34 protein-coding genes (1 of these 34 running past the window's edge) are annotated in these 57,671 nt (G+C 67.9%); 18 read left to right on the top strand and 16 right to left on the bottom strand.

The annotated features are described in order from the left end of the window. Both TL10_RS18870 and TL10_RS18865 read left to right on the top strand, forming a co-directional pair. Positions 1–21,206 carry the 3' portion of a non-ribosomal peptide synthase/polyketide synthase gene (locus tag TL10_RS18870; RefSeq protein ID WP_043986828.1) on the top strand. Its footprint begins 9,787 nt before the window's first position, so 21,206 of the gene's 30,993 nt are visible here — the last part of the coding sequence; the start codon falls outside the window, past its left edge; its stop codon occupies positions 21,204–21,206. Continuing rightward, on the top strand, positions 21,203–24,148 hold the full coding sequence (locus tag TL10_RS18865) for an MMPL/RND family transporter (RefSeq protein ID WP_234711479.1): 2,946 nt from the start codon (positions 21,203–21,205) through the stop codon (positions 24,146–24,148). The genes TL10_RS18870 and TL10_RS18865 overlap by 4 nt, the downstream gene beginning before the upstream one ends. Here TL10_RS18865 and TL10_RS18860 read toward each other — a convergent pair. Genes TL10_RS18860 through TL10_RS18850 form a run of 3 tightly spaced genes read right to left on the bottom strand, consistent with a single transcriptional unit; the run spans position 24,138 to position 26,756 of the window. Next, positions 24,138–24,923, bottom strand: coding sequence for a GntR family transcriptional regulator (locus TL10_RS18860; RefSeq protein ID WP_043986826.1), 786 nt, complete (start codon positions 24,921–24,923; stop codon positions 24,138–24,140). The two genes, TL10_RS18865 and TL10_RS18860, sit on opposite strands and share 11 nt — an antisense overlap. A 24-nt stretch (positions 24,924–24,947) precedes the next feature. Next, positions 24,948–25,724 carry a 3-oxoacyl-ACP reductase FabG gene (fabG, locus tag TL10_RS18855; protein ID WP_043986825.1) on the bottom strand — a complete coding sequence of 259 codons (777 nt, stop codon included), beginning with the start codon at positions 25,722–25,724 and terminating at the stop codon, positions 24,948–24,950. A 15-nt stretch (positions 25,725–25,739) separates the two neighbouring features. Beyond that, positions 25,740–26,756: a phosphotransferase enzyme family protein gene (locus tag TL10_RS18850; RefSeq protein ID WP_043986824.1), complete on the bottom strand. Its 1,017-nt coding sequence runs from the start codon at positions 26,754–26,756 to the stop codon at positions 25,740–25,742. A 279-nt stretch (positions 26,757–27,035) separates the two neighbouring features. Here TL10_RS18850 and TL10_RS18845 point away from each other — a divergent pair, with 279 nt between their 5' ends. Genes TL10_RS18845 through TL10_RS18830 form a run of 4 tightly spaced genes read left to right on the top strand, consistent with a single transcriptional unit; the run spans position 27,036 to position 32,640 of the window. Then, positions 27,036–28,613, top strand: a complete 1,578-nt coding sequence (locus TL10_RS18845; protein WP_043986823.1) for an APC family permease — start codon at positions 27,036–27,038, stop codon at positions 28,611–28,613. 50 nt (positions 28,614–28,663) lie between these two features. After that, the gene (locus tag TL10_RS18840) at positions 28,664–29,989 is read left to right on the top strand and encodes an aspartate aminotransferase family protein (RefSeq protein ID WP_043986822.1); all 1,326 of its coding nucleotides are present in this window, start codon (positions 28,664–28,666) and stop codon (positions 29,987–29,989) included. Continuing rightward, entirely contained in the window at positions 29,986–31,872 is a 1,887-nt protein-coding gene (locus tag TL10_RS18835; protein ID WP_043986821.1) for a propionyl-CoA synthetase, read from the top strand. The genes TL10_RS18840 and TL10_RS18835 overlap by 4 nt, the downstream gene beginning before the upstream one ends. 27 nt (positions 31,873–31,899) lie before the next feature. Beyond that, complete coding sequence (locus TL10_RS18830; protein ID WP_043986820.1) at positions 31,900–32,640, top strand: GAP family protein; 741 nt, start codon at positions 31,900–31,902, stop codon at positions 32,638–32,640. Here the strand turns inward: TL10_RS18830 and TL10_RS18825 are convergent. The 4 genes from TL10_RS18825 to TL10_RS18810 all read right to left on the bottom strand — a co-directional run bounded on the left by TL10_RS18825 (position 32,637) and on the right by TL10_RS18810 (position 36,726). Further along, a complete protein-coding gene (locus TL10_RS18825; RefSeq protein ID WP_043986819.1) occupies positions 32,637–33,344 on the bottom strand; it encodes a type 1 glutamine amidotransferase in 708 nt (235 codons plus the stop codon). The genes TL10_RS18830 and TL10_RS18825 overlap by 4 nt on opposite strands. After that, the gene (locus TL10_RS18820; protein WP_043986817.1) at positions 33,341–34,567 is read right to left on the bottom strand and encodes a Mur ligase family protein; all 1,227 of its coding nucleotides are present in this window, start codon (positions 34,565–34,567) and stop codon (positions 33,341–33,343) included. Before TL10_RS18820 ends, TL10_RS18825 begins: the two co-directional genes overlap by 4 nt. Positions 34,568–34,623: 56 nt before the next feature. Further along, on the bottom strand, positions 34,624–35,697 hold the full coding sequence (locus tag TL10_RS18815; protein WP_202813119.1) for an SDR family oxidoreductase: 1,074 nt from the start codon (positions 35,695–35,697) through the stop codon (positions 34,624–34,626). A gap of 126 nt (positions 35,698–35,823) precedes the next feature. Next, positions 35,824–36,726, bottom strand: a complete 903-nt coding sequence (locus TL10_RS18810; RefSeq protein WP_082068000.1) for an alpha/beta hydrolase — start codon at positions 36,724–36,726, stop codon at positions 35,824–35,826. A gap of 103 nt (positions 36,727–36,829) precedes the next feature. Here TL10_RS18810 and TL10_RS18805 point away from each other — a divergent pair, with 103 nt between their 5' ends. The 3 genes from TL10_RS18805 (at position 36,830) to TL10_RS18795 (ending at position 40,013) form a co-directional block, all read left to right on the top strand. Next, positions 36,830–37,435, top strand: a complete 606-nt coding sequence (locus TL10_RS18805; RefSeq protein ID WP_043399613.1) for a TetR/AcrR family transcriptional regulator — start codon at positions 36,830–36,832, stop codon at positions 37,433–37,435. Between the two features lie 63 nt (positions 37,436–37,498). Beyond that, positions 37,499–38,497 (top strand): DEDDh family exonuclease, encoded by a 999-nt coding sequence (locus TL10_RS18800; RefSeq protein ID WP_043986816.1) that lies wholly within the window; start codon positions 37,499–37,501, stop codon positions 38,495–38,497. Positions 38,498–38,606: 109 nt separating this feature from the next. Beyond that, complete coding sequence (locus tag TL10_RS18795) at positions 38,607–40,013, top strand: HNH endonuclease signature motif containing protein (protein WP_043986815.1); 1,407 nt, start codon at positions 38,607–38,609, stop codon at positions 40,011–40,013. Between the two features lie 66 nt (positions 40,014–40,079). Here the strand turns inward: TL10_RS18795 and TL10_RS18790 are convergent, their stop codons facing one another. The 5 genes from TL10_RS18790 to TL10_RS18770 form a co-directional block, all read right to left on the bottom strand. After that, positions 40,080–41,525, bottom strand: coding sequence for a carotenoid oxygenase family protein (locus TL10_RS18790; protein ID WP_043986814.1), 1,446 nt, complete (start codon positions 41,523–41,525; stop codon positions 40,080–40,082). A gap of 142 nt (positions 41,526–41,667) precedes the next feature. After that, complete coding sequence (locus TL10_RS18785) at positions 41,668–42,948, bottom strand: hypothetical protein (protein WP_043986812.1); 1,281 nt, start codon at positions 42,946–42,948, stop codon at positions 41,668–41,670. Continuing rightward, entirely contained in the window at positions 42,945–43,355 is a 411-nt protein-coding gene (locus TL10_RS18780; RefSeq protein ID WP_043986811.1) for a hypothetical protein, read from the bottom strand. The genes TL10_RS18785 and TL10_RS18780 overlap by 4 nt, the downstream gene beginning before the upstream one ends. Next, positions 43,352–43,537 (bottom strand): hypothetical protein, encoded by a 186-nt coding sequence (locus TL10_RS18775; protein WP_043399578.1) that lies wholly within the window; start codon positions 43,535–43,537, stop codon positions 43,352–43,354. Before TL10_RS18775 ends, TL10_RS18780 begins: the two co-directional genes overlap by 4 nt. Further along, complete coding sequence (locus tag TL10_RS18770) at positions 43,534–45,369, bottom strand: hypothetical protein (protein ID WP_043399581.1); 1,836 nt, start codon at positions 45,367–45,369, stop codon at positions 43,534–43,536. The genes TL10_RS18775 and TL10_RS18770 overlap by 4 nt, the downstream gene beginning before the upstream one ends. A gap of 138 nt (positions 45,370–45,507) precedes the next feature. Between TL10_RS18770 and TL10_RS29715 the strand changes: the two genes are divergently transcribed. Continuing rightward, the gene (locus TL10_RS29715; protein ID WP_051955074.1) at positions 45,508–46,161 is read left to right on the top strand and encodes a TetR/AcrR family transcriptional regulator; all 654 of its coding nucleotides are present in this window, start codon (positions 45,508–45,510) and stop codon (positions 46,159–46,161) included. Positions 46,162–46,165: 4 nt separating this feature from the next. On the opposite strand, the gene leuA is transcribed toward TL10_RS29715, so the two are convergent. Beyond that, positions 46,166–47,980, bottom strand: a complete 1,815-nt coding sequence (gene leuA, locus TL10_RS18760; RefSeq protein WP_043399584.1) for a 2-isopropylmalate synthase — start codon at positions 47,978–47,980, stop codon at positions 46,166–46,168. Positions 47,981–48,229: 249 nt separating this feature from the next. Between leuA and TL10_RS18755 the strand changes: the two genes are divergently transcribed. The 4 genes from TL10_RS18755 to TL10_RS18740 all read left to right on the top strand — a co-directional run bounded on the left by TL10_RS18755 (position 48,230) and on the right by TL10_RS18740 (position 52,298). After that, the gene (locus TL10_RS18755; protein ID WP_231575652.1) at positions 48,230–48,730 is read left to right on the top strand and encodes a hypothetical protein; all 501 of its coding nucleotides are present in this window, start codon (positions 48,230–48,232) and stop codon (positions 48,728–48,730) included. Between the two features lie 141 nt (positions 48,731–48,871). Continuing rightward, positions 48,872–50,137 carry an aspartate kinase gene (locus TL10_RS18750; RefSeq protein WP_043399620.1) on the top strand — a complete coding sequence of 422 codons (1,266 nt, stop codon included), beginning with the start codon at positions 48,872–48,874 and terminating at the stop codon, positions 50,135–50,137. A gap of 2 nt (positions 50,138–50,139) precedes the next feature. Next, positions 50,140–51,177: an aspartate-semialdehyde dehydrogenase gene (locus TL10_RS18745; protein ID WP_043399589.1), complete on the top strand. Its 1,038-nt coding sequence runs from the start codon at positions 50,140–50,142 to the stop codon at positions 51,175–51,177. A 41-nt stretch (positions 51,178–51,218) separates the two neighbouring features. After that, on the top strand, positions 51,219–52,298 hold the full coding sequence (locus tag TL10_RS18740) for a DUF4185 domain-containing protein (protein ID WP_082067999.1): 1,080 nt from the start codon (positions 51,219–51,221) through the stop codon (positions 52,296–52,298). 7 nt (positions 52,299–52,305) lie between these two features. Here TL10_RS18740 and TL10_RS18735 read toward each other — a convergent pair whose 3' ends face one another. Beyond that, positions 52,306–52,581 (bottom strand): barstar family protein, encoded by a 276-nt coding sequence (locus tag TL10_RS18735; protein ID WP_043399592.1) that lies wholly within the window; start codon positions 52,579–52,581, stop codon positions 52,306–52,308. Next, complete coding sequence (locus tag TL10_RS18730; RefSeq protein ID WP_043986843.1) at positions 52,578–52,964, bottom strand: guanyl-specific ribonuclease; 387 nt, start codon at positions 52,962–52,964, stop codon at positions 52,578–52,580. The genes TL10_RS18735 and TL10_RS18730 overlap by 4 nt, the downstream gene beginning before the upstream one ends. 251 nt (positions 52,965–53,215) lie before the next feature. On the opposite strand from TL10_RS18730, the gene TL10_RS18725 reads away from it, so the two are divergent. Then, positions 53,216–53,659 (top strand): hypothetical protein, encoded by a 444-nt coding sequence (locus tag TL10_RS18725; RefSeq protein WP_043399624.1) that lies wholly within the window; start codon positions 53,216–53,218, stop codon positions 53,657–53,659. Positions 53,660–53,719: 60 nt separating this feature from the next. Here TL10_RS18725 and TL10_RS18720 read toward each other — a convergent pair whose 3' ends face one another. Beyond that, positions 53,720–54,328 (bottom strand): TetR/AcrR family transcriptional regulator, encoded by a 609-nt coding sequence (locus TL10_RS18720; RefSeq protein WP_043399597.1) that lies wholly within the window; start codon positions 54,326–54,328, stop codon positions 53,720–53,722. Between the two features lie 122 nt (positions 54,329–54,450). On the opposite strand from TL10_RS18720, the gene TL10_RS18715 reads away from it, so the two are divergent. The 3 genes from TL10_RS18715 to TL10_RS18705 all read left to right on the top strand — a co-directional run. After that, positions 54,451–55,479 (top strand): MCE family protein, encoded by a 1,029-nt coding sequence (locus TL10_RS18715; protein WP_043399600.1) that lies wholly within the window; start codon positions 54,451–54,453, stop codon positions 55,477–55,479. Further along, positions 55,472–56,647, top strand: a complete 1,176-nt coding sequence (locus tag TL10_RS18710) for an MCE family protein (protein ID WP_043986808.1) — start codon at positions 55,472–55,474, stop codon at positions 56,645–56,647. Before TL10_RS18715 ends, TL10_RS18710 begins: the two co-directional genes overlap by 8 nt. A gap of 69 nt (positions 56,648–56,716) precedes the next feature. After that, a partial coding sequence (locus TL10_RS18705) for an NADH:flavin oxidoreductase (protein WP_043986806.1) occupies positions 56,717–57,671 on the top strand: 955 nt, incomplete at its 3' end.

Genomic DNA, 57,671 nt, shown 5'->3' with positions numbered 1-57,671 from the left:
CGGCGTACGAACACCAGGACGTGCCGTTCGAGATGCTCGTCGAGCGGTTGAACCCGACCCGGAGCCTGACCCACCATCCAGTGGTCCAGGTGCTACTGGGCTGGCAGAACTTCTCCTGGCAGGCTGGGGATGCGGCAGGGCTGGCCCTCGGCGATCTGCAGGTTACCCCGCTCACGGTGGACACCCAGACGGCCCGCATGGATCTGGCGTTCTCGCTCGGCGAGCGCTGGGACGGCGACGGGGAGCCCGACGGACTCGACGTGATGGTGGAGTTCCGCACCGACATCTTCGACGCGGAGAGCATCCAGGCGCTCGTCGGCCGGTTCGAGCGAATGGTGTTGGCGTTCAGCGCCGATCCTGAGCAGCGGTTGTCGTCGGTGGATCTGCTCGACGAGGTCGAGCAGGCCCGGCTGGACCGCTGGGGGAACCGTGCCGTGCTGGGGCAGCCGGCAGCAGCGACCACCGTCCCCGAGGTGTTCGCCGCGCAGGTTGCTCGCACGCCCGACGCGGTCGCGGTGGTCTGCGGCGACCGATCCCTGACGTACCGGGAACTCGACGAGGCGTCGAACCGATTGGCGAACCTGCTGACCGTGCAGGGTGCCGGGCCGGGACAGATTGTCGCGCTGCTGTTTTCACGCTCCGCTGAAGCGATCGTCGCAATCCTGGCGGTGCTCAAGTCCAGCGCGGCATATCTGCCGTTCGATCCGGCACTGCCGGCGGCCCGCATCGAGTTCATGCTCGGCGACGCAGCACCGGTCGCCGTCGTGACCACCGGCGATCTGGCGGACCGGTTCGACGGATTCGGCGTCACGGTCATCGACGTGGCCGACACTGCGGTGGCGGCGCAGCCGAGCACACCGCCGCACGGGCCCGCGCCCGATGACGTGGCTCACCTGATCTACACCTCGGGCACCACCGGTATGCCCAAAGGCGTTGCGGTCACCCAGTACAACGTCGTGCAGTTGTTCCAGGGCCTGGAGATCGGCATCGAGCTGTCGGCGGAACAGGTGTGGACGCAGTTCCACTCCTATGCGTTCGACTTCTCGGTGTGGGAGATCTGGGGCGCGCTGCTGCACGGCGGACGGCTCGTGGTGGTGCCCGACGCCGTGGCCCGCTCCGCTGACGACTTCCACGACCTGCTGGTTCACGAGCGTGTCACGGTACTGACCCAAACGCCCTCTGCCGCAGCGGTGTTGTCCACCGAGGGCCTGGACGCGGCCGCTCTGGTCATCGGCGCCGAGGCCTGCCCGCCCGAGATGGTCGGCCGCTGGGCACCGGGCCGCACGATGGTCAACGTCTACGGGCCGACCGAGACGACCATGTGGCTGTGCAAGAGCCTGCCCCTGACCGCGGGCTCCGGCGCACCACCGATCGGTTCGCCCACTGCGGGTGCGGCGTTCTTCGTGCTCGACGAGTCGCTGCGCCCCGTTCCGCCGGGAGTGGTCGGCGAGCTGTACCTCGCCGGCCGCGGCGTCGGTATCGGCTACTGGCGCCGATCTGGCCTGACCGCAACACGTTTCATGGCCTGCCCGTTCGGTGAACCGGGCACCCGCATGTACCGCACCGGAGATCTGGTGTCGTGGCGCCCCGATGGGCAGCTGGACTACTTCGGCCGCGCCGACGAGCAGGTCAAGGTCCGCGGCTACCGCATCGAATTGGGCGATGTCCGTTCGGCATTGGCCGAGCTGCCCGGCGTCGAGCATGCGGCGGTGATCGCCCGCGAAGACCGTCCCGGCGACAAGCGCCTGGTCGGTTACATCGTCGGCACGGCAGACCCGGCCGAGGCGCGCACCGCGCTGGCGCACCGGCTGCCGGGTTACATGGTCCCGGCCGCCGTCATCGGCGTGCCGGCGCTGCCGGTCACCGTCAACGGCAAGCTGGACACCAGGGCGCTGCCGGCTCCGGACTACCAGGACGCCACGCGGTACCGGGCCCCGTCGGGCGCGATCGAGGAAACCCTGACGGCCATCTACGCCGAACTTCTCGGTGTCGAGCGGGTCGGTGTTGACGACTCGTTCTTCGACCTGGGTGGAGACTCGTTGTCCACCATGCGGTTGATCGCCGGGATCAACGCGGCGCTCGACGCCGAGCTGCCGGTGCGGACAGTCTTCGAGGCACCCACTGTGGCTCAGCTCGCGGCGCGGATCGGCGATGGCGCGACGCGGCGCGAGCCGCTGGTGGCGGTCGAGAGGCCGGCCGTCATCCCACTGTCGTTCGCCCAGAACCGGCTGTGGTTCGTCGACCAATTGCAGGGCGCGTCAGCGCTTTACAACATGCCGGTGATACTTCGGCTGCAGGGTCAGCTCGATCCCGAGGCGCTGCGCGCGGCGCTGGCCGACGTGGTCGACCGGCACGAGAGTCTGCGCACCGTGTTCACCGCGACGGAAGGCACGCCGCAGCAGGTGATCGTGCCCGCTGACGAACTCGAGCTCGGCTGGGACGTCATCGATGCCGGTGCCTGGACCGACGCACAACGAGCGGACGCGGTACGCGCCGCCGCGCAGTACGCGTTCGACCTGGCCACCGAAATCCCCGTGCGCGCCAGCCTGTTCCGCCTCGCCGACGATGAACACCTGTTGGTGGCAGTGGTCCATCACATCGCCGCGGACGGCTGGTCGCTGCAGCCACTGGTGACCGACCTGGGCGCGGCATACGTCAGCCGCTGCGCCGGAGAAGCGCCCGGCTGGGCGCCGCTGGCTGTGCAGTACGTCGACTACACGCTCTGGCAGCGCAGGCAACTCGGCGAACTCGACGCTCCCGACAGTGAGGTCGCGGCCCAGCTCGGTTACTGGGCGGACGCCCTGGCCGGCCTTCCCGACCGGATCGACCTGCCGACCGACCGCCCGTACCCGGCGGTCGCCGACCTGCGCGGTGCCACGATCGAAGTGGACTGGCCCGCCGAGTTGCAGCAGCAGATCGCGCGGGTGGCGCGCGAACACAACGCGACCAGCTTCATGGTGGTGCAGGCCGCGCTGGCGGTCATGCTGGCCAAGCTCGGCGCCAGTTCCGATGTCGCCATTGGCTTTCCGATCGCCGGGCGGCGCGACCCTGCCCTCGACGACCTGGTGGGCTTCTTCGTCAACACCCTGGTGCTGCGTGTCGATCTGACCGGAAACCCGACTGTCGAAGAGCTTTTGGCGCAGGTGCGGGCGCGCAGCCTCGCGGCCTACGAACACCAGGACGTGCCGTTCGAGGTACTGGTGGAGCGCTTGAACCCGGCTCGCTCCCTGTCCCACCATCCACTGGTGCAGGTGATGCTCGGCTGGCAGAACCTGCCGTGGCAGCACGTGGGCAGCACGGGCAACCTCACCCTGGGCGACCTGACGGTCACTCCGCTGCCGGTGGAAACCCAGGCGGCGCGCATGGACCTGGCGTTCTCGCTGTCCGAACGGTGGAGCGCCACAGGCGAACCCGCCGGCATCGGCGGCATCGTCGAATTCCGCACCGACGTTTTCGATGCGGCGAGCGTCGAAGCGCTGGTGCGCCGGATGCAAGCAGTGCTGGCTGCCATGACCGCCGACCCCAGCCGAGCGCTGTCCACGGTCGATCTGCTGACGCCGCACGAGCGCGCCCGGATCGAGGCGATCGGTCATCGGGATGTCTTGACGCGTAGGTCTGATCAGCCGTCCGTTCCGGAGTTGTTCGCCACCCACGTCCGGCGCGCTCCCGACGCGGTGGCGATCACCGACGCGGGCGCATCGATGACATATGCGGATCTGGACGCGGCGTCGAACCGGATGGCCCACCTGCTGACCAGCCACGGTGTCGGACCGGGTTCGGTTGTCGCGCTGCTGCTTTCCCGCTCGACCGACGCCATCGTCGCGATACTGGGCGTGCTCAAGACGGGCGCGGCCTATCTGCCGGTCGACGTGGCGTGGCCGTCGGCGCGGATCGAGTTTGTCCTCGACGACGCCGCCCCGGTCGCGGCGATCACCACCGACCCGGCACTGTTGTCGGGTTTCAGTGGCGCGGTCGTCTCGGTCGCCGACGCTGCGGCACAGCCTGATTCAGCGCTGACGATGCCGAACGCGGACGTGCTGGCTTACGTCATCTACACCTCGGGCACCACCGGTGTGCCCAAGGGCGTCGGGCTCACCCACGCCAATGTGACCCAGCTGCTCGGCACGCTCGACGCGGGCCTGCCGGCCGCCGGGGTGTGGAGCCACGCCCATTCTCTGGCGTTCGACGTGTCGGTATGGGAGCTCTTCGGCCCGCTGCTGCGCGGTGGCCGGGTAGTGGTGATCGGCGACGATGTGGCCCGTTCGTCGGCGGATCTGCACCACACCTTGGTGACCGAAGGCGTTACCGTCCTGACCCAGACCCCAACAGCGGCAGCGGTGTTGTCTCCAGTGGGACTGGAGTCGGCGACGCTCGTCGCGGTCGGCGAGGCGTGCTCACCGGAGGTGGTGCAGCGCTGGGCGACCGGCGGCCGCGTGATGGTCAATGCCTACGGGCCGACCGAGACGACGATGTGCGTCGCGATCAGTGCACCGCTGACGGCCGAGTCGGCGTCGGAATCCACAGTGGTGCCGATCGGTTCGCCGGTGGGCGGCGCCGCGCTGTTCGTGCTCGATGGTTCGTTGCGGCCGGTGCCGCCCGGGGTGATCGGCGAACTGTATGTCGCCGGTGCCGGGTTGGGCGTCGGCTATCTGCGGCGTGCCGGACTGAGTGCCTCGCGGTTCGTGGCCTGCCCGTTCGGGGCCCCCGGACAGCGGATGTACCGCACCGGCGACCTGGTGCGCTGGGGTGCCGACGGACAGCTGACCTATCTCGGCCGCGCTGATGAGCAGGTCAAGATCCGCGGTTACCGCATCGAACTCGGTGATATCCAAACAGCATTGGCGGCGCTGGACGGTGTGCAGCAGGCTGCGGTGATCGCCCGCGAGGACCGACCCGGTGACAAGCGCCTCGTCGGGTACATGACCGGGACCGCTGATCCGGCCGCAGTGCGAGCCGAGCTGGCCGGGCGACTCCCGGGTTACATGGTGCCCGCGGCGATCGTGGCGCTCGACCGTTTGCCGTTGACCGCCAACGGCAAGCTGGATACCCGTGCCCTGCCCGCACCCGACTATGCCGCGGGCGAGTACCGGGCGCCGGCGACGGCGGTCGAGGAAATCCTGGCCGGCATCTTCGCGAATCTGTTGGGACACAGCCGCGTCGGCGTCGACGAATCGTTCTTCGACCTCGGTGGCGACAGCATCGCCGCGATGCGTCTGATCGCGGCGATCAACGCCGCGCTGGATACCGACCTGGCGGTGCGCACGGTGTTCGAGGCGCCGACCATCGCCGAGCTGGCGCCGCGGATCGGGTCGTCCACGCCGCGCCGGGATCCGCTGGTCGCAGGAGAACGGCCCGAGGTCATCCCGTTGTCGTTCGCGCAGAACCGCTTGTGGTTCCTCGAGCAGTTGCAGGGTCCGTCCGCGACGTACAACCTCTCGACGGTGCTGAAGCTCGCCGGGCGATTGGACGCCGAGGCGCTGCGCGCCGCGTTGGTCGACGTGGTGGCCCGGCATGAAGCGCTGCGTACCGTGTTCGTCGCACCGGACGGCGTGCCGCAGCAGGTGGTGCTGCCGGTGTCCCAGGCCGACATCGGTTGGGAGAGCACCGATGCGACCGGTTGGTCGACCGCTCGCCTGGACGACGCCGTGGACAGCGCGGCGCGCTACGCCTTCGACGTGTCCACTGAGATTCCGTTGCGTGCCAGCCTGTTCCGGGTATCCGCGGACGAGCACGTGCTGGTCGCCGCGGTGCACCACATCGCGGCCGACGGCTGGTCGATCACGCCGCTGGCGCGCGACCTCGGCATCGCCTACGCGAGCCGTTGTGCCGGACAGGCACCGCCGTGGTCCGACCTGCCGGTGCAGTACGTCGACTACACGCTGTGGCAGCGTGCGCAATTCGGCGATCTGCACGATGGCGACAGCCCGATCGCGACGCAGCTCGCCTACTGGCAGGATGCGTTGGCCGGGCTGCCCGAGCGGCTGCAATTGCCGACCGATCGCCCCTACCCGCTGGTGGCCGATCAGCACGGCGCGACGGTCGCCATCGACTGGCCGGCCGAATTGCAGCAGCAGATCGCGCGGGTGGCGCGCGAGCACAACGCGACCGGATTCATGGTGGTGCAGGCCGCGCTCGCCCTGCTGCTGTCCACGGTCAGCGCGAGTTCCGATGTCGCAGTGGGCTTCCCGATCGCGGGCCGCACCGACCCGGCGCTCGACGACCTGGTCGGCTTCTTCGTCAACACCCTGGTGCTGCGCGTCGACCTCACCGGCGATCCGACCTTCACCGACCTGCTCGCGCAGGTACAGCAGCGCAGCCTCGCGGCGTACGAGAACCAGGACGTGCCGTTCGAGGTGCTGGTCGAGCGGCTCAACCCCACGCGCAGCCTGACGCACCACCCGCTGGTGCAGGTCTTGCTGGCGTGGCAGAACCTGCCCGGCCAAGGACAGCACGGTGCCGGGCTTACCCTCGGCGACCTGGAGGTGACGCCGCTCCCGGTGGACACCCAGACCGCCCGCATGGACCTGACGTTCTCACTCGGCGAGCGCTGGACCGACGACGGTGCGGCGGCCGGCATCGCGGGAACCGTCGAATATCGCACCGACGTTTTCGACGCCGGCAGTATCGAGACGCTCATCGAACGGTTGCAGCGGGTGCTGGCCGCAGTCAGCGCCGATCCCACAGCGCCGGTGTCCACAGTCGAGATGCTCGACGACGCCGAGCGCACGCGTATCGATGCCATCGGCAACCGGACCGCACTGACCCGGCCCGCGGGCGATGCCACGATTCCGGGACTGTTCGCTGCAGTGGTCGCGCGGACCCCCGACGCCGTGGCACTGAGCTGCGAGGCCCGCACGCTGACCTACGCGGAACTCGACAAGCGCGCCAACCGCTTTGCGCACCTGCTCGCTCAACACGGAGCCGGCCCCGAACAGACTGTGGCACTGCTGCTTCCGCGGTCCGCGGAAGCGATCGTGGCGATCCTGGCGGTGCTCAAGACCGGGGCGGCGTACCTGCCGCTCGACCCGGCGCTGCCGGCGTCCCGCGTCGAATTCGTGCTCACGGATGCCACGCCGGTCGCAGTGGTCACCACGGATGACCTGGCGGACCGGGTCTCCAGCCTGGACGCGGCCGTCATCGATGTGGATGACCCCGCCGACGCCCAGCCCGACACGGCACTGGCCGGGCCCGCCGCAGACGACGTCGCGTACCTGATCTACACCTCCGGCACCACCGGCGTCCCCAAAGGCGTTGCGGTGATGCACCGTAACGTCACCCAGCTGATCGGCGCCCCGGACTCCGGCCTGCCGGCCGTGGGCGTCTGGAGCCAGTGGCACTCGCTGGCGTTCGACGTCTCGGTGTGGGAGATCTTCGGCGCGTTGCTCAATGGCGGCCGACTGGTCGTCGTACCCGAGTCCGCCGCGCGGGCGCCGGAAGACCTGCACGCGCTGCTGGTGGCCGAGCAGGTCACCGTGCTTAGCCTGACTCCTTCTGCGGCAGGCGCACTTTCGCCGACGGGTCTGGACGGGGTCACGCTCGTGGTCGCGGGCGAGGCATGTCCGACCGAACTGGTCGAGCGCTGGTCGCCGGGCCGCGTCATGATCAACGCCTACGGTCCCACCGAGGCCACTATCTACGCCGCGATCAGCGCGCCACTGACGCCCGAACAACAGACGGTGCCGATCGGCTCGCCGGTACCCAACGGCTCGACGTTCGTGCTGGACAGCCATCTACGGCCGGTGCCGATCGGTGTCGTCGGTGAGCTGTACCTGGCCGGCGGCGGCATCGCCGCGGGATATCTGCGCCGCGGCGGGCTGACCGCCTCGCGCTTCGTGGCCTGCCCGTTCGGCGAGCCCGGCGCCCGCATGTACCGCACCGGTGACCTGGTGCGCTGGCGCGCCGACGGTCAGCTGGACTACCTGGGCCGAGCCGATGATCAGGTCAAGATTCGCGGCTACCGCATCGAATTGGGCGATATCCAAGCCGCTTTGGCGGACCTCGACGGGGTCGAGCAGGCCGCCGTCATCGCCCGCGAAGACCGGCCGGGGGACAAGCGGCTGGTCGGTTACCTCACCGGATCGGCGGACCCGGTAGCAGTCCGTACCGCGCTGGCAGATCGGTTGCCGGCGTACATGATTCCGGCCGCGGTGGTCGTGGTCCCGGAGCTGCCGCTGACGGCCAACGGCAAGCTCGACATCCGTGCTCTGCCGGCGCCCGAGTACGCCGCGGGCGACTACCGGGCGCCCGGCAACGCGATCGAAGAGATCCTCGCCGGCATCTATGCCGCGGTGCTCGGGGTCGAGCGCGTGGGCATCGACGACTCGTTCTTCGACCTTGGCGGCGACAGCATTTCGTCGATGCAGGTGGTCACGCGGGCGCGCGCGGCAGGCCTGACCTGCCGGACCAAGGACCTGTTCGTCGAGCAGACCGTCGCCCGGCTGGCCCGGGTGGTCGAGGTCGGCGAGACCTCGGGCGGGGAATCGGACTCGGGCGTCGGGCCGCTGCCGGCCACCCCGATCATCGAATGGCTGCGCAGTGTCGACGGGCCCACCGGCGAGTTCAACCAGACCGTGGTGGTGCAGGCACCGGCGGATGCCACCGAGGCCGACGCGGCATTCCTGTTGCAAGCCTTGCTGGATCGCCACGCCACGCTGCGGATGCGTGTCGACGAAGACGATGCCGGTGGCTGGTCGCTGACCACGGCTGAACCAGGCACCGTGGACGCGCGGGAGTGCTTGCACACCGCGGACACCTGGTCCGACGACGCACTGGCCGCGGCTCGCGCGCAGCTGAACCCAACTGCGGGGACGATGCTCGCCGCGCTGTGGGTGGCGGACACCCGGCAGCTCGCGGTGATCATCCACCACCTGGCCGTTGACGCGGTGTCGTGGCGAATCCTGTTGGAAGACCTGAACATCGCGTGGATGCAGCACCGGGCCGGTCAGCCGGTGGCGTTGCCGGCTGGCGGCACGTCGTTCCAGCGCTGGGCGGAAGTCCTCGTCGAGCGTGCCCAGGATCCGAGCGTCATCGAACACGTCGCCGCGTGGCAACAGGTGGCGCAGGCTCCGGCTGTATTGCCGGCTGTGCAGCCCGCGGTCGACACTTTCGCCACCGCGGGACACCTGGCGGCCGAACTGGATGCCGAGACCACCGCGACGCTGCTGGGCGCCGTCCCCGCGGCGTTCCATGCCGGCATCAACGACATCCTGGTGATCGGATTCGCCTTGGCGCTGGCCGAATTCGCCGGTACCCACGGCACGCCGGTCGGCATCGACGTCGAGGGTCATGGGCGTCAGGAAGAACTCGGCTCCGACGTCGACCTGACCCGGACCGTCGGCTGGTTCACCGCCAAGTCCCCGGTGTCGATCACCCTCGGGGACGTCACCTGGGCGCAGGTGATCACCGGTGACACCGCGCTGGGCGCCCTCGTCAAGGACGCCAAGGAGCAGCTCCGCGCGCTGCCGGACCCGCTCACCTACGGGCTGCTGCGCTACCTGAACTCGGATGCGGCTGTGGCGGGACCGGATCCGGCCATCGGCTTCAACTACCTCGGGCGCCAGGGCGGTACCGCCGAACTCTCCGAGGCGCTCTGGCGCATCAGGGATTCGTCCGCCGTGGCAGCGATGGCCATCCCCATGCCGCTCATGCACACCCTGGAACTGGGTGCCGGAACCATCGAAACCCCGGATGGCCCACGGCTGCATGCCAATTGGACCTGGGCTCCGTCGGCACTCGATGAGGAACAGGTGACCCGCCTGAGCCGGCTGTGGTTCGAGGCACTGTCCGGCATCTGCGCCCATGTCGCCGACGGTGGGGGAGGACTCACACCGTCGGACATCGCGCCGGCGCGCCTCAGCCAGCAGCAGCTCGATGAGCTGGAGCAGCATCACGGCGTCGCCGACGTGCTGCCACTCACCCCGGTTCAGCAGGGTCTGCTCTTCCACGCCACCACCGCCCAGGGCGGCGAGGACCTGTATGCCGGACAGCTGGACATCGGGATCACCGGGCAAATCGACGTCGACCGGCTGCACGATGCCGTGCGCGGCGTCATCGCCCGGCACCCGCACCTGGTGGCGAGTTTCCACCGGCGGTTCGGGCAGCCAGTGCAGGTCATCCCGACCGATCCCGTAACCGCTTGGCGCTACCTGGAACTCGATTCCGAAGCGGAGCTGGCGGACATCCGCGCGGCCGAGCGGGCCGCGGTGTGCGACCTGACCACGGGCCCGGTCTTCCGCGCCGCACTGATCCGAGTCGCACCCGACCGGTACCGATTCGTCCTGACGAACCACCACATCGTGCTCGACGGCTGGTCGATGCCGATCCTGCTGGCGGAGATCTTCGCGGGCTATCACGGCCACCGGCTGCCGCCGGCCGCGCCGTACCGCAACTACGTCAGCTGGCTGTCCGACCGGGACCACGACGCGGCCACCGCAGCCTGGGGCGAGCTGCTCCGCGGGATCGATACGCCGACGCTGGTCGGATTGATCGGCCGCACGGAGTCGGGGCCCCGGTCCGTCGAGACCGTCACGCTGCCCGAGGAAATAGCCACGGCCGTCGGTGAATTGGCACGGTCACGGCACACCACCATCAACACCGTGCTGCAAGCGGCGTACGCGCAGCTGCTGTGCTGGCTGACCGGCAGCCGCGACGTGGTGTTCGGCACCACGGTGTCCGGGCGGCCAGCGGAAGTCTCCGGCGTCGAATCGATGGTCGGCCTGTTCATCAACACCGTGCCGGTCCGCGCCCACCTCACCGCGACGACCACCTCTGCGGAGCTGCTCGATCAGCTGCAGGGTGGCTATAGCGACACCCTCGACCATCAGCACCTGGCGCTCAACGAGATTCATCGCATCACCGGTCAGGACCAGCTGTTCGACACGCTGTTCGCGTTCGAGAACTACCCCGTGGACACCGCGGCTTTGTCGAGCGATGCCGAGCTGGCCGTCACGGATGTCGCGACTCACGAATCCACGCACTATCCGCTGACGGTGCAGGCGCAGCCCGGTCGTGAACTGACCATCCGTATCGAGTACGACACCACGGTGTTCGGCGCGGCCGACATCTCGGCGATGATCCAGCGGCTGCAGACGGTGCTGGTGGCCATGACCACCCAACCGGGACAATCGATCTCGGCCATGGCTGCCCTCGAGTCGGACGAGCAGACCACGGTGGATCAGTGGAGCGGGCGGAGTGTGCTGGCAGAACCCGTTGCCGGCGAGACGGTTCCGGGGCTGTTCGCCGAGCAGGTGGCGCGGACGCCGGATGTGGTGGCGCTGACCTACGACGCGTCGGCGTGGACCTATCGGGAACTGGACGAGGCGTCAGACCGGTTGGCGCACGTGTTGGCCGCCCACGGTGCGGGCCCGGGACGGGCTGTGGCCCTGGTGTTCCCGCGCTCGGCCGACGCGGTCATGGCGATCCTGGCGGTGCTCAAGACCGGGGCGGCGTACTTGCCGATCGACCCGGCGCTGCCCGCGGACCGCGTCGAGTTCATGTTCACCGACGCGGCACCGGTGGCGGTGGTCACCACCGCGGAACTGGTCGACGAGATCGCCGGCCTCGGTGTGCCAGTGCTGGACGTCACCGCCGGAGATGGCGAAAACCACGTCACGGCAACACTTTCGGGACCGCGACCCGACGACATCGCGCACATCATCTATACCTCCGGAACCACCGGGCTGCCCAAGGGGGTCGCGGTCACGCACCGCAACGTGACCCAGCTCTTCGCGGGGCTGGACCTCGGATTCGAGCTCGGTCCCGATCAGGTGTGGGCGCAGTTCCACTCCTATTCGTTCGACTTCTCGGTGTGGGAGATCTGGGCAGCCCTGCTGCACGGCGGGCGCCTGGTGGTGGTGCCCGACGCGGTGGTCCGCTCGGCAGATGAGTTTCATGCCTTGCTCGTTCGCGAGCAAGTGACGGTGCTCGCGCAGACACCGTCCGCAGTGAGTGTGTTGTCGCCGGAAGGCCTGGAATCGATGGCGCTGCTGATCGGTGCCGAGGCCTGTCCGCCGGAACTGGTGGACCGGTGGGCGCCTGGTCGCGTGATGCGCAATGTCTACGGCCCGACCGAGACGACGATGTGGGTGACCAAGAGCACGCCGCTGGCGGCGGGTTCCGGTGCGCCACCGATCGGTTCGCCGGTTCCGGGCGCCGCGCTGTTCGTGCTCGACGCCTGGCTGCGTCCCGTACGCCCCGGCGCGATCGGCGAACTGTACGTGGCGGGCCGCGGCGTCGGCGTCGGCTACTGGGGCCGATCGGCGCTGACCGCAACGCGTTTCATGGCGTGCCCGTTCGGTGCGCCGGGAACCCGGATGTACCGGACCGGCGACCTGGCCAGCTGGGGCCCCGACGGGCAGCTGCGGTACTTCGGCCGCGCCGACGAACAGGTCAAGATTCGCGGGCATCGCATCGAATTGGGCGAAGTGCGTTCGGCTCTGGCCGCCGTGGCCGGCGTCGAGCAGGCGGTGGTGATCACGCGCGAGGACGCGGCCGGCAGCAAGCGCCTGGTGGGCTACGTCGTCGGTCCCGTGGATCCGGCGCAGGTGCGCGCGACGCTGGCGCAGCGTCTGCCCGGCTACATGGTCCCGGCCGCCATAGTCAACCTGGCTGGGCTGTCCGCATTGCCCGTCACGGTCAACGGCAAGCTCGACACCCGCGCGCTGCCGGAACCGGAATACGTTGCGGGCGTGTACCGGGCCCCGGGCAGCCTCACCGAGGAGATCCTGGCCGGCGTGTACGCGCAGGTCCTCGGCATCGAGCGGGTCGGTGTCGATGATTCGTTCTTCGATCTCGGCGGCGACTCACTGTCGACGATGCGGCTGGTCGCGGCGATCAATTCCGCACTGGACGTTGATCTTCCGGTCCGCGCGGTGTTCGAGGCACCGACCATCGCCCAGCTGGCCCCGCGCATCGTCGCGGGTGAGCGTGGCCTGCAGCCGCTGACCGCGGGCGAACGTCCGGACGTGGTGCCGTTGTCGTTCGCGCAGAACCGGCTGTGGCTGGTCGACCAGGTGCAGGGACCCTCGCCGGTCTACAACATGGCGACGGCCCTGCGGCTCGGCGGAACGCTGGACGTCGATGCGCTCGGCGCAGCGCTGGCCGACGTCGTCGGCCGGCACGAGAGCCTGCGCACGCTGCTCACCGCACCTGACGGCACCCCGCAGCAGGTGGTGATCCCCGCGGCGCGTGCCGATTTCGGTTGGGACGTGGTCGACGCGACGGAGTGGTCGACCGGCCGACTGCAGGACGCCCTCGAGGCCACCGCACGCGGCACCTTCGACCTGGCCGTCGATATCCCGTTGCGGGCGCGCCTGTTCCGTGTCGCCGATGACGAGCACGTGCTGGTGGCCGTGGTGCATCACATCGCTGCCGATGGTTGGTCGTTGCGGCCGCTGGTCGCCGATCTGGGTCTGGCCTACGCCAGCCGGTGCGCCGGTCAGGCACCGGACTGGGCGCCGTTGCCGGTGCAGTACATCGACTACACGCTCTGGCAGCGGGCACAGTTCGGCCGTCTCGATGACAGCGGTAGCCGGGTGGCCGCGCAGCTGGCGTTCTGGGAGGACGCACTGGCCGGGCTGCCCGAGCGCGTGCAGCTGCCCACGGATCGGCCCTACCCGCTGGTGGCCGACATGGCCGGTGCGACGGTCGCCGTCGAATGGCCTGCCGAGTTGCAGGAGCAGGTGGCCCGGCTGGCCCGGGAGCACAACGCGACCACCTTCATGGTGGTCCAGGCCGCACTGTTGGCGACGCTCGCGAAGGTCAGTACGAATGCTGATGTCGCCGTGGGCTTCCCGATCGCCGGACGGCGTGATCCCGCTCTCGACGATCTCGTCGGCTTCTTCGTCAACACCTTGGTGCTGCGCGCCGACCTGACCGGCGACCCGACGGTCACCGAGCTGCTGAACCAGGTCCGGACCCGCAGTCTGGAGGCCTTCGAGCACCAGGACGTGCCGTTCGAGGTATTGGTGGAGCGGCTCAACCCCGCGCGCAGCCTCACCCACCATCCGCTGGTGCAGGTCATGCTGTCCTGGCAGAACTTCACCGGGCTGACCGATCCGGCCGGCGGTTCGGGGTTGAAGGGCGTCGACGTCACGTCGATCCCCTTGGGCACCCAGTCCGCCCGCATGGACCTGACCTTCTCGCTGTCCGAACGCTGGACTGCGACAGGGCAACCCGCCGGTATCGGCGGCGAGGTCGAGTTCCGGACCGACGTGTTCGACGACGAAACCGTTGCGGCCCTGGTCAACCGGATGGAGTTGCTGCTGGCGGCGATGACCGCCGACCCGCAGCGGCCGCTGTCGTCGGTGAGTCTGGTCGACGACGCCGAACAGGCGCACCTCGACGCGCTCGGCCACCGCGCGGTCCTGACCGCGCCGGCCGCAGCGTCCCGGTCCATTCCAGAGTTGTTCGCCGCCCAGGTCGCCCGCACCCCGAACACCGGGGCGCTCACCTGGCAGGGCCGGACCCTGACGTACGCGGAGCTGGATGCGGCGGCAAATCAGTTGGCGCACCGGTTGATCGGGCATGGCGCGGGCCCCGGCCAGACCGTGGCATTGCTGTGCCACCGGTCGGCCGAAGCCATCGTCTCGATCCTGGCGGTGCTCAAGGCCGGGGCGGCCTACCTGCCAATCGACCCGGCGCTGCCGTCGGCCCGTATCGATTTCATGCTCGCCGACGCCATGCCGGTCGCTGCCGTCACCACCGGTGATCTGGAGGAGCGGCTGGCCGGGTTCGGCCGACCGGTCATCGACATGGCCGACGCCGATATCGAAAACCAGCCCGCCACAACGCCTCCGGCGCCCGACGCGGGTGACGTCGCCTACCTGATCTACACCTCCGGCACCACCGGTGTGCCGAAGGGCGTCGCCATCACGCACGGCAACGTCGTCGGGCTACTGGGGCAGCTGCGCGACCAACTGCCGACGTCCCGCGTCTGGAGCCAGTGGCACTCGCTGGCCTTCGACGTCTCGGTGTGGGAGATCTTCGGAGCCCTGCTGCATGGCGGACGCCTGGTCGTGGTGTCCGAGACGGTGGCCCGTTCGCCTGAGGAGCTGCACGAACTCCTGGTGGCCGAGGGCGTCACGATGCTGACCCAAACCCCCTCCGCTGCAATGATGTTGTCCCCGCAGGGGCTGGAGTCGACGTCGCTGGTGGTGGCGGGCGAGGCGTGCCCACCCGAACTCGTCGACCGCTGGGCGACCGACAGCAACAACACCGGCCGCGTCATGATCAACGCCTACGGCCCGACCGAGGCCACGATCTACGCGGCAGTCAGCGCGCCGCTCACGTCGGGGTCACCCGCCGTGCCGATCGGCACCCCGGCCTCAGGGGCGGCAGCTTTCGTCCTGGACGAGCGGTTGCGCCCGGTGCCGGTCGGTGTGGTCGGTGAGCTGTACGTGGCCGGCTCGGGTGTCGCGGCGGGCTACGTGCGGCGCGGTGGACTGACCGCCTCGCGCTTCCTGGCGTGCCCGTTCGGCGCACCGGGACAACGCATGTACCGGACCGGCGACCTGGTGCGGTGGGGCAGCGATGGTCAGCTGCAGTACCTGGGCCGTGCCGACGAGCAGGTCAAGATTCGCGGCTACCGCATCGAATTGGGTGACGTGCAAACGGCATTGGCCGGTCTGGACGGCGTCCGGCAGGCCGCGGTGATCGTGCGCGAGGACCGTCCCGGGGACAAGCGACTGGTCGGCTACATCACCGGCACCGCGGACCCGGCCGAGGCGCGAACTGCGGTGGCCAAACACCTTCCGGCGTACATGGTTCCGGCCGCCGTGGTGGGGCTGGCGACGCTGCCGCTGACCCCCAACGGCAAGTTGGACCGGCGGGCACTGCCCGCTCCGACCTACGGCAACGTCGACCAGTACCGGGCGCCGGGCACGCCGGTCGAGGAGACGTTGGCCGCGGTCTACGCCGACGTCCTCGGCGTCGAGCGGGTCGGTGTGGACGACTCGTTCTTCGAGCTGGGCGGCGACAGCATCATGTCGATGCAGGTGGTGGCCCGGGCGCGGGCTGCCGGCCTGACCTGCCGGCCGCGCGACGTCTTCGTCGAGCAGACGGTGGCCCGGCTGGCGTTGGTCGTCGGAACCGTCAGCGACACAGCCGATGTCATCGACGACGGGGTAGGGCCGGTGGTCGCGACGCCGATCATGCGGTGGCTGGCCGGCGTGGACGGCCCGACCGGCCAGTTCAACCAGACCATGGTGGTGCAGGCCCCGGCGGGCGTCACCGAGACCGACGTCGCAATGCTGTTGCAGGCCTTGATGGATCGGCACGCGATGCTGCGCCTGCAGGCCGACGCGAGCTGGACGCTGCAGGTGCCCGAAGTGGGAACGGTCGATGCCACGGATTACCTGCGCACGGTCGACGAGCTGACCGAGGACGCCGTGGTCGCGGCGCGGTCGCGGTTGAACCCGGCGGCCGGCGAGATGCTGAGCGCACTGTGGGTGGCGCCGGCGCGTCAGCTGGTGCTGATCATCCACCACCTGGCGGTCGACGGGGTGTCGTGGCGAATCCTGTTGGAGGACTTGAACGTCGCCTGGCTGCAGTCCCGTGCGGGCCAGCCGATCGAGATTCCGGCGAACGGCACCTCGTTCCAGCGCTGGGCGCAGGTGCTTGTCGAACACGCCGCCGCACCTGAGGTGGTTGCACAGGCGGAGGCCTGGCGACAGGTGACGGCGACGCCGGCGCTGCTGCCGGCCGTTCAGCCGGAGCGAGACACGTTCGCCACGGCCGGGCAGCTATCGGTCACGCTGGACGATGTCGACACCGTGCAGACGCTGCTGCGCGAGGCGCCGGCGGCGTTCCATACCGGCATCAACGACGTGCTGCTGATCGGATTCGCCTTGGCCGTGGCCGAATTCGTCGGTGGCGGCCGCACCATCGGCATCGACGTGGAGGGTCACGGACGCCACGACGACATCGCCGATCAGCTGGACCTGTCACGCACCGTCGGCTGGTTCACCACCAAGTACCCGGTAGCCGTCACGGTCGGTGACGTCTCGTGGACGCAGGTGACATCCGGTGACGCCGCGCTGGCCGCGGTGCTCAAGAACGCCAAGGAGCAACTGCGGGCACTGCCCGATGGGCTGACCTACGGTCTGCTGCGATACCTCAACGACACTGTCGACCTCGAAACAGCCGATCCGGCAATCGGATTCAACTACCTCGGCCGACTCGGCGGTGGGTCCGAGCTGTCCGACGAGCTGTGGCAGGTCGGCCGGGACAGCTCGGCTGCAGCCGAGGTCACCGGCACAGCGACCGCGGTACCGATGCCACTGATGCACACCGTGGAGCTCAACGCGGGCACCGTGGACACCGAAGCCGGCCCGCAGCTGCATGCCAATTGGACGTGGGCGCCGTCGGCGCTGGACGGCGAGCAGGTCGAGCGGCTGAGCCGGTTGTGGTTCGACGCGCTGAGAGGTATCTGCGCACTGGTCCGCTCCGGTGGCGGCGGTCTGACGCCGTCGGATATCGCACCGGCGCTGCTGGACCAGCGGCAGATCGACGAGCTCGAGCGTGAGTACCCGGTCGCCGACATCCTGCCGGTGACCCCGCTGCAACAGGGATTGCTGTTCCACGCCGCGCAGTCCGGTGCGGACGCCGATCTGTATGCGGTGCAGCTGGACCTGACCCTGGCCGGACCGCTCGACCCCGACCGGCTGCGGGAGGCCGTGCAGATGGTGGCCGAACGTCACCCGAACCTGGCCGCCCGCTTCCACCCCGGACTCGATGTGCAGGTCATTCCGACGTCGCCGGAAATCGCCTGGCAGGTCATCGATCTGACCGCGGCGGTTGGCGCAGATGCCGAGGTGACGCGCATCCGCGCCACCGAACGTGCGGCCGTCTGCGAGCTGGTCGACCAGCCGGCGTTCCGGGTTGCATTGATCCGCACCGGAGAACACCGGCACCGGCTGGTGCTGACCAACCACCACGTCGTGATGGACGGCTGGTCGTTGCCGATCCTGCTGCGCGAGATCTTCGCCGGCTATCACGGGTACCGGCTGCCCGCGGCGGTGCCGTACCGCCGCTTCGTCACTTGGCTGGCCGAGCGGGACCTCGATGCCGCACGCACTGCCTGGGCCGAGGTGCTGGCCGGCGTCGACGACCCGACGCTGGTCGCGCCACGCACCGCAGCAGGTGCCCGCGGCGTGAAATCCGTTGCGCTGTCGGCTCAAACCACCCAGGCCGTCGGCGAGCTGGCACGCTCGCGTCACACCACCGTCAACGTCGTCCTGCAGGGCGCCTACGCACAACTGCTCATGCAGCTGACCGGCCGGCACGACGTCGTGTTCGGCACCGCCGTCTCTGGTCGTCCGACCGATGTGGCCGGGGCCGACTCGATGGTCGGTCTGATGATCAACACCGTGCCCGTGCGGGCCGCGGCCACCGCGACCACCAGTGCCGCGGACCTGCTCGACCAGTTGCAGGGTGCGCACAACCGGACCCTCGATCATCAGCACCTGGCGCTGGCCGAGATGCACCGAATCACCGGTCAGGACAGGCTCTTCGACACGCTGTTCGCGTACGAGAACTACCCGCTGGGCGCCGCTGCGTCAGGCGGTGTCGGCGAGCTGACCATCACCGAGTTCAGCAGCCATGAGCAGAATCACTACCCGCTGACGGTGCAGGCCATGCCGGGCGAGGAACTGGGCCTGCGCGTCGAGTACGACACCGAGGTGTTCGACTCGGCCGCCGTCGACGCGCTGGTCGAACGATTCGAGCGGGTACTCGTGGCCATGACGACCACGCCCACCCAATACCTGTCGTCGGTCGATCTGCTTGCTGCCGAAGAGCAGTCGCAGCTGGACCGGGTCGGCAACCGTGCCGCAGCGGCCGATTCTGTTGCACCGGCTTCGATCCCGGAGCTGTTCGCCGCCCAGGTCGACCGGACACCGGACGCTGTCGCGCTCACCGCCGCGGGCCGCTCGATGACCTACCGCGACCTCGACGAGGCCTCGAACCGGTTGGCGCACCGGCTGATCAGCCACGGGGCGGGCGCCGGCCAACCGGTGGCGGTGCTGTTCGGCCGGTCGATCGACGCGGTCGTGGCGATCGTCGCGGTCCTCAAGACCGGGGCGGCCTACCTGCCGATTGATCCGGCACTGCCCGCGGAGCGGCTCGCGTTCCTGCTGTCCGACGCGGCGCCGAATGTCGCGGTCACCACGGCAGACCTGGCCGGCCGGCTCGCCGGCTTCGACGGTGCGGTCCTCGTCGGTGACGCGGCCGAAAACCTTTCCGCCACACGACTTCCGGTACCGGACGCCGACAGCGTCGCATACCTGATCTACACCTCCGGCACCACTGGTGTGCCGAAGGGTGTCGCGGTGGCGCACGGGAACGTGGCCCGGCAGTTCGGGGTTCCGCTCGCGGGCCTGCCCGCCGACCCGGTGTGGACGCAGTGCCACTCCTATGCGTTCGACTTCTCGGTGTGGGAGCTCTGGGGCGCGCTGCTGCATGGCGGCCGCCTGGTGATCGTGCCGGAGTCGGTGACGGCCGCAGCGGATGAGTTCCAGCGACTGCTCGTGGCCGAACACGTCAATGTGCTCACCCAAACCCCCTCCGCGGCAGGTGTATTGGTGCCCGAGGAGCTGGAACCGCTGGCGCTGCTGCTCGGTGGCGAGGCGTGCCCGGTCGAGTTGATCAACCGGTGGACGGCGTGCGGGCACTCGGTGATCAACGCCTACGGTCCCACCGAGACCACGGTGTACGCGGCGATGACGGGAATCCTCACGCCGGGAACAGGTTCGGTGCCCATCGGTACGCCGGTGCCCGGCACAGCATTGTTCGTGCTGGACGGCTGGTTGCGCCCCGTACCCGCGGGCGTCGTGGGTGAGTTGTACGTCGCGGGCGACGGCGTCAGCGTCGGCTACGCCGGCCGATCGGCGCTGACCGCAGGCCGCTTCGTGGCCTGCCCTTTCAGTGGCGCAGGCGAGCGGATGTACCGGACCGGGGACCTGGTGCGGTGGGATACCGACGGCCAGCTGCACTACGTCGGCCGCGCCGACGAGCAGGTCAAGATTCGTGGCTTCCGCATCGAACTCGGTGAAGTACAAACGGCTTTGGCGAGCCGTGACGGCGTGGAGCAGGCGGCGGTGATCGCCCGCGAGGACCGCAGCGGCGACAAGCGTCTCGTCGGGTACGTCACCGGCACGGCTGATCCCGCGACGTTGCGCACCCAGCTGGCCGAGCACTTGCCGGCCCACGCGGTCCCTGCCGCCATCGTCGTGCTGCCCGCGCTGCCGGTGACGACCAACGGCAAGCTCGATGTCCGCGCGCTACCGGCGCCCGAATACCGGGCCGGGGCCTACCGCGCGCCGGGCACTGCCATCGAGGCAGCGCTGGCCGCCGGCTACGGCGCGGTGCTCGGCGTCGAGCGCGTCGGTGTGGACGAGTCGTTCTTCGACCTTGGTGGCGACAGCATCTCGGCCATGCACCTGGTCGCGGCGGTCCGCGCGGACCTCGGCATCGAGCTGTCGGTGTCGGCCGTGTTCGAGACGCCCACCGTGCAGGGACTCGCCGAGCGGCTGACGGCGGACAATGCGGCCGCACCCGAGATCGCGCCGGTGCAGGTACTCAAGACCGGTACTGGCGTTCCACTGTTCTGCCTGCATGCGGTGAGCGGCGTCAGCTGGCCGTACCAGGTGCTCGGCGGCTACGTCGACGCCCCGATCGTCGGCATCCAGCAACCCGCCACCGACCAACCGCGGTCCATCGGCGAGATGGCAGCGACGTACGCCGACCGGATTCAGGCCGAGCAGCCGTCGGGCCCGTACCACCTGCTCGGCTGGTCGTTCGGCGGTGTGGTGGCGCACGCGGTCGCCGTGGAGCTGCAGCGGCGCGGTGCGGTGGTCGAGCGGCTCGTACTGCTCGACGCCGAGCCGAGCCTGCGCGTCGCCAACCAGGCCGTCGACCGGGACCAGCTCACCGGTGTTGTGGACGACGGACTGCTGGACCTGCTGGCGCACAACTTCGACACCAACGTCGCGCTGTACCGGGAGCACGAGCCCGGGCAGTTCCACGGTGATGTCGTGGTGGTCGCAGCGACCCTGGACGACGCCGATCGCGGCACGTTCCTCGAGCAGAGCTGGCGCGCGCGGGTGACCGGCGACGTTGCGGTGCACGCGGTGGCGTGCGGCCACCATGAGATGCTGACCGTCGAAGCGCTTGCCGAGTACGGCGAGCATCTGGGCGGTGAGGCAACGTGAAGGTTCGGTCGGGCATGGGTGTGTTCACCGGGGCTTTCGAGCTGCTGGCGCGGCTGGTGCTGCGCCGGCCGTGGGCGGTGATCGGCGCCTGGCTGCTGCTCGTCGTGGCGCTGTCGGTGGCCGTGCCGCCGCTGATGAAGCTGGCGAGCGACCGCAACCAGGAATTGCTGCCGGCCAACTCCGCGGTGATGGCGGCGACCCGGGACATGACGACCGCGTTCCACGAACCCGGGATTCAGAACATCGCCCTGGTGGTGCTCACCGACGAGAGCGGGCTGACCAAAGCCGACGAAGACGTCTACCGCACCCTGGTCGACAGTCTGCATCGCGATACGCACGACGTCGTGATGGTGCAGGACTTCATCTCCCAGCCGCCCATGCGAGAGGTGTTGGCCAGCAAGGACAACAAGGCGTGGTTCATCCCCGTCGGCATCCGGGGCGAGCTCGGCTCACCGGAATCCAGTGAGGCGTACAAGCGGGTCGTCGGCATCGTCGACCACACCGTCGCGGGATCCACCCTGACGGTCCACATGACGGGCCTGACCGCCACCGTCGCAGAACGCGAACAACTCGGGTTGCGCGACCTGCGGGTCATCGAGACCGCCACGATCGCCATGGTGCTGCTGATTCTCTTTGTGGTGTACCGCAATATCGTCACCATCCTGGTGCCGCTGGCGACCATCACGCTGTCACAGGCCGCCGCGACGCAGGGCGTTGCGGCCCTCGCGACGTGGGGCCTGCCCATCTCGCAGCAGACCGTCGTCTTCATGAGCGCCATGATGATCGGTGCCGGCGTGGACTACGCCGTCTTCCTGATCAGCCGCTACCACGAATACCTCAGGCAGGGACTGACTTCCGACGACGCCGTCGCACGGGCGCTGACCGCCATCGGCAAGGTGATCGCGGCGTCCGCGGCCACCGTCGCGGTGACGTTCCTTGGTATGAGCTTCACGACGCTCAAGGTGTTCTCGACCACCGGGCCGGCGCTGGCGGTCACGATCGCGGTGGCGTTCCTGTCATCGATCACGCTGTTGCCGGCGATCCTGACGCTCGTCGGACGGCGCGGCTGGGCCCGGCCCAGGAAGGAACTGACCAGCCGCTTCTGGCACCGGTCCGGGATCAACATCGTGCGGCGCCCGGTCGTGCACCTGGTCGGCAGCCTCGTCGTGCTGATCGCGCTGGCCGCCGGCGTGGCCTGGCTGCACACCAGCTACGACGCGCGCACCGCGCTGCCGGCCTCGGCTGAGAGCAACATCGGCATGGCCGCGATCGAACGGCATTTCCCGGCGAGTGTGACTGCACCGCAATACCTTTTCGTCCAGTCGCCGCATGACCTGCGGACCACCAAGGGGCTCGCCGATCTCGAACAGATGGCGCAGCGCGTCGCGCAGCTGCCAGATATCGCCGCCGTCCGCGGTGTCACCCGGCCGACCGGCGCCCCGCTGGAACAGGCCACGCTGAGTTTCCAGGCCGGCGAGATCGGCAACAAGCTTGCCGAAGCCACGTCGAAGATCAATGGCAGCGTCGATCAACGTGAGGCTCTGGTCGGCGGGGCCGGCAAGCTTGCCGACAGTCTGGCCACCGTGCGTACCCAGCTGACCAAGACCATGGGCGTGCTCGACAACCTGAACAAGAGCATGGCGAGCATCAAGGACCAGCTCGAGAGCTCGCAGGAATTCCAGGACGCGCAGCGGGAGATGGATGCCGTGCGCAATTCCGGAGACGTGCCGAACATCCCGCCCAGGTCGGGCAGCCAGAACTTCCAGGACATGGTCGCGATGGCCGATGCCCTGCTGGCGCAGCGGAAGGACAACCCCGGCTGCGACAGTGATCCGGATTGTGCGGGACAGCGGGACCAACTGCAGCGACTGTCCGACGGTCTGCACAAGATGCAGCCCTCGTTGGACTCGGCGGCCAAAGCCCTTCGCTCCCTTGGCGGAAGTGGTGGAAGTGGTGCGGGCAGTAGCCCGGCTGGGATGAAGCAGAACATGGCCGCCCTGCAGGAGGGCGCCAACGCGCTGGCCGAGGGCAGCCGGAAGATCGCCGAAGGGCTGCGGGTCCTCGACGACCAGACCAAGCAACTGGGCGAGGGGCTGTCGCACGCCTCGGCGTTCCTGCTCGCGATGAAGCTGCACGCATCCGAGCCGGGCGCGGCAGGCTTTTACATCTCGCCGGAAATCCTGGGCAACGACAAATTCAAAGACCTGGCACGGGTTTTCATGTCGCCGGACGGGCATTCGGCGCGGTACCTGGTTGAGTCGACGCTGAACCCGTATGACACCAAGGCGATGGATCAGGTGAAGGCGATCCTCGCCGCCGCGCAAGGCTCGCAGGCGAATACGTCGCTCGCCGACGCGAAGATCGCGATGTCGGGCATGACCCCGTACTACGCGGAGTTGCGGGACTACTTCAACAAGGACCTGCGGTACATCGTGCTGATGACCGTCATCGTGGTCTTCCTGATCCTGGTACTGCTGCTGCGCGCCATCGTCGCACCGCTGTACCTCGTTGGCACCGTGATCCTTTCGTGCCTGTCGTCGCTCGGCATCGGGGTGATCGTGCTGCAGATCTTCGGCGGCCAGCCGATGGCGGCGAGCACACCGGGCATGGCGTTCATCGTGCTGGTGGCCGTCGGCGCGGATTACAACATGCTGCTGATCTCCCGCATCCGCGACGAATCCCCGAACGGCATCCGCTCGGGCGTCATCCGCACCGTCCGGAGCACCGGCAGCGTGATCACCTCTGCCGGAATGATTTTCGCCGCACCCATGTTCGCCATGCTGTTCAGCAGCATCGGCTCGATGGTGCAGGGCGGCTTCATCATCGGCGTCGGCCTGCTGATCGACACCCTGATCGTGCGCACCGTCACCGTGCCGGCGCTCGCCGTGCTGGTCGGCAAGTACAACTGGTGGCCGTCGCGCCGGACGGCTGCTACGCCGTGACGGTGAGCTCGACGCGGCCGTCGGTGCCGAGGGTTTCGCGCTCGGCCGTCATCGTCGTCTTGGCGACCAGCCGGACGCGGTCCGCCCGGAACAGGTCCTCGGAGTACTCGAACGGCTGACCGTCGGCGTCGCTGGTGACGCGCGTCATCGCCAACAGGGGAGTGCGCGTGGGGATTTCGAGCCACGCGGCCTCACGCGGATTGGCGCTGACGACCTCGATGCTCTCGACCGACGACGCCGGGGCCAGGTTGTAACGGACCGCCAGAATGTCGTATATCGAGCCACCGAGGGGCTGCTCCAGCAGATCGGGCACCCGCTCGGCGAGCAGGTGCGCGCAGTCGACCGACAGCGGGAAACCGTCGGCGTACCGCAGCCGCTGCACGACGACGAGCTCGGTGTCGGGCTTGACGCCCAGGCGCTGCGCCTCGGTGGCGGTGGCACCGCGCAACGCCGTGGCGAGCACCCGGCTGCGGGTGGTGGAATGTCCGCCTTGTTTGAGCCGGTTCGGCAGGCCGGACAGTTCGGCGACGTTGCGTTCGACGAGCACGGTCTTGATGAAGGTGCCGCCCGCGCGGCCGCCCCGTCGTTCCAGGATTCCGGCACGGCTCAGGGGAACCAGGGCACTGCGCAGCGTCGCACGGGACACGGCGAACCGCTCGGCCATCTCACGTTCGGAGCCGAGGCGGTCACCGGGACGCAGGGCACCGGCATCGAGCATGCTGACGATGCGGCGCCGCACATCCTCGGCGACCGGGCCACCCTCGGACTCGTCCATGTGGTTCACCGTACCGACCGACTGTCAGCCCGCGAGGGCGTCCAGGGATTCGGGCAGGATTTGCCCGCCGTCGACGACGATGGACTGCCCGGTGATGTAGCGGGCCTCATCGGTGGCGAGGAACGCGGCGAGGTGGCCGATGTCTTCAGGGGTACCCAGCGTGCCGGCCGGGATGGACCGGGCCATGCCGGCGAGGTAGTCCTCGCCCATTTCCTGCAGTCCCTCGGTGAGGATGTTGCCGGGCAGCACGGCGTTGACGGTGATGCTCTTGGCGGCGAGTTCGATTGCGGCGGTGCGCATGAAGCCCAGCTGCGCGGCCTTGGAGGCGCCGTAGTGCGACCAGCCGGGGAACCCGGTGACCGGGCCGGTGATCGACGAGGTGATGACGACGCGTCCGGCGCCGCTCTTGGTCAGTGCGTCGAGGCAGGCCTGCACGCTGTAGACGGTGCCCTTGACGTTGACGTCGAGCACGGTGGCCAGGTCCTCGGGCGTCATGGTCGCAAGAGGGGCCTCGGGGAAGATGCCGGCGTTGGCGCACAGCACGTCGATGCCGCCGAAGGCGTCGACGGCGGCCGTGGCCATGGCCTGGCAGGACCGGGGATCGGCGACGTCGACGGAGACGCCGATGACCTTGCCGGACCCCAGGCCGTCGAGGCCGGCGACAGCGGTGTCGAGGTCGTGCAGCGACCGGGCGGCGACCGCGACGTTGGCCCCCGCGGTGGCGAAGACGGCGGCGATGCCGTAGCCGATGCCCTTGGTGCCGCCGGTGACGATGACGTTCTTGTTGGTGAGATCGAACACGGGTTGTCCTTGTCGTCAGTGGATGAGAGTCGGTGCAGCGGCGGGAACGTCGACCCGGAACCAGGATGGGTCGGTGAGGTAGGCCTGCGCCAATTGCGCTGTGCCGGAGGCATATCGGCCGCCGAGGGTCTGTGCCGGGCCGGATTCGGGATGGGAGCCGATCCAGGCCGTGAGCATCAGGCGGCGCAACATGACGAAGGTGGGGATCTCGACGAGGTCGGCGGCGGGAATGTCGCGGACGCTGCGGTACCCCGAGAGCCACTCGTCGACGATGCGCGCGGCGCCGGGGGAGTCCTCGACGAATGACACCACGGCACCGAGGTCAGCGAGGTACCACGACCAGCCGCAGTCATCGAAGTCGATGACGGTGATCTTGCCGCCGTGCACCATCAGGTTCGACATCCGCAGGTCGGCGTGGACCAACCCGAAGCGTTCGGGCCCCATGCCGTACTCGGTGAGCCGATCGATGACCTTGCGTTCGGCCGCTTCGATGACGGTGGCGTCCTCGGCCGTCAGGGCCGGCGCGTCACGCCAGTTGCCCCACCGGCCGGCGGCGCCGAGCATGGTGTCGAGATCCCAGCGGAACCGCGTGAAGGTCTCCGGTAGCTGCCAGCGCTGGACGTGCTCGTGCAGTGTCGCGGTGATGGCGCCCAACTCGCTGAAGCTGATGTCGGAGGCGTCATCCTCGGCGATGGTGCCCTCCACGAACGTGAACAGATCGACCAGACAGCTCTCGTCGCCGATCCGCGCCTCCACCACGCGGCGGCCGTCGGGTGCCGCGATCACCCGCGGCGTCGTGATGGACGAGTCGGTGCGCAGGCTCTCCATCCAGTCGAGTTCGGATTCGATGGCGGCCAGCGAGTGGTACCCGGGCCGGTGCACGCGCAGGACCTGCCGCTCGTTCCCTGATTCCACGAGGAAGGTGCCGTTCTCCGAGTAGCTGAGCAGCGTGACCGTCGCCGCGTCGAGCCCGTAGTGCGGGAGCGCGGCATGCGCGAAGCGTTCGTAGTCGGCGGCGGCCATGTCGCTCATTGTGGCTCTCCTGAACTGGCGGTGTGGGCACGGTCACTTTTTGGTCTGGTCAGTTGTACCGCACTCCGAGCCGAAAGTGAACCAAATCCAAAAATTGGTAACGACAGATTTACGCGCCGGAAACGCGGCAAAATTGGGGTATTGACCACGCTAAACCGGTCTGGTACCAATAGCGCTGTGCCGATGGCCTGGGGGTCCATTGGTCCACTGGATAGCTGAACTGCCGCTCGATAGAGCAGACCAAATAAACCAAAACCAGATCCGGATCGGTTGGCACCCATGAGTGAGATCGACGATTACCCACGAACTGCCCCAGTCACCGCGGCGCCGGATGGCGCCCCCGGAGTGCAGCGACTCAAACGCGACGCCGTCGGCCTGGTCGGCGTGCTTTTCATGGCGGTGGCCACCGCCGCCCCCATCACCGCGATGGTCGGCAACGTGCCCATCGCCATCGGATTCGGCAACGGCGCGGCGGCCCCCGCGGGGTACCTGATCGCGACGATCGTGCTGGGGCTGTTCTCCGTCGGCTACGCGGCGATGTCAAAGCACATCACCGCGACCGGCGCCTTCTACGGCTACATCTCCCACGGTCTCGGCCGGGTCGTCGGCCTATCCGCGGGTTTCCTGACCATGCTGGCCTACGTCGTGTTCGAACCGGCTCTCGTCGGCATCTTCGCGTTCTTCTCCCGGGACCTGTTCACCTCGCTCTTCGGCGTCAAGCTGCCGTGGCTGATGTTCGCGGTGGCGATGATCGTCGCCAATGCTGTCCTGACCTACTTCGACGTCAACCTGGCCGCGAAAGTGCTTGGCGGACTGCTGGTTACCGAGATCGTCATGCTGACCCTGATGGCCGGGTCCGTCGTCGTCAGCGGTGGCGGCCCTGAAGGTTGGTCGTTGGGGTCGCTCAATCCGATCAACGGGCTGAAGGGCCTGAATGCCGTCGTCCCGAACGTCAACGGCGTGGGCACCATGGCCGTGGTGGGGTCGGCCGGCGTGGGCCTGTTCTTCGCCTTCTGGTCCTGGGTCGGTTTCGAATCCAGCGCGATGTACGGCGAGGAATCCAAGAACCCGAAGAAGATCATCCCCATCGCCATCATGTCGTCGGTGTTGGGCATCGGTGCCTTCTACGTCGTGGTGTCGTGGCTGGCGATCGTCGGCACCGGACCCGCCAAAGCCATTGCGCTGGCGCAGGATACGAACACGGCCGGCGAGATCTTCTTCGGTCCGGTGCGCGACCACCTCGGCGGGTGGGCGGTGACCATGTTCCAGATCCTGCTGGCCACCGGCTCCTACGCGTGCGGCATGGCCTTCCACAACTGCGCGGCGCGTTACATCTACGCGATCGGTCGCGAAGACATCATCCCCGGGACCGCGAAAACCGTTGGGCGCACGCACCACATCCACGGCTCGCCGCACGTCGCCAGCTTCGTGCAGAGTGGCCTGGCGCTGCTCATCGTCGTGTGGTTCGCCGTCTCGGGTCGCGACCCCTACAGCGGGCTGTACGGCCTCGGCGCCCTCCTGGGCACCGCAGCCATCCTGATCGTGCAGGCGCTGGCGGCGTTCTCGGTGGTCTCGTACTTCCATGTGCGCAAACAACATCCGGAGACTGCGCACTGGTTCCGCACCTTGGTGGCGCCCGGACTGGGCGGTGTCGGGATGCTCTATGTGATCTACCTACTGATCAAGAACGCGTCCTTCGCCGCCGGCACGGCATCCGAAGACATCGTCTTCACCTCGATCCCGTACGTGGTCGGCACCACCGCCACCGTCGGAATCGTCATCGCCCTCGTACTGCGGGCCCGATCCCCGCAGCGCTACGACCGGCTGGGCCGCGTCGTACTCGACGACGAGCGCTGACGCCACACCCGCATCCAGCGCCGATCGCTTCTATCGCAAGGACAACGAACATGGCTTTCTCCACAATCATGGACTCCAACAGCTACACCGGCGGGGAAGCGCTGGACCCCGCCACCGATGCCATGGTGGAGAAGCGGCGCAGGGCGCTGGGCCCGTCGTACCGGCTCTTCTACAGCCGGCCGGTGCATCTGGTGAAGGGTGCCGGCGCCCATCTGTTCGACGCCGAGGGCAACAAGTACCTCGACGCCTACAACAACGTGGCCAGCGTGGGGCACTGCAACCCGCGGGTGATCGAGGCGGTGACCCGCCAGATGTCGGAACTGAATACCCACACCCGCTATCTGCACGGCGGCATCCTCGACTATTCCGAGCAGTTGCTCGCCACGTTCCCCGCGGAAATCTCGTCGATCATGTTCACCTGCACCGGGTCTGAGGCGAACGACCTCGCCGTCCGGGTGGCCGAGCAGTACACCGGCGGGACCGGGGTCATCGTCACCGAAGAGGCGTACCACGGCAACAGCGCGCTGATCTCGGCGATGTCGCCCTCGCTGGGCGTCGGGCTGCCGCTGGGCACCAATGTCCGCACCGTGCCGGCCCCGGACTCCTACCGCATCGATCCGGCGGAACTGGGCCGCTGGTTCGCCGACCAGGTCAGCGGCGCGATCGCCGACCTCGAACGGCACGGCCACAAGTTCAGTGCGCTGCTGCTGGATTCGATCTTCTCCTCCGACGGCATCTACGTCGACCCGACGGTGCTGGGGCCCGCAGTCGAGGTGGTCCACCGCGCTGGTGGCGTGTTCATCGCCGACGAAGTTCAGCCCGGTTTCTCCCGGACCGGCGAGGCGATGTGGGGTTTCCAGCGGCATGGCGTCGTGCCCGACCTGGTGACCATGGGCAAGCCGATGGGCAACGGCATTCCGGTCGCCGCGATGGCCGCCCGCCCGGAGATTCTCGATGCCTTCGCGCGGGAGACCCCGTATTTCAACACCTTTGGCGGAAACCCGGTGTCGATGGCCGCGGCGCAGGCCGTCCTCGACATCATCCAGGGTGACGGGCTCGCCGCCCACGCCGTCGAGGTCGGCGATCAACTTCGCGCCGAACTGCGCGCGCTGGCCAAGGACCACCCGTTCGTGGGTGACGTGCGCGGGACCGGGCTGTACACCGGCGTCGAGATCGTCACCGACCCCGACAGCAAGGAACACGACCGGGCCCAGGCGCAGCGCATCGTCGACTTGATGCGGGAAAACCGGGTTCTGATCTCTGTGTGCGGCGGACATGGCAACATCCTCAAAGTGCGCCCACCTCTTGTGTTCTCGATGTCGGACCTGGACTGGTTCATGACGGTGTTTTCCGCCGTGGCCAAGGAGGTCTCGTGAGCGCCTATCGCGAGGCGTTCGAGGCCGCTGCGCAGCGGCCCGACGACTTCTGGCTGGCGGCCGCCGAGGCCATCGACTGGACCGTTCCGCCGACCCGCGCGCTCGACGATTCCGCGGCGCCGCACTACCGCTGGTTCCCCGACGGGCAGCTCAACACCTGCTACAACGCCCTCGACCGGCACGTCGAGGCCGGCAACGGGGACCGCACCGCGCTGATCTACGACTCGGCGATGGTTGGCGTGCAGCAGTCCTTCACGTACGCCGAGCTGCTCGACCGCGTGGCGCGCTTCGCCGGAGCGCTTGCCGCACAAGGCGTCACCAAGGGCGACCGCGTCGTGGTGTACATGCCGATGATTCCCGAAGCGGTCATCGCGATGCTGGCCTGCGCCCGCATCGGCGCCGTCCACTCGGTGGTTTTCGGCGGGTTCGCGGCCAACGAACTCGCGGCCCGCATCGACGACGCGCAGCCGGTGGCCCTGCTGACGGCCTCGGGTGGGCTGGAGCCAGGGCGGACGGTCGAGTACCTGCCCGCCGTCGCCAAGGCGCTGGCGTTGTCGTCTTCGGCGCCCGCGACGGTGATCGTCAAGAACCGCGGCGAGATCGCCGGTGAGGCCGCCGACTACCCGGGTTACCTGGACTGGGACGAGCTGGTGGCGGACGCTGCGCCGGTGGCTCCCGTGCCTGTCGCTGCCACCGACCCGCTCTACATCCTCTACACCTCCGGGACCACCGGGAAGCCCAAGGGCGTCGTGCGCGACAACGGTGGGCACGCCGTCGCGCTGGCCTGGTCGATGAAGAACGTCTACGACATCAGCGCCGGCCAGGTGATGTGGACCGCCTCGGACATCGGGTGGGTCGTCGGCAGCTCGTACATCGTCTACGGACCCCTTATTGCCGGTGCGACCACGGTGCTCTACGAAGGCAAGCCCGTCGGCACGCCCGACGCCGGTGCCTTCTGGCGAGTCATCGAACAGCACGGGGTGCAAGCGCTGTTCACCGCACCGACCGCGCTGCGCGCCATCCGCAAGGCCGATCCGAACGCATCGATGCTTGCGGGACATGACATTTCGACGTTGCACACGCTGTTCGTCGCGGGCGAACGCCTGGACCCCGACACCTACGAGTGGGCGTCGGACGTCCTGCACTGTCCCGTCGTCGACCACTGGTGGCAGACCGAGACCGGCTGGGCCATCTGCGCCAACCTGCGAGGGCTCGAGCCGATGCCCATCAAGGCCGGATCGCCGACCGTTCCGGTACCCGGTTACCAGGTCGGCATCGTCGACGCCTCCGGTAACCCCGTCGCATCCGGCGTCGAAGGCAACATCGTCATCAAGCTGCCGCTGCCGCCCGGCACCCTCGCCGGGTTGTGGCAGAACCCCAAGGGATTCGTGCAGTCCTACCTGACCGCGTTCCCCGGCTACTACCTGACGGGCGACTTCGGCTACGTCGACGATGACGGATATCTCACCGTACTGGGCCGCACCGACGACGTCATCAACGTTGCGGGGCACCGGCTTTCGACCGGGAGTATCGAGGCGGTCATCGCCGGGCACCGGGCTGTGGCCGAGTGCGCCGTCATCGGTATCCACGACGACCTCAAGGGGCAACGGCCGAGTGGTTACGTCGTGCTGAAAGCCGGCGCGGACATCGACGGCGCGGCACTGCAGCAGGAACTCGCGGCGATGGTGCGTGACCAGATCGGCGCGGTCGCGACCTTCCGCGACGTCACCGTCGTCGGCGCCCTGCCCAAGACCCGGTCGGGGAAGATCCTGCGAAAGACCATGCGGCAGATCGCCGAAGGCGTCGACTACGTCGTCCCGTCCACCATCGAGGACAGTTCGGTGATCGACGCGCTGATCTCGGTGCTGCGGCCGACCTCGTAACTCGCGGCGCCGGGTAAGTTGGCGGCAATGTGGGGTTCTGTGGCGGTGCTGGCGCTGCCTATTGCGTTCGACCCGGTGCGCCTCGGCGTCAACCTGTTGCTGATCTCCCGGCCGCGCCCGGCGCAGAACCTGCTGGTGTACTGGGTCGGCTGTGTGGCCGCGAGCGTCATGCTGCTGTTGCTTCCGCTGCTGGCGCTGCACGTCACCGACGTCGCGTGGGTGCACGATCTGGCCAACCCGAGGACCACCGCGAGCGCCACGATGCGGTACATCCAGGTGACTGCGGGCGTGCTGCTCCTGGCCATCGCGGCGCTGATGGCGGTGCGGATGGTGACGCGCAAGCGCGTTCCGGATGCGGACGTCTCACCCATCTCGAAGTTGTTGCAGCGGGACCCAGATGCGCCTGCGCGGGGTGGATTACTGGGACGCGCCCAAAGAGCCTGGGAGAGCGGGGCATTGTGGGTCGCGGCGGTGATCGGGTTCTGGGCCGGCCCGAACCCGTCGCTGGTGCTGTTCGCCCTCACGACCATCCTGGCGTCGGGCGCCGCGATCGGCACCCAGCTCGGCGTCGCGGTGGTGTTCATCGTGGTGAGCCTCGCGGTCGTCGAGGTGGTGCTGCTCTGCAACGTCGTCACCCCCGCGAAAACCCAAGCGGTGCTGCGGAAAGTGCACGATTGGGCACGTGGCTATCAGCAGCAGATCGTGGTGGCGATCATGACGCTCGTCGGCTTGGCGTTCGTCGCCAAGGGCACCGGGTTGTTGAACTAGGCCCGACGGGGCGCGGCGAGGCGCTCGGTGCGGAGCAGGTCGACCTCGGGCAGTTCCAGGGGCGGCAGGTCGCCGACCACCTGGGCCAGCAGGTGGTCGGCCAGCTCTGGATTACGGGCCAGGCACGGGCCGTGCAGATAGGTGGCGACCACACTGCCCTGCACGACGCCGTCGTAGCCCGAGCCCGCGCGGTTGCCGGCGCCCTTCTCGACCCGAGCCAGGGGTGCGGCCAGCGGTCCGAGATCGGTTCCACCGCGGTGGTTTTCGAAGCCGGTGAGCTTGGTGGACAACCCGTCGATCACCGGGACCGAGGTCACTTCACCGATGGTGCGCTCGGGCTGTGGCGACGTGGTCACATCAAGCAGTCCGACGCCGTCGACGCGCTCGCCCGACGACGTCTCGTACCAGTGCCCGAGCACCTGGATGGCCGCGCAGATTGCCAGCACCGGAGCGCCGCGCTCGGCCGCGCGTTGCAGACCCGGGTACCGCAGCAGATGCCGGGTCGCCAGGCGCTGCGCGTAGTCCTCGGCACCGCCGAGCGTGTACAGATCCATCGAGTCCGGCACCGGGTCGCCCAGGGTGATCTCGACGATCTCGGCATCAATTCCCCTGAGCCGCAAGCGCTGTCGCAGCACGACGGCGTTGCCGCCGTCGCCGTAGGTGCCCATCACGTCGGGGAGGACGAGGCCGATCTGCACCGTCATGCGAGCTCCCGATTGAGTTGCAGGAACGCCGTGTAGTTCGCGATCACCTCGACGTGTCCGGGCGGGCACGACTTGATGGCTGCCAATGTGTCGTGCACCAGTGTGTGGTCGACGCCCGCGTAGCCCAGGCGTACCGCGAGGTCGGTGCCGCGCTCGCCGGCCGACACGATGGGCGCCGGGAAGTCGACGAAGTGCTCGAAATTCACGTCCCACAGCCAGGACAGGTCTTCGCCGTCGGGCACCTGGCCGTTCACCGAAATAACCGCTCCCGCAACATCACTGGAGACCATGGACAGCGCCTCCTGCCAGCCGGCGGGGTTCTTGGCCAGCAGCATGCGCACGGTGTGTTCGCCGACCTGCAGGGTCCGGTAGCGTCCGGCGACCTCGTCGACCCCGGAAACTGCGGTCACTGCAGCCGCGGCCGACGCACCCAGCGCCACCGCTGCGGCGACGGCCTGTGTCGCGTTACCGCGGTTCACCGTGCCGGGCAGGGCCAGCGTCATCGGCGCGGTAAAGCCTTCCGGCCCATAGATATTCGTCTCGTCGTACCACCACTGCGGAGTCGGCCGGGAAAAGTCGGTACCGGTCGAATGCCAGTGCCCGTTCTCGCGGACGATCACCTCACCGCTGCGCGGACAGCTCACCGAGTCGCCGGACCAGCCGCCGCCGGCGGCGACCCACACCACGTTGGGACAGTCGTAGGCCGCCGACGTCACCAGCACGTCGTCACAGTTGGCGACCACCACAGCCGAAGGGTGACGGGCCAGCCCGGCCCGCAGCGTCCGCTCGATGTGGTTGATCTCGCCGACGCGGTCCAGTTGGTCGCGGGACAGGTTGAGCAACACGATCACCGACGGGTCCACCGCGTCCGACACGTGCGGCACGTGCATCTCGTCGACCTCGAGCGCGGCGAGCGTTGCCTTGCGCGACCCGGCCAGCGCGGCGATCAGCCCGGCGTCCATGTTGGCGCCCTCGCTGTTGGAGGCCACCGGGCCGATGGTCGCCAGCGCGGCGGCAGTCATGCGCGTCGTCGTGGACTTGCCGTTGGTGCCGGTGACCACGACCGAGCGCCGCCCGGAACCCAGCTGTCCCAGGATCGACGGGTCCAGCTTCATGGCGACGAGCCCGCCGATCATGGCGCCGGCACCGCGGCCCGTCACGCGCGACGCCCAGCGGGCGGCGGCGCCCGCGCCCAGCGCGATGCGTCCTCGTGCGGTGATCATCCCGGGAATTCTAGGAGGACCGCCCCGGATGTGACGACACGTGTGAGGCTACCCACCTACAGGAGCTTGGGCCGGCGCGGCACCAGTCCGTCGTCGAGCATCTGCTGGAAATGGTCGGTGATGGTGTCGGCGACCGGCCGATACGTCAGTCCCAGCTCGCGTTGGCTGCGGCTGGCGTCGAAGGCAATGGGGTAGCCCACGTTGGTGTCGACGAACTCCCTGGTCAGCCCGATCGCCGGAGCCACCACCTTGACCGCCACCTTGGGGACCTTCGTCCACGGGAACGGATAGAGCGAGCCGAACTTGCCGCGCAGGATCTTGCCGATCTCCAGCAGGCTCAGCGAGTCGGCGTTGACGAGGTAGCGGTCGTGCGCTTCGGGGGTGAAGCCGGCGAGCACGTGCGCATCGGCGACATCGCGCACGTCCACGACTCCCATGGTCAACGCCGGTGCCCCGGTCAGCATGGTGCCGTCGGTGAACTGCTTCATGGTGGCCAGGCTGGCCGAGTCGCTGGCACTGGTCAGGGCAGGTCCGAGTACCAGGCCCGGATGGATGGTGACCATGTCCCAGCGGTCCTGTGCCTTCTGGTACCGCCAGGCCTCCTGCTCGGCCACGGTCTTGGAGTACGAATAAGGCTGGTGGTCAACGCTGCTGGTGGTGTTCCACCGTTCTTCCGTGAACACTCCGCCGGTGACGTCCCGTGATTCGCGGGCGTCACCGTAGATCGCGACCACACTGCTGGTCAGCACCACGCGCTTGACGCTTTCAGTGCGGTTGACCGAGTCCAGCACGTTGCGGGTGCCCTCCAGCGCTGGGCGGACCAGTGCTTCCTCCGGATCGGTGACGCCCTGGAGCAGGAACGGCGACGCGGTGTGCATGACCAGCTCGCACCCGGCCATGGCCTCGTCGAAGCTGCCGGTGTCGAGCAGGTCCGCCTTGAAGAGTTTGAGCCGACCCGGGTGGCCTTCCGACAGCGCGTGCAGATGGTCCAGGCCCGTGGCCTTCTGCGGATTGCGCACGGTGCCGTGGACGGTGCGGCCGGCCTCCAGGAGGCGACGGACGATCCAGCTGCCGATGTACCCGCTGGCGCCCGTGACGAGGACGGGGGCGTCGGGGTCGATCGTGGTCATTGGTTCAAATCCTTTCCAGGCAGCATGCCCGTGACGATAGCCTCGACCACCTCATCGAGGGGATCATCTTCCACAATCAACATCTGTTGCCGCTCCAGAGCACGTAGCCGACGAGGTGACAGCGCGTCATGAAGCGGCCGTCGCCGGGACGTGGCGGGACAGGAAGGCGAGCTGGTCGGTGACGTTGCGTTCGAAGTCGTCGCCGACGTAGATGTCGAAATGGCCGGTGTCGTAGAGCTTGATCTCGCTCCGAGGCGCCTGCGCGGCGTACTTCTGCGTCGGCTTCGGCGGAGCGACGGCGTCCTGCTCGCAGATGGCGAAGAAGATGGGACAGGTGACGTTGCGGGCCTGACGGCCGGGGAAGTGGCGCACGATCTGCAGGGCGAACCGGGCTGCGACGTCATGCTCGAATTGGGCTCCCGGCGGCAGGAGGTTCTGGATACCGGCCACCGAGTCCGGTGAGGTCATCAGCGCCGTCGACCCGGGTGGGCCGTAGGTGGGAACCATCACCGGCTCGCGACCCAAGAGTGCGCCGATCGCGTCCCGCAGTGCACGCGCGGTGACTCTGGCCGACGTCAGTGGCGGGATGGCAAATGACGATGCGAAGCCGTCGGTGAACGGGCATTGCGAGATTGCCGCCGCGATCCGCTTGTCCTGCGCGGCGGTGACGATCACGTGCCCGCCGCCGAACGACGTGCCCCAGACGACCACGCGGTCGGGGTCGACGCCGTCGAGGGTGCGGGCGTGGGCGACCGCCGACTTCCAGTCGGCGAGCTGGGTCTTGATGTCGAGCAGCTGCCGGGGCTGGCCGCCGCTGGCACCGAAATGCCGGTAGTCGAACACCAGGCAGGCATAGCCGGCGGCGGTGAACCGTTCGGCGAACGCGTCCAGGCGCTGTTCCTTGACACAGCCGAGGCCGTGGGCCATCACGATGATCGGTCGCTTCCCGGTGGCTGGGGTTGTGGGTGTGTACAGCCAGGCGGCACAGGTGCTGTCACCGGAAGCGAAGGTCAGGTCGGCTCGGGTCATGAACACAGGTTATGGATCTACTTCTAAAGTTGTAAGTCCATACAACTGTGGCGCCGGTTACACTATCGGCATGGCGACGGCGAGCCGGGCTGACCTGGAAACGATGACGAGGACCCAGCGCAGGGCCGCGGCCAATCGCCGCGCTGTGGTCGACGCCGCGCGCGAGATCGTCGCCACCGAGGGCGTGCACGGGCTGAGCCTGGAGGCGGTTGCCGAGCGCGCCGACGTCGCAGTACAGACCATCTACAACCGGGTCGGCGGGCGATCAGCGCTGCTCACCGCGGTGGCCGAGCAGGCGATGGAAGAGAGCCGGGTGTACATGGACGCGGCCTATGCCGCCGACGGCACCGTTGAAGAGCGAATCATGCTGGCGGCCAGCGCCTATGCGCGCTTTGCCCGCGAGCGTCCCCACGAGTTCCAGATTCTGGTCGAGCCGCCCGACGAGCCGGACGCGGTCAACCGCATCGCCGAGCTGACCCGGACGCAGAACGCCAAACTCGCGGCAGTGCTGCGGGAGGGTGCCGAATCGGGGCTCGGCCGCGCAGACTTGGACCCCGACGACCTGGCCACCGTGTTCTGGGCGACCCTCAACGGTCTACTGGCTCTGGCGTGGCGTCCGGGCGCGCTGCGGTTCGGTCCTGACGAAGTCGACCGACTGCTGGCTGCCTACCTCGCCACCGTCGCCGACGGTGTGCGCCCCCGCGCCTGATTCGGGCGGCGACACGCTGCGGTGCCCGCCGAATCTGTCAGGGGGCCGTGCCATCCTTGCCACGTGGACGAAACCAACCTCGGCTGGGGCCGACCGGCCACCGAGCCGGGCGCGGGTTGGGCTGTCGTCGACGTCGAGACGTCGGGTTTCGATCCCGGGCACGCCCGGGTGATCAGCGTCGCGGCGCTGGCCCTCGGGGACGACGGGAACGTCGAGCATTCGTTCAGCAGCCTGCTCAATCCGGGCGTCGATCCCGGCCCCACACACGTGCATGGGCTGACCCCCGAGATGCTGGCCGGCCAGCCGACCTTCGGTGAGGTCGTCGGCGATCTGGCCGCCGTGCTGTCCGGCCGCACCCTGGTCGCCCACAATGCCGGCTTCGACTACGCCTTCCTGGCTGCCGAATGCGAGCGCGTCGGCGCCGTGCTGCCCGTCGACAACGTCATGTGCACCGTCGAGCTGACGCGGCGCCTCAACCTGGGTACTGAGAACCTGCGTTTGGAGACCCTGGCGACGCACTACGGCGCGACGCAGATCCGCCCGCACGATGCGCTGGACGACGCCATGGTGCTGGCCCAAATCCTCAAACCGGCACTGGCCGCCGCGCGCGAGCACCAGCGTTGGCTGCCGATCCGCAACGTGGGCCGCAAGCGCTGGCCCAGCGGCGCCATCACCCACGACGAACTGCGGCCGCTGAAGGTCCTGGCGTCACGGCTCCCGTGCGCCTATGCCAACCCCGGTCGGTTCGTGCCGGGGCAGCCGCTGGTGCAGGGCATGCGGGTGGCGCTGTCGGGCGAGATGCTGCGTACCCACGAAGAAGTGATCGAGCGCATCGTGCACGCCGGACTGTCCTACTCCGACAGTGTCGATGCGCAGACCTCGCTGGTCATCTGCAACGAGCCGGCGCCCGCGCAGGGCAAGGGCTACCAGGCCAGGGAGCTCGGAGTGCCGCTCGTCTCCGACGCGGACTTCATGGCGCTGCTCGGCCATGTGGTCGGCGGGTCGGACGTCGAGGAATTCGTCGACCGGACACCGGCCGGCGACCAGTTCATGTTGTTCTAGCGGTCGCTTACCAAAAAACTTTGGTCACTTTGTTTTCGCTGGTCACAGTAGGTAACTAGCGCCACATTTCCCGCGGTTTCTTGTCGGTGCATCGAACTAGTGTTCGACTATGGACATCGCCAGCACCACCGCCGTGGAGGAGGTCTACACCGACCTCGACACGGCACAGGCGCGGGTTGCGGCGGTGGACTACATGGCGTTGTCGGTGCCGGAGTTGTTGGCGGTGCAATCCCACCGTGAGCAGATGCGGTGCGCCGCCCAAGCCGTTGATCATGCCGTGGTGGCCGCATTGCAGGCCCAAACCACCGCGCAGGAGATCGGGGCGAGAAACTGGGCCGACGCGATGCGTGCCCGGGACCGGCTCAGTAGCCAGGAGGCTCGCCGCCGGGTCCGGCACGCCGAGTTGTTGGCCCCGCGGCGGTCGCTGACTGGCGAGCTGTTGGCGCCGCTGCGGCCGTATGTCGCTGCTGCGGTCGCTGCGGGGGCGATCAATGCTGATCATGTCGATGTCATCGAATCGTTCTTCGCCAAACTGCCCACCTGGGCCGGCCTGGACACCCTCGATGAATCTGAACTGGCGCTGGTGGCCGCCGCCCGGAACCTCACCCCGGAAGGGTTGCGGTCGGTGGTCAAACGCAAGCTCTACGAACTCAATCAGGACGGCCCCGAACCTGATGACCGCGACCCCGAACCGGACCGGGACCGTGCCCTGGTGCTATCGAAGCAGGCTGCCGATGGCAGCAGTGAGCTGCGGGGTCGGCTCACCCCGCAGGCGCGCGCGATCTACGAAGCGTTGATGGTCAAGTACGCGGCCCCTGGCATGTGCAACCCTGCCGACGAACACCCCTGCACCTCGGGGACGCCCACCCAAGAGCAGATCGACAACGATCACCGCACGCTAGCTCAGCGCCAGCACGATGCCTGGGAAACGATGGGCCGGTTGCTCCTGAGCGCCGATTTGGGCGAGCACAACGGATTTCCGGTCACCATTGTGGCGACCTGCACGCTCGAGCAGTTAGAAGACCGCGCCGGGGTCGCAGACACCCACACCGGCAGCTCCCTGCCAGTCAAGGACCTGCTGAACCTGGCCGCCCACACCGGGGCGTCCTGCTACCTCGCGGTGTTTGAGAATCACACCCCGATTCCGCTGTACATGGGTCGGGCGCGGCGCACCGCCACCACCGGCCAACGCCTGGCGCTGTTCGCCCGCGACAAAGGCTGCAGCCGCCCCGAGTGCACACGGCCCGCCGCCGACTGCCAAGCCCACCACGCGGTCGCCGACTGGCGCGACGGCGGCCGGACCGACATCACCGACCTCACGTTGGCCTGTGGCCCCGACAACCGCCTGGCCACCGACGGCGGCTGGACCACAGAAATGCGAAACGGCCGCGCGCACTGGACTCCACCACCACTACTGGACGTCGGACAACCCCGCACCAACACCATCTACCAACCCCAGCTCTACCCCACCGAGGGCGAAGACGGTGACGGCGAAAGTAACAGTCCGACAATCTGATTCAACATCGCAGCGACCGACCGGTTGCGGCGTGGAGCGAGGCTGCACAGGTCCCGAAGCGGGCGTTCAGCCCGCGATGCGCCGGCTGAACGTGCCGTGGAACCCGATCGGCAGATGGTGCTCCAGGTGCGCGGTGGCCAACGGGCCGTCCTCGATGGTGCGGGCATCGAAGATCGCCAGTTGTGAAAGGTGACTCAGCAGATCGTGATTGAGCACCAGCAGCCAGCCGTCGTCCTCGCCGGCCGTGCGGGAGCGGGGTACGAACAACGGTTCGCCAGTCTGGGCCAGGCCGAAATCGAAGGTCGTCCGCGTTCCGGCCGCATGGTCGAACTTGGTCACGGCGTTGTAGTGTCCGACGTCCTCGGTGGCTGCGGCGGCGTAGGTGAAATTGTGTTCGCGCGTTGATCGACGCCAGTCGTACTGCGGGAATTCCATTGGCGCACTTTCGGACAACACGGTCTCGGTCACCCGCCCGGACTTGCTGATCCGGAATCGGGACAGCCGCCCCGATGGCCATTGATCGATGGTCAGGTGTGCGCGCGGGTTGGTCGGATCCGCCGGTTCCTGCCATGTCTTGCCCAGTTGCCCGAAGATGTCCGGGTCGTCGAACCGGACGAACTCGACCACGGTGTCCGTGCCGTCTTCAAACGCATTGGTGACGTGGATATGGGCCATCGGTTCGTGCTCGATGACGCGAGGCTTGGAGCCATCGCGCGGAACGATGGCGAACCGCGTCGACCCATTGCGGGCTTGGTAACTCAGGGATTGCTCCAGCGACCGGGTCCGCAGAAACGTGGGGATGTTGGGCCGCAACGGATCCAGGACGAACACCAGGTTGTGTTCGGTGAGGGCGAAGTCGTGATTCCAGACGAAGTCCCACAATGGAAGTGAATTGATCTCCGCATTCCGGCCTTTCGCGTCCACGCGATAGCACCGCAGCCGTGGGGTGGGCAAGAGGTCGAAGCCGAAGTTGAACACCTCGCCCGTGCGTGGATCCCATTTGGGATGGGCAGAGAACGCACCGAGATATCCGAAGCGATCGCCCTCAAAACGCTTGTACCCCAGGGTTTCCAGGCTGTCGGGATCGATCTTGTACGGCGGGCCGCCCTCCCACAGTGCGAGCAGGTCGCCGCAGATGTTGGCCATGTTGGTGTTGCCGGTGTTGGCCGGCGGTTGGAGATTGCCGCGCAGCGTGGGGGCGTTGGTGGTGATGCCGCGCTGGCTCATCTGGTTGCCGCTGCGGTACTGGCGCGTGCGGACGTAGCGGTTGGTGAAGCGGACGGTCTTACCGTCGAGCACGAACCGCGACACCATGCCGTCGCCGTCGAACATGGTCTTGAGGACGGTGTCGCCGACCTCGAACTTTCCGGGGCCGACGCGGAACAGGGTGCCCGTCAGGTCGGCCGGCAAGGTCCCGTCGACGCGTTTGACCTGGTAGTCCATTTCGTCATAGAGGGACTCGAACGGACGGCCGTGCAGTTGCTTGAGCGTGGGCTCTGCGGTGGTGGTCATGCAACCCCAATCTGAGGACGGATGTCCTCAGTTTCGTGTCGCATCCCGACGCTGTCAAGGTTTCACGCCGAATGGCCACCTGTGACACGGAAATCTCGGAGATTCGTGCGATAGGTGGCCACTCGGCGGAGCGGGCGGTGAGCTATCCGCCGAAGAGCAGGTACAGCCCGGTGAACGTGTAGCCGACCATCACCAGCATCATCGCCAGCTGCCCGGTGAGCTGATGCCGCTTGGGCAGGATGCGCAGCGCACAGTCGTGGGCTGCGACGACGCCGGCGATGTGCCCGGCCACCACGAACAGCACCTTGGTCGTGGCCAGCACCGAAGGGTGCAGGGACAGTACGTAATAGACATGCGCGTCGTGCATGCCGAGCAGCAGATAGACGGTCTGCTGGCCCTTCTCCACGAGATAGGTCAGGTAGTGCGCGAACACATAGCCGATGACGATCGGGATGAGGGAGTGCGCCAGCAATCCGGGCAGCTGCCGGCGCCGCGCCCGGTCCACCCCGCCGGTGGCACGGGCGGCGAGGCTGAACGACAGTGCGACCGTCGTGACAAACACCGCCAGCCCAACGGTTTTGAGTGCAGTGGCCTGCCAAGCGCCGTTGGTGTGCGCGTCGACGAACCCCCGCCACGCCGGCGTCGCCGAGAAACTGTCGAAGGCTGTCGAGCCCAGCAGCACCGCGAGCACCGTCACCGTCGCGGGCCGGATGGGCAGCGTGGGCAGGTGGTTGAACGGATTGCCGATGGCGATCTGGCCATCGGCGTTGCGCCGCACCGGCGCGCACCGCGACGCCACGACGCTGTACACCTCGAACGGGTCGGCGTGCGAGCACCAGCGGGTGCCACACGCCATGGCCCCGGCCAGCGTCACCGCAAGGTAGGCGAGCAACCAGATACGCACGGCGCCAACAGAACCCGGGTCGGGACTGGCCAGCTCGAGCCAGACGAACGCGAACAGCCCGGCGGCCGCAGGCCAGTAGCCGAGGCGTGCGGGATACGCATCCCGGCTCAGTCGCAGCAGCCGGGCGATGGTCCGCACCGGAGACAGCACCCGCCACACCGGCCCGAAAAGCACTGACAGCGCAACGATTCCGACCCACAGCAGCACATAGAACACGCCTGGTAGCGGGTTGCCGGATGCGGGCGGTCCGACGATCGACGCCACGATGACCCACCCCGCGAACGCCAGCGCCAGCAGGCCGACCGTCCACCGGGTGACGGGCGCGTCCACGGCCGTCGTCACCCAGCGCGGCAATGCCCGCCCCGGTGTCTCGGGATCGAACCGCGGCTTGCGCCAGGCCAGCGCCACCACCGCGAAAGTGAACGTCAACGCCCACGCCGCGCCGATCAGGGCATAGGTGAGCGGGATCGGAAGATCACTGGATCCGCCCAGCCCGTGCGCCAGGACGGCCGAGGTCACTGCACCGTGATGGTGGCGACGGTCTTGTCCAGGTGGTGCAGTTCGACGTCAACCTTGCCCGGCACGTCCACCGTGAACTGGAACTGCTGATCCTTCTCGGCCTTGATGGTGAAGGTGTGCTCGGGATTCGAATGCACGTGCAGCTGGTCGGCGGCGTCACTGTTGACGCGGACGATGATCGGCTGGCCCAGCTTGGCCTCCACCTGCTGGTTGAGCGGTGTTGCGGTGCCGCCGGCGATGGTCACGTCGATGTAGACGCGCGCGGGCGGGGCCTGCGGGTTGCTCAGTTGCGTTGTGGCCGTTGCCGAGGCGCTCGACGAGCCGCTGGGCGCCGTCTCCTTGTTGCTGCAGCCGGCGAGTGCCAGCGCCACGACGCCTGCCGCGGCGAGGGTCTTCACAAAGGTCACGCGGAACCGTCCTCATCGGTCGAAACTGCTGTCTCCGAATCGGTTTCGTCACCGTCGGAGCCGGCGCTGTCTTCTGCTCGCCGGTCCTTCATGGCCACCCAGGCCACGACCCCGGCGACGACGAACGCAGGGGCAAACGCCGGCAGTGCCAACAATAGCGAGTGATCGGCCAGATAGGTCACGGCTGTCCGACGGGTTCCTTCGTCTCGGCGGCGCTGAACTGCTCACGCGAATTGATCCGTCCCGCACCCCAACTCAGCAACGCGATCAGGATCAGCGAGCACACGAGCACGATCAGCGAGGCTGCGGAGTACAGCCACGACGGCACGTCCAGGTTGCGCTCGCGCTGCAGGACCTGGATCTCCTCCATGAAGTTACGGGTCGTCGAGAGCGCCGGCGTCTCCTCGGCACCGATGCCGGGGTCGGCGGGCAGGAAGATCGGGACAGCGGCCATGGTGCGTCCATCTTGCACGCGCAGCACCGTCTTCCAAGTCCCCCATACCGGGATCGGCCGCGTGGACCGGTAGTGGCCGGGGCCGACCCGCTGCAGGTGATCGACCACCAGACCGCGGTCATGGGCGAGCTTGCCCTGCCACGCCATCAGGCTGACCCACTCGGGGTCGTCGCTGACCAGGTTGGTGGGCGTGATCTGGATGTCGGCGTTCACCAGGCGCTCACCGGCGGGGCTCGGTGCCTCGGTGAGGGTGATCTGCGCCCGGGCGTGCTCCGGGACGGTGATGTTCAGGCCGTTGGCGACGGCGCCGCCGACGACCAGAACCGTCGCGACCACGACGGCGATACCGATCGGACGCGCGGGCAGGCGCTGGCCGGACAAGACGATGGCCAGCAGCGCGCCGCACATGCCCATACAGATGGCGACTGGTGTGGACATCGCCAGCGCCTCGCCCCACATGCTGGTGGGCCACGGGGTGCGGAACATGGCATCGACCCAGAACGATTCCAGCCACATACCGACGGTGCCCACGCCCAGGCCGGCCACCGCGCCGAACAGGACGGGGCGGTTGACCAGTGGCGTCAGCCCGATCAGCTCCACGACGATCGCGGAGCCGAGGTAGAGCGCGCACCAGCTGTACGGCGAGCCAAGGATGGGGCCGACGGCCAGCGCGACGAGTCCGCGGATGAACAGCGCGAACGCGATGGCGCCGAAGGTGGAGTACCGGCCCAGCGTGAGCCGAGTGGCAACCAGCGACATGGCTGCTGCGCCGGCGATCAGCATGGGGTGCAGCACCAGCCGGAACTGCTCGACGCCGAAGTCGTATTCGACCGGGAACACCGACAGGCCGATCACCAGACCGCCGAAGGCGAAGTACGGCAGCACCTTGTTGCGGGCGGGTGGTGCGTCGGCGCCCATCGCGATATCGCCCTCGCGTTCCAGCAACAGCATGGCGACCAGGGACAGGCCCGCGCCGCCGATGAGCATCAAATGCGTTGGGCCCCAGAGAGTGACGTCCTGGCCGAAGATGCGGTGCCAGATGTCGTCGAGCGGGAAACCGATCAGCGCGTACAGGCCGCAACCGGCCATCAGGATGCCGCCGACGGGCGCGTACCAGGTTTTGGTGATCTTGATGGCGGCCGGGCCGGGCTTGTCGTACGGCAGGATGATCGACAGCGATCCGGCGATGAACAGCAGGAACAGGCCGACCAGGATGAAGTAGTGCGCCGGGTTGGCCAGCGGCCCGGCGTCGCGGCCCTTGCCGATGTGCAGGCTGACGTCCCAGATGAAGCCGAACATCGCGCAGATGATCGTCGAGATGAACAGCAGTGAGGGCAGGGCCACCCAGCTGGGCCGGTTCATCTTGCGGCCGGCTGCTTCGGCCAGGTCCTGCAGCCAGGTGATGCGGCGTTGCCGATGCAGATAGCCGATCCACAACAGGCCTGCGGTGATGATGCCGGTCGCGATGGACATCCCGAGGACCTGGTCGAGGGCCGCGCCCCCGCCTTCGGTTCCGGCCGCGGCCACTACGGTGACCTGCTCGGCGAGCTGTGCTGCCATGTTCCACCCCGCTATGTAGATGAAGCCCGAACCTTACTCATCGGTAATGTTGCCAGAAGACGGCGTTTGAAACGGGAGTACGTCTTCCTTCCCCGGATTTTGACATCATGAGCCAGTCGGGGGGAGGGGTTGCGCCAGATGGCTGACAACGGATCGGGCAGCGCGCCGGAGCGCAAGTACTCCGGCAGGTCCGCGGAGCAGCGGCGGGCCGATCGGCGACGGCTGCTGCTGGACGCGGCCGAAGCGCTGTGGCGCGAGGGCGGACTGTCGGCCCTGAGCGTCCGGGCCGTCGCGGCGCGCGCCAAACTGACCGACCGCTACTTCTATGAGCAGTTCGCGGGGTTGGCCGCGCTCATCGGCGCGGTGATCGACGACGTGCTGGAGGGACCTTTCGCCGCGATGCTGGCCGGCGGGAGCGCGCCCGAGTCGGCGACCGTGCAGACCCGGCTGACGCTAGGCCTGGCGGGATTCATCGAGCACGCCGAGAGCGACCCGCTGGCGGTGCGGATCTTCCTGACCGATGCCCGGCACATCGAGTCGGTGGCCGAACACATCCGGATCGCGCAACACCGCGTGGCCGCCGCAATCCTGGCTTTGCTGCTGCCCGACCGCGACGCCGACCAGGAGAGCTTCGACGCGGCGCTGTTCTGCGTCGGCGGGGTGGCCACCCTGATCAATGAGCGGCTCCTCGACGACGCGAAAACCGTTACCGCACACGACTTTGCGGAACAGGCGGTCAGCTGGTGCGCCCGAGTACTCCGGGTGGCCGAGGCGCCGGGCGCACCAGACTGACCGTTTAGCCGCGTGCGGCCCGGTTCACGGCCGAGACGACGGCCCGCAGCGACGCCGTGGTGATCGACGGCGCGATGCCGACGCCCCACACTGTCTTGCCACCGATCGATGCCTCGACGTAGGCCGCGGCTTGCGCTTCCTCACCGGCCGACATGGCGTGCTCCGAGTAGTCCAGCACGTTGACGTGGAAGCCGACGGCGCCCAGCGCATCGGTGAAGGCCGCCAGCGGCCCGTTACCGGCGCCGACGATCTCGCGCTCTTCCCCGTCGATCTTGACGATGGCGGTGATGGTGTCGGTGCCGCCGTCCTCTTCGGCCGCGTCGACCTTCTGCCGCATGCGCTCCAGCGGCGTGATGGGCGCCAGGTACTCCTCGTTGAAGACGTCCCACATGACCTTCGGGGAGACCTCACCGCCCTCCCCGTCGGTGATCTTCTGGATGGCCTGGCTGAACTCGATCTGCAGCCGGCGCGGCAGCACCAGCCCGTGATCGGCCTTCATGATGTAGGCGACGCCGCCCTTGCCGGACTGCGAGTTCACCCGGATGACGGCCTCGTACGTGCGGCCGACGTCCTTCGGGTCGATGGGCAGGTAGGGCACCTGCCACAGGATGTCGTCGATGTCCTGATCGGCCTCGTCGGCGTCGATCTTCATCTGGTCCAGGCCCTTGTTGATGGCGTCCTGGTGGCTGCCCGAGAACGCCGTGTAGACCAGGTCACCGCCGTACGGGTGCCGCTCGGCCACGGGCAGCTGGTTGCAGTACTCGACCGTGCGACGAATCTCGTCGATGTTCGAGAAATCGATCTGCGGGTCGACACCGCGGCTGAACAGGTTCAGGCCCAGCGTCACCAGGCAGACGTTGCCGGTGCGCTCGCCATTGCCGAACAGGCAGCCCTCGATGCGGTCGGCGCCGGCCAGGTAGCCCAGCTCAGCGGCCGCGACGCCCTCGCCGCGGTCGTTGTGCGGGTGCAGGCTCAGGATGATCGAGTCGCGCGGCGCCAGGTGCCGGTTCATCCACTCGATCGAGTCGGCGTAGACGTTGGGTGTGGCCATCTCGACGGTCGCGGGCAGGTTGACGATCAGCGGCCAGTCGGGAGTGGGCTGCACGATCTCTGCGACCGCGTTGCACACCTCGACGGCGTACTCCAGCTCGGTGCCGGTGTACGACTCGGGCGAGTACTCGAACCGCCACAGCGTGCCCGGGTACTTCTTGGCCTCCGCGACGCACAGCTTCGCGCCGTCGGTGGCGATCTTCTTGACGGCCTCGCGATCCGCGCGGAACACCACACGGCGCTGCAGGATCGACGTCGAGTTGTAGAAGTGCACGATCACCTGCGGGGCACCCGCGCACGCCTCGAAGGTGCGCTCGATCAGCTCCTGCCTGCACTGCGTCAGCACCTGGATGGTGACGTCCTCCGGGATCGCGCCCTGCTCGATGATCTCGCGGACGAAGTCGAAGTCGGTCTGGCTGGCCGATGGGAAGCCGACCTCGATCTCCTTGTAGCCCATGCGGACCAGCAGGTCGAACATCCGGCGCTTGCGCTCCGGGCTCATCGGGTCGATCAGGGCCTGGTTGCCGTCGCGCAGGTCGACCGCACACCAGCCGGGTGCGGCGGTGGCGACCTTGTCGGGCCAGGTGCGGTCGGGCAGCTTGATGTTCTCGACCTCGTCGCCGAACGAGCGGTACCGGCTGACGGGCATCGACGAGTTGCGCTGGGTGTTCCAGGACGGCTGGCCTTCGCGGCGCGGGCCGGACGGGGTGGTGATGGCGCGTACCGACGAGAAGGAGTCGGCAGATGAATCGGGGGAGAAAGTGGTCACGGTTTTTTGCTCCGGTCTGTCTGGATGGGACCTGGAAGGTCAGGACCGGCGCATCTCAAACCCCCGCGACGGGAGGCCGGTCGGATCAGACCCCGTCGCGGCGTCCGAGGAGGAGCACCCGCGCGATAAACATCGGTGACTAGTTTACTCCGGTCCAGTAGTTCGCCAAAACCCGGTCGCGCTGTCCGGGATCAAGCTCCTGGCCAGGCGTAATGGGCACGGTGCTGGCTGTGCCGATACAGTTCGACCGTGTTGACGAGATGGTTGTTGAGCCTGGACCGCAGCTGGAAGATCGGCATCGCGGTCGCGCTCGCCGTCGTCGTCGGCCTGGTGGTGTGGCAGACCGAGTTCCGCGGGCCGACGCCGGAGTGCAAACCGGTGCGCGACATGCTCGACTACAACAAGGCTCAGGCCGTGCAGATCGAGTCGAAGATCGACAAGAACTCGGGCGGGGTCCCGACTATCGCCGAAGAGACGGCCTACCGGGCCTGGGCCGACGGTATGGCTGAGCGGGCGCAGAAGGTGACCGGCGACAAGGTCGCGGCCAACGCGGTGCAGTTGGCGACGCTGGCGTCGCAGTTCGCCTCGGCGCTGGACTCCTACCGGATCGCCGCGCAGGGCCGGGCGCCCGGCGCTCCCGCGCCGACCGAGGCCTACCAGCTGTCGGCGATCAACGTGCAGATCACTGATCAGATGAAGGCGCTGAGCGACGCCTGCCCGGCGCAGCGGAAGCTGACCGACCTCTTCTGACGCGGGCGAGAGTGACGAACGTCTCGCGCGTTGCAGGTCCGGCAGACGACCGGGCAACAAAATTGGCTTCGGCCCTCCCTTATCCTTGGAGCAGCATTGATGCGAATGCTTGCTGCCAATTCAGAGAAGGAAACGCGAACAGTGGCGCTCGTCGTCCAGAAGTACGGCGGATCCTCGGTGTCGAACGCCGAGCGGATCCGTCGAGTCGCCGAGCGGATCGTCGAAACCAAGAAAGCCGGCAATGACGTCGTCGTCGTGGTCTCGGCCATGGGCGACACCACCGATGATCTGCTGGATCTGGCCCGCCAGGTCTCCCCGGCGCCACCCGCTCGGGAGATGGACATGCTGCTCACCGCGGGTGAGCGCATCTCGAACGCGCTGGTCGCCATGGCCATCGAGTCCCTCGGCGCGCAGGCCCGGTCGTTCACCGGTTCGCAGGCCGGCGTGATCACCACCGGCACGCACGGCAACGCCAAGATCATCGACGTCACCCCGGGCCGCCTGCGCGACGCCCTCGACGACGGCCAGATCGTGCTGGTCGCCGGCTTCCAGGGCGTCAGCCAGGACAGCAAGGACGTCACCACGCTGGGCCGCGGTGGCTCGGACACCACCGCCGTGGCGCTGGCCGCCGCGCTGAACGCCGACGTCTGCGAGATTTACACCGACGTCGACGGCATCTTCACCGCCGACCCGCGCATCGTGCCGAATGCCCGTCACCTGGACACCGTCTCCTTCGAGGAGATGCTGGAGATGGCGGCCTGCGGTGCCAAAGTGTTGATGCTGCGTTGCGTGGAGTACGCCCGCCGCTACAACGTTCCGATTCATGTCCGGTCGTCGTACTCCGACAAGACCGGCACCATTGTCAAAGGATCGATCGAGGACATCCCCATGGAAGACGCAATCCTCACCGGAGTCGCCCACGACCGCAGCGAGGCGAAGGTCACCGTTGTCGGCGTCCCCGACGTCCCGGGATATGCCGCCAAGGTGTTCCGCGCGGTCGCTGATGCCGACGTGAACATCGACATGGTGCTGCAGAACATCTCGAAGGTGGAGGACGGCAAGACCGACATCACCTTCACCTGTTCGCGCGAGAACGGTCCGGGCGCCGTCGAGAAGCTGACCTCGCTCAAGGACGAGATCGGTTTCTCGCAGGTGCTGTACGACGATCACATCGGCAAGGTGTCGCTGGTCGGCGCCGGTATGCGCAGCCACCCCGGCGTCACCGCCAAGTTCTGCGAGACGCTGGCCGAGGTCGGCGTCAACATCGACCTCATCTCCACCTCCGAGATCCGAATCTCGGTGCTGGTCAAGGACACTGAGCTGGACAAGGCCGTCGCGGCGCTGCACGAGGCCTTCGGCTTCGCCGGCGAAGAAGAGGCCGTCGTGTACGGCGGAACAGGGCGTTAGTCATGGTGAACATCGGTGTGGTGGGCGCGACCGGCCAGGTCGGCCAGGTCATGCGCAGACTCCTCGAGGAGCGCGACTTTCCCGCGAGTTCCGTGCGGTTCTTCGCCTCGGCGCGGTCCGAGGGCAAGAAGCTGACGTTCCGCGGCCAGGAGATCGAGGTCGAGAACAGCGAGACCGCCGACCCGTCGGGTCTGGACATCGCGCTGTTCTCCGCAGGCGCGACCATGTCGCGGGTGCAGGCGCCGCGCTTCGCCGCCGCCGGAGCCATCGTCGTCGACAACTCGTCGGCGTGGCGCAAGGATCCCGATGTGCCGCTGGTGGTTTCGGAGGTCAACTTCGAGCGGGACGTCCGCGGCAAGCAGCTTGCCAAGGGCATCATCGCCAACCCGAACTGCACCACCATGGCCGCCATGCCGGTGCTCAAGCCGCTGCACGACGAGGCCGGCCTGACCCGACTCATCGTGTCGAGCTACCAGGCTGTGTCCGGTTCAGGGCTGGCCGGGGTCGACGAACTGGCCTCGCAGGCGCGCGCCGTGATCTCCGGTGCCGAGCAGCTGGTGCACGACGGATCCGCGCTGGAGTTCCCGGCGCCCGTGAAATACGTTGCGCCCATTGCCTTCAACGTCATCCCGCTGGCCGGTTCGCTGGTCGATGACGGCTCGGGCGAGACCGACGAGGATCAGAAGCTGCGCAACGAGAGCCGCAAGATTCTCGGCATCCCGGAGCTTCTGGTCAGCGGAACCTGCGTACGCGTGCCGGTGTTCACCGGGCACTCGCTGTCGATCAATGCCGAATTCGCCCGGCCGATTTCGGTGGAGCGAGCCCGCGAGCTGCTGGCCGACGCGGCCGGTGTTTCGCTGGTCGACGTGCCGACGCCGCTGGCCGCCGCCGGCGCCGACGACTCGCTGGTGGGCCGGATCCGCCAGGACCCGGGCGTGCCCGACGGTCGTGGCCTCGCGCTGTTCGTCTCGGGTGACAACCTGCGAAAGGGCGCGGCGCTCAACACAGTTCAGATCGCCGAACTGCTCGCTGCACGCTGATCTTGCGCGCGCTCGCGGCCATTGCGTCGATCTCGACGTTGATGGCGGCGTTCGGGGTTGCTGCGGCGCAGGCTGATCCGCCCGCGCCGGTGCCCACACCGGTACTCAAACCGCTGGCGCTCGGCGAGGTGACGCGTATCGGTCCGGTGGCCGGAACCGGTACGCCGACAGCCGATTACGGCATCGGGGCGACCGATCTGTGCGAGTTCATGGAGTTCCCCAGCGGCATCCTGCAGATCTGCGGCGACAGCTTCGCGGGACAGGGCGTCGGATTCGGCGGCTGGTTTGCGCCCGTCGCGCTGCACGTCGAGACCGATTCCATCAACTCACCCGACGGACTTCGGTACCGCGGCGTCACAGGCGTCGACAAGCCGCTGCTGGCCGACCCCAAAGTTCCTGGCACATCTCAACTTCCGGCCGGGGTGGTGACCATCAACCGGGAGAACTACCTGTTGATCACCACCACGCGCGACCTGAAGCCGGCGAGTTCGCGACTGGTCAAGGCCGACCCGGCGCGCGGGTCCTGGCCGACGGTGCCGGGGTCCGTGCGGCCGGCCGGCTACGCCGGGGGAGCGCAGAGCCAGATCACGGGCTACTACGACCCGGTGCCCACTGCCGACTCGCCGCGCGGCTGGGTGTACATCGTCGCCAACAACTTTGACCGCAGTAGCGCGCCGTTCCTGTACCGGGCCACGCCGCAGTCGTTCGCCGACCGGTCCAGCTGGCAGGGCTGGTCCGCGACCGCCGGCTGGGGCAAGCCGCCAACCCCGTTGTGGGGCAACCTGATCGGTGAGATGAGCATGAAGCAGGTCGACGGCAAGACGGTGCTGTCCTACTTCAACAGCAGCACCGGCAACATGGAGGTCCGGGTCGCGAATGCGCCGACCGAGCTCGGCGCCGCACCGGTCACGACCGTCGTCGTCGCCGGCGGCTGGCCGGAGCAGGCCGACGAACTTCCTGTGCCGCAAGACAATCAGCTGGCCCAGCCGTACGGCGGCTATATCTCGCCGGGATCGACGCTCGACGAACTGCGCATCCTGGTCAGCCAGTGGAACACCAAGCCGCGCGACACCGCGCCGTACCGCGTCATCCAGTTCGCGGTGAATCCGGTGAAGCCGTAGGCAGGCGTCAGCGCAGCATCAAGTCGATGCCGGCACTGTCGAACACGTCGAGCAGCCCGGTCCAGGTGGCCGAATCCAAGGCCTTCTTGGCTTTTGAGCTGTCGGTCAGCACGAAACGGAACGGCTCGTCGTCCGGGGTGCCGAAGCCGCCGCCGAGACAGTCGGCCAGCGCGTCGAGATTGCTGCCGAAATAGCCATCGGTGCCATTGACTGCGTGGCCCAGCTCGGTGAAAAGGTCTGCGCGGGAATGGATCCGCGCACCCCGCACGGTGAAGGTCTTCACGCTCCTCCGATCTGGCAGAACGTCTCGTAGTGATCGCCGGTGTAGTAGAACTCCGGTGGGTTGACCGGCGGTTCACCGCCGGTGATGACGCGCCGGGCCCCGCGAGTCTTCGCACCTGGAGTCGGCACGGTGTACTCGTGGTAGTAACCGCGCTGCTGGTTGGGCAGCCGATGTTCGAAATTGCCGAACACGATGCCGTCGCGCGAGTACGGGAACGGCCCGCCGCGGTGGATCAGGTCGACGGTGGTGCCGGCCTCGGCCGGCAGCGACGACAGCTGACAGACGGGTAGCCCGGACTTGCTCCGGGTCGTCGGCGAAGGCCCTGTGGGCGGCGCGTGCGAGGCCGCCGTCGGCGACGCCGTCGGAGCCGGCCCGGTGAGCACCGTCGACTGCCTGGTACACGCCGGGGTGAGGGTCAGCAGCAACGCGGTGCCGCAGGCGAGGGCCGCGGCGCGCACGGTGGTTCTGGACATCGCACCTTTTCTGCCGCGTTCTGATATCGGAGCTTCGGCCGGCCCCCAAAGCCCGGCCGACGCTCCGGTACACAGCCCACGCTACCGCGCCGCGAGCCTCATAGCTGATTCTTACGCGCAACCCAGCCACCGCAGTGGTTGACGGACGGATCATCGATGACATGAGTGACGAAACCCCTAAAGAAACGCCAGAGACGCCGGATACCCCGACGGACTCGTTCCCGCCCGTAGCAACGGCCACCGCAGTGGCCGCGCCGCCCGCCGAGCACAAGCCGAGCAAGCTCAACAAGGTGCTGGCTTGGGTCGGCATCGTCGCCGGCATCGTGTTCATCGTCGCGACGATCTTCTTCTCCGGCTTCATCCTCGGCGCGCACTCCGGCGGTGGCCACCACGGCTGGCACAAGCACCACCGCGGCCACGACATGTCGGAATTCCGCGAGGGGCACGACGGGCCGCGCGGTGGTGGCATGTGGCATCCGATGTTCCCCGGTGGCCCCGGCTGGCAGGGTGGCCCGGGCGGCCCCGGTGGGCCCGGTGGACAGGGCCCTGGTGGTCCCGGCCCTCAAGCTCCCGGTCAGCCCGGCCCGGCCCAGCCCGGCCGCTGATCCACGAAGTCCTGCATCAAGCGACAGGCCGTGCCCGATCAGGGTGCGGCCTGTCGTGTTCTAGCGGTCAGTAGCGCGGTTCGCCGACGCTGACCGATACCCGGTTGTCAGAAGCTCGACGATCCGCTCCTCGAGTTCGGCGGAGTCGTCGTCGGCGGCAATGGTGGTCATGTACATCGCGGCGCCGGCCGCCATGATCACCACTGCACGCGCATCCAATTCCGCACTGCGCCGCTCCTCGGCAGTCTGGGCTCCGACGTCTTCGGAGAACAACTCGACCGCCGGCCCGGTGAAGCGCTTCCACAACGATCGACCCAGTTCGCTGTCTTCCTGCAACGCCAGGGTCAGACCGGGCGCGGCGGCTTTCATCTCCGGACGGCTGAACAGCTCGTGGCTGCCCCGAACCACGAAATCGATCCAGCCGTACACGTCCGTTCCGGTGAACGGCGTCATGTCGGGTGTCTGGCCCAGCACCGCGTCCAGTACCAACGCGGCTTTTGTGGGCCATCGTCGAGCCAGGCTGGCGCGCGTGACGCCGGAGCGCTGCGCGACGAGCCTCATGCTCAGCGCCTGAAACCCGCCCTCCGACAGCAGCTCCCGGGTCGCCGCGAGTACGCGATCGTCGATACTCCCATCGCGCGGCCGACCGGGGCCTGACTGACTGCTCACGCATCCATCATCACAGGCCCCGAGCGACGGTGGTGCCGTTGACGTCAACCGGCAATTAGTGTACCACTGGATCACTAATTGAGGAGGTTGCCGATGACCGCTGCCGTCACCAGGCCGGTTCGATGTCGCTGACCGCGGCGAAAGTGACTGTGTTCACGGTGGTGATGCTGTTGGTCGCCGCCGCACTGGTGGTGGTGTTCGGCCAACTCCGGTTCGGTGAGGGCGAGCAGTACCACGCCGAGTTCGTCGACGCCTCACGTCTGAAGGCCGGGCAAGACGTGCGCATGGCCGGGTTGCCGGTCGGCAAGGTCGACCACGTGTCGCTCAACACTGACAACACCGTCGACGTGCTGTTCAGCGTCGATTCGCGCTACCGCCTGTACACCTCGACCAGGGCCGTGATTCGATACCTGAATCTCACGGGCGACCGTTATCTCGAATTGGCCTTTGCCGCAGGAGATTTACACGAACTGGCGGCCGGGGCCACCATCCCGCTGAGCAACACCCAGCCCGCGGTGGACCTCGATGCACTCCTGGGCGGTTTGCGTCCCGTTCTCAAAGGCCTCGACGGCAACAAGATCAACGCGATTAGCGCTGCGGTCATCGACCTGCTCCAGGGCCAGGGTGGCGCTGTGTCCCAATTGCTTTCGACGACCGGCAGCTTCACCCAGAGTCTCTCCGGCCGCGATCAACTCGTCGGTGACGTCATCGGCAACCTCAACGCCTCGCTCGGAACAGTTGATGAGAAGGGCCTGCAGTTCGGGCGCAGCGTCGACGAGCTCCAGCAATTGCTCACGGGTTTGGCGCAGGGCCGCGACCCCATTGCCGGCGCCATCCCGCCGCTGGCGGCATCGTCCCAAGAACTGACCCAGATGCTGGAGAGCGGACGGCGCCCGGTCCAGGGTGTCCTGGAAAACGTGCGGCCGTTCGCGCAGCGGGCCTATGAGCGCAGAGCAGATATCAACGCGACCATCGATCCCCTCGCGGAAAACTACCTGCGGCTCAACTCGCTGGGCGCTTACGGCGCGTTCTTCAATATCTTCTTCTGTTCCAGCAAGATCAAGATCAGCGGCCCGGCCGGTAGCGACATCATCATTCCCATCGGCGGAGCCCCCGACCCTTCGAAGGGTCGGTGCTCGGAGAATGGGTGATCGAAGCGTTGGGCTGCGCGGCGGCGCGATCCTGACCTGTATGGCCGCGATGGTGACGGGGTGTCAGTTCGACGGTTTGAACTCGCTTTCCCTGCCGGGCACAGCGGGTCACGGCGCGGGCTCTTTCGTGGTGACCGTCGAACTGGACAACGTCGTTGGGCTACCGCAGAATTCGCCGGTCCTGGTCGGCGACGTCACGGTCGGAAGTGTCTCGGGGGTCGCCGTCGTGCAGCGGCCGGACAGCACCGTGTATGCGGCCGTGCGTCTTTCGTTGGATCGCCAGGCAGATTTACCCGCGAATATCTCCGCGATAGTTGGACAGACATCACTATTGGGCTCTCAGCACATCGAACTGGTGCCGCCGCGCGATGGCCCCGTGCGTGCCAGGCTGGCCGACGGTGCGCACATCGGGCTCGATCGTGCGCGTCACTTTCCCACAACCGAGGAGGTGCTGGCTGCGCTCGGCGTCATTGTCAATAACGGCAATCTTGGTTCTTTGCAGGATATTACGAACGAGGCCTATGGCGCCGTTGTCGGGCGGGGAGCGACGTTCACCGGGTTGGTAGCGAGACTGGCCGAACTGACCAGCTTCCTCGATGCGCAAACCAACGTCATCATCGCTGCGATCGAGGGGGTCGACCGCACAGCGGCAGTCCTGGCGCACAACAGCGACGGACTGAGGCGGACGCTGGAGACCCTTCCCGTCGCACTTGATGTCCTGAACCGAAATCGCGGCAGTATCGTCGCGGCATTCGAGGCACTACGCAGATTCGCATCGACTGCCGAGCGCGTGTTGGCACAGACCCACGACGACTTCGCTGCTGACCTCAAAGACACATTTCCCGTCATCAAAGCCTTCAACGACAACGCTGACGACTTCATTCACGATCTGGAACTCTTGCCCACTTTTCCGTTCGACCGGAAATACCTACGCAATGCCATTCGTGGCGACTACCTCAACGTCTTTTCGACGTTCGACCTCACCATGCGGCGGCTCGGCGAAAACCTGCTCACGACGTCGGCTCTGGACCCGAACATGCCGCACCTGTCCGAGATCGTCAATCCGCCCGATTTCCTGACCGGCGCGGTGTCAAATCTGTCGGGTCAGGCCGCCGACCCGTTCAAGATTCCACCTGGGGCCGCCACGCAACACGGTGCGAAGCCATGACGCTCCGCACCGCGGTGCGAACCGAAAGGCGTTGTCCCATTGAGATTTATCGAAAGGATTTCAGAAACCATGGCCGTCGATCCCTTTCAACCGGCCAAACTCGGCCCGGTCACGCTGCGCAACCGGATCATCAAGGCCGCGACGTTCGAAGCGTCCACCCCTGATGCCCTGGTCACCGACGATCTGATCCGCTACCACCAGCTGCCCGCGGCCGGCGGCGTCGGCATGACGACCGTCGCCTACTGCGCGGTGTCCCCCGGTGGCCGCACCGACGGCTGGCAGATCTGGATGCGACCGGAGGCCATCCCCGGCCTGCGCAAACTCACCGACACCATCCACGGTGAAGGTGCCGCGATCAGCGCGCAGATCGGCCATGCCGGGCCGGTCGCCAACTCACGCACCAACAAGGCCAAGGCCCTGGCACCGGTGCGGTTCTTCAACCCGCTGTCGATGCGGTTCGCCCGCAAAGCCACCCGTCAGGACATCGACGACGTCACGGCCGCGCACGCCAACGCCGCCAAACTCGCGATCGAGGCTGGCTTCGACGCCGTCGAAGTGCACCTGGGCCACAACTACTTCGCCAGCTCGTTCCTGTCCCCGCTGATCAACAAGCGCCGCGACGAGTTCGGCGGCTCACTGGAGAACCGGGCCAAGGTGGCCCGCGGGACGGTCCAGGCCGTCAGAGAAGCCGTCGGCAACCAGATCGCCGTCATCGCCAAACTCAACATGAGCGACGGCGTCCGCGGCGGTATCCCGATGGAGGAGTCGCTGCAGACCGCCAAATGGCTGGAAGAGGACGGCGCGCTGGATGCGCTGGAACTGACCGCGGGCAGCTCGCTGGTCAACCCGATGTACCTGTTCCGCGGCGACGCACCCGTCAAGGAGTTCGCCGCGAACTTCAAGCCGCCGATCAGCTGGGGCATCCGGATGAGCGGCCACAAGTTCTTCCGCGAGTACCCCTACCGCGAGGCCTACCTGCTGCGCGACGCCCGCCAGTTCCGGGCCGAGCTCAAGATGCCGCTGA

The organism is Mycolicibacterium llatzerense (genome assembly GCF_000878195.1).
GTDB lineage: Bacteria > Actinomycetota > Actinomycetes > Mycobacteriales > Mycobacteriaceae > Mycobacterium > Mycobacterium llatzerense.
Note: the sequence above shows the minus strand (reverse complement) of the source record. Positions and strands in the feature narration are given on the sequence as shown.

Bases quoted from the DNA above. Each gene is read 5' to 3' on its own strand.
- TL10_RS18745 (WP_043399589.1), top strand. From the start codon at position 50,140: ATGGTGAACATCGGTGTGGTGGGCGCGACCGGCCAGGTCGGCCAGGTC.
- TL10_RS18825 (WP_043986819.1), bottom strand. From the start codon at position 33,344: ATGACGGTGCAGATCGGCCTCGTCCTCCCCGACGTGATGGGCACCTAC.
- TL10_RS18840 (WP_043986822.1), top strand. From the start codon at position 28,664: ATGGCTTTCTCCACAATCATGGACTCCAACAGCTACACCGGCGGGGAA.
- TL10_RS18710 (WP_043986808.1), top strand. From the start codon at position 55,472: ATGGGTGATCGAAGCGTTGGGCTGCGCGGCGGCGCGATCCTGACCTGT.
- TL10_RS18810 (WP_082068000.1), bottom strand. From the start codon at position 36,726: ATGACCCGAGCCGACCTGACCTTCGCTTCCGGTGACAGCACCTGTGCC.
- TL10_RS18770 (WP_043399581.1), bottom strand. From the start codon at position 45,369: ATGGCAGCACAGCTCGCCGAGCAGGTCACCGTAGTGGCCGCGGCCGGA.
- TL10_RS18740 (WP_082067999.1), top strand. From the start codon at position 51,219: ATGGCGGCGTTCGGGGTTGCTGCGGCGCAGGCTGATCCGCCCGCGCCG.
- TL10_RS18725 (WP_043399624.1), top strand. From the start codon at position 53,216: ATGAGTGACGAAACCCCTAAAGAAACGCCAGAGACGCCGGATACCCCG.
- TL10_RS18850 (WP_043986824.1), bottom strand. From the start codon at position 26,756: ATGAGCGACATGGCCGCCGCCGACTACGAACGCTTCGCGCATGCCGCG.
- TL10_RS18805 (WP_043399613.1), top strand. From the start codon at position 36,830: ATGACGAGGACCCAGCGCAGGGCCGCGGCCAATCGCCGCGCTGTGGTC.
- TL10_RS29715 (WP_051955074.1), top strand. From the start codon at position 45,508: ATGGCTGACAACGGATCGGGCAGCGCGCCGGAGCGCAAGTACTCCGGC.
- TL10_RS18795 (WP_043986815.1), top strand. From the start codon at position 38,607: ATGGACATCGCCAGCACCACCGCCGTGGAGGAGGTCTACACCGACCTC.
- TL10_RS18845 (WP_043986823.1), top strand. From the start codon at position 27,036: ATGAGTGAGATCGACGATTACCCACGAACTGCCCCAGTCACCGCGGCG.
- TL10_RS18815 (WP_202813119.1), bottom strand. From the start codon at position 35,697: ATGACCACGATCGACCCCGACGCCCCCGTCCTCGTCACGGGCGCCAGC.
- TL10_RS18820 (WP_043986817.1), bottom strand. From the start codon at position 34,567: ATGATCACCGCACGAGGACGCATCGCGCTGGGCGCGGGCGCCGCCGCC.
- TL10_RS18830 (WP_043986820.1), top strand. From the start codon at position 31,900: ATGTGGGGTTCTGTGGCGGTGCTGGCGCTGCCTATTGCGTTCGACCCG.
- TL10_RS18715 (WP_043399600.1), top strand. From the start codon at position 54,451: ATGTCGCTGACCGCGGCGAAAGTGACTGTGTTCACGGTGGTGATGCTG.
- TL10_RS18790 (WP_043986814.1), bottom strand. From the start codon at position 41,525: ATGACCACCACCGCAGAGCCCACGCTCAAGCAACTGCACGGCCGTCCG.
- TL10_RS18860 (WP_043986826.1), bottom strand. From the start codon at position 24,923: ATGGACGAGTCCGAGGGTGGCCCGGTCGCCGAGGATGTGCGGCGCCGC.